51 protein-coding genes and 4 pseudogenes (1 of these 55 cut by a window edge) are annotated in these 56,341 nt (G+C 68.8%); 26 read left to right on the top strand and 29 right to left on the bottom strand.

Going from position 1 to position 56,341, the window contains the following annotated elements:
• Positions 1–393: hypothetical protein (locus IO36_RS32590; RefSeq protein ID WP_037625213.1), on the bottom strand; the 393-nt coding region annotated here is incomplete at its 3' end.
• A gap of 90 nt (positions 394–483) precedes the next feature.
• Here IO36_RS32590 and IO36_RS32595 point away from each other — a divergent pair.
• On the top strand, positions 484–1,095 hold the full coding sequence (locus tag IO36_RS32595) for a hypothetical protein (protein ID WP_037625215.1): 612 nt from the start codon (positions 484–486) through the stop codon (positions 1,093–1,095).
• 311 nt (positions 1,096–1,406) lie between these two features.
• Here IO36_RS32595 and IO36_RS32600 read toward each other — a convergent pair whose 3' ends face one another.
• Positions 1,407–2,216 carry a DUF2785 domain-containing protein gene (locus IO36_RS32600; RefSeq protein WP_051901111.1) on the bottom strand — a complete coding sequence of 270 codons (810 nt, stop codon included), beginning with the start codon at positions 2,214–2,216 and terminating at the stop codon, positions 1,407–1,409.
• A 571-nt stretch (positions 2,217–2,787) separates the two neighbouring features.
• Here IO36_RS32600 and IO36_RS47150 point away from each other — a divergent pair.
• Both IO36_RS47150 and IO36_RS32610 read left to right on the top strand, forming a co-directional pair.
• Positions 2,788–3,309: a hypothetical protein gene (locus IO36_RS47150; RefSeq protein ID WP_158997619.1), complete on the top strand. Its 522-nt coding sequence runs from the start codon at positions 2,788–2,790 to the stop codon at positions 3,307–3,309.
• A gap of 228 nt (positions 3,310–3,537) precedes the next feature.
• Positions 3,538–4,125, top strand: a complete 588-nt coding sequence (locus IO36_RS32610; RefSeq protein ID WP_037625217.1) for a hypothetical protein — start codon at positions 3,538–3,540, stop codon at positions 4,123–4,125.
• 447 nt (positions 4,126–4,572) lie between these two features.
• On the opposite strand, the gene IO36_RS32615 is transcribed toward IO36_RS32610, so the two are convergent.
• From IO36_RS32615 to IO36_RS43435, 3 genes are all read right to left on the bottom strand, one after another.
• Positions 4,573–6,435: an ABC transporter ATP-binding protein gene (locus tag IO36_RS32615; RefSeq protein WP_037625219.1), complete on the bottom strand. Its 1,863-nt coding sequence runs from the start codon at positions 6,433–6,435 to the stop codon at positions 4,573–4,575.
• A gap of 1,303 nt (positions 6,436–7,738) precedes the next feature.
• Positions 7,739–8,350, bottom strand: coding sequence for a hypothetical protein (locus IO36_RS32625; protein ID WP_037625223.1), 612 nt, complete (start codon positions 8,348–8,350; stop codon positions 7,739–7,741).
• Positions 8,351–8,832: 482 nt separating this feature from the next.
• On the bottom strand, positions 8,833–9,465 hold the full coding sequence (locus IO36_RS43435; RefSeq protein WP_158997621.1) for a hypothetical protein: 633 nt from the start codon (positions 9,463–9,465) through the stop codon (positions 8,833–8,835).
• A gap of 326 nt (positions 9,466–9,791) precedes the next feature.
• On the opposite strand from IO36_RS43435, the gene IO36_RS32635 reads away from it, so the two are divergent.
• The 3 genes from IO36_RS32635 (at position 9,792) to IO36_RS49235 (ending at position 13,747) form a co-directional block, all read left to right on the top strand.
• Positions 9,792–10,295 carry an NUDIX domain-containing protein gene (locus IO36_RS32635; protein ID WP_425535564.1) on the top strand — a complete coding sequence of 168 codons (504 nt, stop codon included), beginning with the start codon at positions 9,792–9,794 and terminating at the stop codon, positions 10,293–10,295.
• 136 nt (positions 10,296–10,431) lie between these two features.
• A complete protein-coding gene (locus IO36_RS32640; protein ID WP_037625225.1) occupies positions 10,432–11,796 on the top strand; it encodes an SMI1/KNR4 family protein in 1,365 nt (454 codons plus the stop codon).
• A gap of 349 nt (positions 11,797–12,145) precedes the next feature.
• Entirely contained in the window at positions 12,146–13,747 is a 1,602-nt protein-coding gene (locus IO36_RS49235; RefSeq protein WP_342455136.1) for an SAM-dependent methyltransferase, read from the top strand.
• A 308-nt stretch (positions 13,748–14,055) separates the two neighbouring features.
• On the opposite strand, the gene IO36_RS32655 is transcribed toward IO36_RS49235, so the two are convergent.
• Both IO36_RS32655 and IO36_RS32660 read right to left on the bottom strand, forming a co-directional pair.
• Entirely contained in the window at positions 14,056–14,520 is a 465-nt protein-coding gene (locus tag IO36_RS32655; RefSeq protein ID WP_158997623.1) for an RICIN domain-containing protein, read from the bottom strand.
• A gap of 568 nt (positions 14,521–15,088) precedes the next feature.
• Complete coding sequence (locus IO36_RS32660; protein ID WP_078943582.1) at positions 15,089–15,955, bottom strand: alpha/beta hydrolase; 867 nt, start codon at positions 15,953–15,955, stop codon at positions 15,089–15,091.
• Positions 15,956–16,296: 341 nt separating this feature from the next.
• Here IO36_RS32660 and IO36_RS32665 point away from each other — a divergent pair, with 341 nt between their 5' ends.
• Entirely contained in the window at positions 16,297–17,373 is a 1,077-nt protein-coding gene (locus IO36_RS32665; RefSeq protein ID WP_051901114.1) for an Lrp/AsnC family transcriptional regulator, read from the top strand.
• Positions 17,374–17,542: 169 nt separating this feature from the next.
• Here the strand turns inward: IO36_RS32665 and IO36_RS32670 are convergent, their stop codons facing one another.
• The 6 genes from IO36_RS32670 to IO36_RS32695 form a co-directional block, all read right to left on the bottom strand.
• Positions 17,543–18,169 carry a hypothetical protein gene (locus IO36_RS32670; protein ID WP_037625230.1) on the bottom strand — a complete coding sequence of 209 codons (627 nt, stop codon included), beginning with the start codon at positions 18,167–18,169 and terminating at the stop codon, positions 17,543–17,545.
• On the bottom strand, positions 18,166–18,753 hold the full coding sequence (locus IO36_RS32675; protein ID WP_037625232.1) for an RNA polymerase sigma factor: 588 nt from the start codon (positions 18,751–18,753) through the stop codon (positions 18,166–18,168). Before IO36_RS32675 ends, IO36_RS32670 begins: the two co-directional genes overlap by 4 nt.
• A gap of 324 nt (positions 18,754–19,077) precedes the next feature.
• Positions 19,078–19,884 (bottom strand): SCO6745 family protein, encoded by an 807-nt coding sequence (locus IO36_RS32680; protein ID WP_037625308.1) that lies wholly within the window; start codon positions 19,882–19,884, stop codon positions 19,078–19,080.
• A 240-nt stretch (positions 19,885–20,124) separates the two neighbouring features.
• Positions 20,125–21,450, bottom strand: coding sequence for an outer membrane protein assembly factor BamB family protein (locus IO36_RS45140; RefSeq protein WP_280923768.1), 1,326 nt, complete (start codon positions 21,448–21,450; stop codon positions 20,125–20,127).
• Between the two features lie 37 nt (positions 21,451–21,487).
• Positions 21,488–21,877, bottom strand: a complete 390-nt coding sequence (locus IO36_RS47155; RefSeq protein WP_037625236.1) for a hypothetical protein — start codon at positions 21,875–21,877, stop codon at positions 21,488–21,490.
• Between the two features lie 181 nt (positions 21,878–22,058).
• Positions 22,059–23,267 (bottom strand): outer membrane protein assembly factor BamB family protein, encoded by a 1,209-nt coding sequence (locus IO36_RS32695; protein WP_078943585.1) that lies wholly within the window; start codon positions 23,265–23,267, stop codon positions 22,059–22,061.
• Between the two features lie 552 nt (positions 23,268–23,819).
• Here IO36_RS32695 and IO36_RS47160 point away from each other — a divergent pair.
• Positions 23,820–25,091, top strand: a complete 1,272-nt coding sequence (locus IO36_RS47160; protein WP_037625240.1) for a hypothetical protein — start codon at positions 23,820–23,822, stop codon at positions 25,089–25,091.
• Between the two features lie 208 nt (positions 25,092–25,299).
• Here IO36_RS47160 and IO36_RS32705 read toward each other — a convergent pair whose 3' ends face one another.
• From IO36_RS32705 to IO36_RS32715, 3 genes are read right to left on the bottom strand one after another with little or no spacing between them, the layout of a single operon-like run.
• Positions 25,300–26,502 carry an RNA polymerase sigma factor gene (locus IO36_RS32705; protein WP_037625242.1) on the bottom strand — a complete coding sequence of 401 codons (1,203 nt, stop codon included), beginning with the start codon at positions 26,500–26,502 and terminating at the stop codon, positions 25,300–25,302.
• Positions 26,499–26,840 (bottom strand): YciI family protein, encoded by a 342-nt coding sequence (locus tag IO36_RS32710; RefSeq protein ID WP_037625244.1) that lies wholly within the window; start codon positions 26,838–26,840, stop codon positions 26,499–26,501. Before IO36_RS32710 ends, IO36_RS32705 begins: the two co-directional genes overlap by 4 nt.
• 6 nt (positions 26,841–26,846) lie before the next feature.
• Positions 26,847–27,431, bottom strand: coding sequence for a dihydrofolate reductase family protein (locus tag IO36_RS32715; RefSeq protein WP_037625246.1), 585 nt, complete (start codon positions 27,429–27,431; stop codon positions 26,847–26,849).
• Positions 27,432–27,881: 450 nt separating this feature from the next.
• Here IO36_RS32715 and IO36_RS32720 point away from each other — a divergent pair, with 450 nt between their 5' ends.
• Positions 27,882–28,397 (top strand): hypothetical protein, encoded by a 516-nt coding sequence (locus IO36_RS32720; protein ID WP_037625248.1) that lies wholly within the window; start codon positions 27,882–27,884, stop codon positions 28,395–28,397.
• Between the two features lie 34 nt (positions 28,398–28,431).
• Here the strand turns inward: IO36_RS32720 and IO36_RS32725 are convergent, their stop codons facing one another.
• Both IO36_RS32725 and IO36_RS32730 read right to left on the bottom strand, forming a co-directional pair.
• Positions 28,432–29,481: an amidohydrolase family protein gene (locus tag IO36_RS32725; protein WP_037625250.1), complete on the bottom strand. Its 1,050-nt coding sequence runs from the start codon at positions 29,479–29,481 to the stop codon at positions 28,432–28,434.
• A 451-nt stretch (positions 29,482–29,932) separates the two neighbouring features.
• Complete coding sequence (locus IO36_RS32730; RefSeq protein ID WP_037625251.1) at positions 29,933–30,565, bottom strand: TetR/AcrR family transcriptional regulator; 633 nt, start codon at positions 30,563–30,565, stop codon at positions 29,933–29,935.
• Positions 30,566–30,699: 134 nt separating this feature from the next.
• Between IO36_RS32730 and IO36_RS32735 the strand changes: the two genes are divergently transcribed.
• From IO36_RS32735 to IO36_RS32745, 3 genes are read left to right on the top strand one after another with little or no spacing between them, the layout of a single operon-like run.
• Positions 30,700–32,307, top strand: a complete 1,608-nt coding sequence (locus tag IO36_RS32735) for a bifunctional 3-(3-hydroxy-phenyl)propionate/3-hydroxycinnamic acid hydroxylase (protein ID WP_037625254.1) — start codon at positions 30,700–30,702, stop codon at positions 32,305–32,307.
• Between the two features lie 13 nt (positions 32,308–32,320).
• Entirely contained in the window at positions 32,321–33,196 is an 876-nt protein-coding gene (locus tag IO36_RS32740) for an alpha/beta fold hydrolase (RefSeq protein ID WP_037625256.1), read from the top strand.
• On the top strand, positions 33,193–34,212 hold the full coding sequence (locus IO36_RS32745; RefSeq protein ID WP_037625258.1) for a VOC family protein: 1,020 nt from the start codon (positions 33,193–33,195) through the stop codon (positions 34,210–34,212). Before IO36_RS32740 ends, IO36_RS32745 begins: the two co-directional genes overlap by 4 nt.
• A gap of 146 nt (positions 34,213–34,358) precedes the next feature.
• Here IO36_RS32745 and IO36_RS32750 read toward each other — a convergent pair whose 3' ends face one another.
• Positions 34,359–35,102 carry an IclR family transcriptional regulator gene (locus IO36_RS32750; RefSeq protein ID WP_037625260.1) on the bottom strand — a complete coding sequence of 248 codons (744 nt, stop codon included), beginning with the start codon at positions 35,100–35,102 and terminating at the stop codon, positions 34,359–34,361.
• A gap of 181 nt (positions 35,103–35,283) precedes the next feature.
• Between IO36_RS32750 and mhpD the strand changes: the two genes are divergently transcribed.
• Genes mhpD through dmpG form a run of 3 tightly spaced genes read left to right on the top strand, consistent with a single transcriptional unit; the run spans position 35,284 to position 38,062 of the window.
• Positions 35,284–36,105: a 2-keto-4-pentenoate hydratase gene (gene mhpD / locus IO36_RS32755; protein WP_037625262.1), complete on the top strand. Its 822-nt coding sequence runs from the start codon at positions 35,284–35,286 to the stop codon at positions 36,103–36,105.
• Positions 36,102–37,049, top strand: a complete 948-nt coding sequence (locus IO36_RS32760; protein ID WP_037625263.1) for an acetaldehyde dehydrogenase (acetylating) — start codon at positions 36,102–36,104, stop codon at positions 37,047–37,049. The genes mhpD and IO36_RS32760 overlap by 4 nt, the downstream gene beginning before the upstream one ends.
• Positions 37,046–38,062: a 4-hydroxy-2-oxovalerate aldolase gene (gene dmpG, locus IO36_RS32765; protein WP_037625265.1), complete on the top strand. Its 1,017-nt coding sequence runs from the start codon at positions 37,046–37,048 to the stop codon at positions 38,060–38,062. Before IO36_RS32760 ends, dmpG begins: the two co-directional genes overlap by 4 nt.
• A gap of 188 nt (positions 38,063–38,250) precedes the next feature.
• Here the strand turns inward: dmpG and IO36_RS32770 are convergent, their stop codons facing one another.
• The 5 genes from IO36_RS32770 to IO36_RS45160 form a co-directional block, all read right to left on the bottom strand.
• Positions 38,251–38,736 (bottom strand): DUF427 domain-containing protein, encoded by a 486-nt coding sequence (locus IO36_RS32770; protein WP_037625267.1) that lies wholly within the window; start codon positions 38,734–38,736, stop codon positions 38,251–38,253.
• 41 nt (positions 38,737–38,777) lie between these two features.
• Entirely contained in the window at positions 38,778–39,530 is a 753-nt protein-coding gene (locus tag IO36_RS32775; RefSeq protein WP_037625269.1) for a hypothetical protein, read from the bottom strand.
• Positions 39,531–39,843: 313 nt separating this feature from the next.
• Positions 39,844–40,173, bottom strand: coding sequence for a UBP-type zinc finger domain-containing protein (locus IO36_RS45155; protein ID WP_078943588.1), 330 nt, complete (start codon positions 40,171–40,173; stop codon positions 39,844–39,846).
• A 99-nt stretch (positions 40,174–40,272) separates the two neighbouring features.
• Positions 40,273–41,253 (bottom strand): GNAT family N-acetyltransferase, encoded by a 981-nt coding sequence (locus IO36_RS32780; protein WP_051901115.1) that lies wholly within the window; start codon positions 41,251–41,253, stop codon positions 40,273–40,275.
• A 503-nt stretch (positions 41,254–41,756) separates the two neighbouring features.
• Positions 41,757–42,074: a DUF742 domain-containing protein gene (locus IO36_RS45160; protein ID WP_078943591.1), complete on the bottom strand. Its 318-nt coding sequence runs from the start codon at positions 42,072–42,074 to the stop codon at positions 41,757–41,759.
• A 960-nt stretch (positions 42,075–43,034) separates the two neighbouring features.
• Between IO36_RS45160 and IO36_RS32785 the strand changes: the two genes are divergently transcribed.
• Together IO36_RS32785 and IO36_RS32790 are read left to right on the top strand one after the other, a co-directional pair.
• Complete coding sequence (locus tag IO36_RS32785) at positions 43,035–43,706, top strand: TetR/AcrR family transcriptional regulator (protein ID WP_037625271.1); 672 nt, start codon at positions 43,035–43,037, stop codon at positions 43,704–43,706.
• 433 nt (positions 43,707–44,139) lie between these two features.
• Positions 44,140–45,072, top strand: coding sequence for an alpha/beta hydrolase family protein (locus IO36_RS32790; RefSeq protein ID WP_245173564.1), 933 nt, complete (start codon positions 44,140–44,142; stop codon positions 45,070–45,072).
• A gap of 141 nt (positions 45,073–45,213) precedes the next feature.
• On the opposite strand, the pseudogene IO36_RS48565 reads toward IO36_RS32790, so the two are convergent.
• A pseudogene (locus tag IO36_RS48565) lies at positions 45,214–45,369 on the bottom strand (IS5 family transposase); the annotation flags it as partial.
• 316 nt (positions 45,370–45,685) lie between these two features.
• Between IO36_RS48565 and IO36_RS32795 the strand changes: the two are divergent.
• The 3 genes from IO36_RS32795 (at position 45,686) to IO36_RS48575 (ending at position 47,432) form a co-directional block, all read left to right on the top strand.
• Complete coding sequence (locus tag IO36_RS32795) at positions 45,686–46,672, top strand: phosphotransferase family protein (protein WP_037625276.1); 987 nt, start codon at positions 45,686–45,688, stop codon at positions 46,670–46,672.
• 57 nt (positions 46,673–46,729) lie between these two features.
• Complete coding sequence (locus IO36_RS48570; protein WP_245173565.1) at positions 46,730–47,035, top strand: MATE family efflux transporter; 306 nt, start codon at positions 46,730–46,732, stop codon at positions 47,033–47,035.
• Positions 47,036–47,294: 259 nt separating this feature from the next.
• Positions 47,295–47,432, top strand: a complete 138-nt coding sequence (locus IO36_RS48575; RefSeq protein WP_245173566.1) for a hypothetical protein — start codon at positions 47,295–47,297, stop codon at positions 47,430–47,432.
• Between the two features lie 3 nt (positions 47,433–47,435).
• On the opposite strand, the gene IO36_RS32805 is transcribed toward IO36_RS48575, so the two are convergent.
• The 3 genes from IO36_RS32805 to IO36_RS32815 all read right to left on the bottom strand — a co-directional run bounded on the left by IO36_RS32805 (position 47,436) and on the right by IO36_RS32815 (position 50,289).
• The gene (locus tag IO36_RS32805; RefSeq protein WP_158997627.1) at positions 47,436–48,842 is read right to left on the bottom strand and encodes a DUF2207 domain-containing protein; all 1,407 of its coding nucleotides are present in this window, start codon (positions 48,840–48,842) and stop codon (positions 47,436–47,438) included.
• A gap of 380 nt (positions 48,843–49,222) precedes the next feature.
• Positions 49,223–49,558 carry a hypothetical protein gene (locus IO36_RS32810; RefSeq protein ID WP_245173567.1) on the bottom strand — a complete coding sequence of 112 codons (336 nt, stop codon included), beginning with the start codon at positions 49,556–49,558 and terminating at the stop codon, positions 49,223–49,225.
• Between the two features lie 473 nt (positions 49,559–50,031).
• The gene (locus tag IO36_RS32815; protein ID WP_037625279.1) at positions 50,032–50,289 is read right to left on the bottom strand and encodes a hypothetical protein; all 258 of its coding nucleotides are present in this window, start codon (positions 50,287–50,289) and stop codon (positions 50,032–50,034) included.
• A 439-nt stretch (positions 50,290–50,728) separates the two neighbouring features.
• Between IO36_RS32815 and IO36_RS48580 the strand changes: the two are divergent.
• From IO36_RS48580 to IO36_RS32825, 4 genes and pseudogenes are all read left to right on the top strand, one after another.
• A pseudogene (locus IO36_RS48580) lies at positions 50,729–50,895 on the top strand (flavoprotein); the annotation flags it as partial.
• 113 nt (positions 50,896–51,008) lie between these two features.
• On the top strand, positions 51,009–51,395 hold the full coding sequence (locus IO36_RS47165) for a hypothetical protein (RefSeq protein WP_158997629.1): 387 nt from the start codon (positions 51,009–51,011) through the stop codon (positions 51,393–51,395).
• A 35-nt stretch (positions 51,396–51,430) separates the two neighbouring features.
• Positions 51,431–51,847: pseudogene (locus IO36_RS43440) on the top strand (hypothetical protein); the annotation flags it as partial.
• Between the two features lie 656 nt (positions 51,848–52,503).
• Positions 52,504–54,207, top strand: coding sequence for a dolichyl-phosphate-mannose--protein mannosyltransferase (locus tag IO36_RS32825; RefSeq protein ID WP_425535565.1), 1,704 nt, complete (start codon positions 52,504–52,506; stop codon positions 54,205–54,207).
• A gap of 1,062 nt (positions 54,208–55,269) precedes the next feature.
• Here IO36_RS32825 and IO36_RS32830 read toward each other — a convergent pair.
• A complete protein-coding gene (locus IO36_RS32830) occupies positions 55,270–55,506 on the bottom strand; it encodes a hypothetical protein (protein ID WP_158997633.1) in 237 nt (78 codons plus the stop codon).
• A gap of 101 nt (positions 55,507–55,607) precedes the next feature.
• On the opposite strand from IO36_RS32830, the pseudogene IO36_RS32835 reads away from it, so the two are divergent.
• Together IO36_RS32835 and IO36_RS32840 are read left to right on the top strand one after the other, a co-directional pair.
• Positions 55,608–56,063, top strand: a pseudogene (locus IO36_RS32835) (ATP-binding protein); the annotation flags it as partial.
• A gap of 45 nt (positions 56,064–56,108) precedes the next feature.
• Positions 56,109–56,341, top strand: partial view of a hypothetical protein gene (locus IO36_RS32840; protein WP_037625282.1) — the 5' portion only. Its footprint extends 202 nt past the window's final position; the window shows 233 of its 435 coding nt (coding positions 1–233); it begins with the start codon at positions 56,109–56,111; its stop codon lies off the right edge, out of view.

The raw sequence follows: 56,341 nt of genomic DNA on the forward strand, positions 1-56,341 counted from the left end.
GGTGTCCGGTTTGGTGAGGGTGCGGGTGAACGTCTCGTCGAACAGGGGTTTGTTGTGGTGGATCGGGACGGGAACGGTGGCGGCGTCCTTCCAGCCGCTTTTGCCGTCCTTGGAGTACTGCAGGGTGACGGTGGGGTGGGCGGGCCAGTGGGCGCGGGTGTTTTCGTAGGAGACGTAGCCGTGAGTTCGCAGGGCTCCGTCGTCGTCGAGTGATGCGCTCAGCCCGGTGTGCGTGGTGTAGGCGACGTGCAGGCTGAAGGGTTGGGTGGCGGTCAGCTGGAAGGGCATGTCGCCCGTGCCTGCGATGAGTTCGCCGCTCGGGGCGCCGCCGCCCGAGGAGGGGATGTGCAGGGTGTAGTTGCCTTGGTTGTCGGTGGTCGTCTGGCCGGCCACATGCGCCCGGTCCTGAAACCCGGTGGGCGGGCGGACATGTCTCGGAGCGCCCGACGAGTAATCGAGCCCCAGTCTGCGCAGACAGTATGTGTGGCCGGTTCTCTGCTCCTCTCGTTCATGGGAATGTTCGGAACCCTGATCGGCAGTGGTCTGACGGGTTTCCTGGCGCTGCGGTCGGAGCGCGCCAAGCAACGGGCTCTGGAACAACAGGAGGAACGCCAGTCACGTCATCGGGAAAGGCTTCAGGAACTCGATCTCCGCCTGGAGCACCATCGATGGCGTCGAGAGCACCGGAAGGCGATCTACGAGGAGTTCGCCGTGAGGTCCCAGACAGCGCGGATCGCTGCTCTCGACTATCACCGATGCAGCCTGCCCGGTGTTCCGGAGGCCGCGCAGTGGGAGGAGATGCGTCTGCGCGGCAGATTGGCGTATCGGGAGGCACTGCAGACGTCGTACGCGGTCGAGTTGCAGGGCCCCGACGAGGTGGCCGCACGGGCGGGTGACTGCATAGCCAGTCTCCGGGACCTGATGAACTGTGCTGAGGAGCATGAGGCCAGGGCCGTGGCAGGGCCCCTGAACAGCGCTGACGTCGTGGACATGGGCGAGCAGATCACGCTGCGCTTCGACGACGCGCAGCGCGTGCTGCGGCTCTTCACCCGCGCCGGACGTGAGGCTCTGGACCGGCCCACACCGCCGGGCTGAATCCTTGGGTTCCGTGGCGTACGAGGGCAGCGCCCACAACACTGCAGCCAATCCGGCACCTCCCACCCGCGATCCGGCTCCGGGACGGCGGCTGCACGGCACCACCGCGCGCCCCTCGCTCCGCTGGGCGTGCAGGGCAACGACCCGCGTGATTGCGAGGCGTCCAGCGAAGTTGCCTGCGGCTGCACGGCGGGAAACGTCTCGAAGGCCGCTGAGAGCGGCCGACCACCCGGTGTTGCTCTGGGATGCCGACGGCTGGGAATCGGACTGGGGACAGGGCTCTCATGACGGTTTGCTTTATGCGGCCCCTGTCATGCGAGCCAGTGATAGGGCAGCCGTAGGACTGCGGCCACTTCCGCGGCAGCGGCAGCAGCGTGGGGAGGAACGCCTCCCTCGACCAGGCCGCGGGTCAGGTGCAGATGAAGCGACTGCAGGGTCGCGAACGTGTTGAACGCCCACGGCGGCACCGGGCCGTGACCGCCGGCCTCCAGCGCCTTTGCGACCACGGTCAGCCACCCTGTGGCCTGCTCGGCTGACAGGCCGGGAATGAGGAGGATGCGGCCGATGGCACGGGCCAGACGGGCATCCTCCAGCTGGACGTATCGGTAGTCGGTCGCAGCCGTCATTCGGCGGGCACACAGCTCCAGCAACTCCGCGCGACGATCCGGCAGGGCTTGCGCGAACGCCGCGGCCGCGTCGGCGCCATGGGCGACGGCGTGCAACCAGCCCAGCGAGTCGTCCCAACCACGGGTGTCGTGCTCGCTCGTGTACCAGGCGGTGAACGGGACGTACCAACGCTCCGCGGCGGCCTTCGGAACGGTGCCGGGCTCGGCCACCGCGCGCGCCAGCACGCATCGCAGGACGAGCGGTGCGAACGTCCTCGCCTGGATCTCGGGGTGGGTAAACCGATCCGCGGCTGTGTCGCCGAGGTCCTCCAGGACCTCATCGAGCCGGCCGTCACCTATCCAACGTGCCGCGGCGGTGTATGCCTGATCATCGCGGACCTTGGGGTCGGGGGAGACCAGCATGGCCGACAGCTCATCGCTGACCAGGGATGCCGGAACGCCTTCAGGAAAGGGGAAGCCCGCGGCGGCGATGGACGACCAGGTGAAGTGATGCATAGGCATCGTGACACCCTAGTCACAGCTTCGCCGCGGAGGAACAGCTACGGGACGGAGCAGGTGGCGATGCACGGGATCGGGCCTTGGCGAATGAGTGGGAACCGAGATGCCCGGGGCGACCTCGTTGCGGAGGTTACCCCGAGTGCGAGGCCGACTACCTCACGTTTCACACCCGCACGAGAGTGTCAACGTCCTCTTTCCTCTCCCGTACGTCGGGATACACGCACCGTTCCGCGCGCACCGTCACGTCGACCTTGGGTGTGTCGGCCGGGACGTAGGGCTCGTGGAACCAGTTCCACCACACCCCTGTTGTGATGCCGGGGACCAGCACGGGGCACGCTGGTCCCCGGCCTTGATTGTCATCCCAGATCGGGGGGATCGGAGCGCTGGGGTTCTGGAACGGCTCCGCTCTCTTCTGCGCGGGAAGGCTGCAGCGAGTCCAGGGTTCGCTCGAGACATCATGATCACGTGGCCCGGTTCCCGATCTCCGTCCGCTGGTAGCCTCTCCACGCGCTGACCAGCGCGGCCGTCCGGAGATCGATCCTGCGGCTCCGATCTTCGAAAGAGTGACGTGATCAAGCGGGTACACCTGACCGTCGGCGTGGTGTTGGCGGCAGTCATAGCGATGTCCGGATGCGGTACTACGAAGCCGGGCAACGCCAAGTCGTCTCCGCACTCCGCGTCAACGGCGGGCTCCGGCAGCACGGTCGGCGCCCGCCGCGCCGACTCCGGGTCGCCTACCGGTGAGAACGCCGACGCTCGGCCTGCGCTGCCGACCGAGCGTTCCACTCCCACGCCGTCCCCGTCCGTCACCCGCCCGTTGAAGGACGGTACCGCCGTGCTCGTACACTGCGCGGATGCCGACGACCCCTACACGACGGCCGTCGTCAGGAATCCGAACGGGCGCGAGGGCACCTTCGGCTTGAAGATCCACTACAAGGACGCGCACGGCTTCACCATGGGCGAGACCTACGAGCAAGTGCTGGTGGCCGCGAAGGGCAGAGAGCGAGTCCGGGTGGCCGCGGCCAGCTTGGGCCCCATCGACGAGATCTCTCGCTGTGAGGTCAGTCCCCGGGCCACCGCCGTACATTGACGGCCTCCGGCGCCCACGCCGGCCGACGACAGCCCGGGCGCCCCGCGACGACCAGCCCGCCGGCCTCCGGCCGACCGACTGTCACGGAATGGGGGGCCGGGCCCGTGCAGCGTCCCTGGCAGGCCGGCTGGTCATGAGCCCAGGCGAGTCATCATCTCCGTGCCCGGCGAGCACCCGCGCCGCCGACCACCGAGCCGGAGTGTCAGTGCTGCGCTGTACGTTGCGGTCATGGGGATGTATCTGGTGAGTGTGTGCGCGGAGGACTGGTTCACCGAGGACGAGGACGGGTGGGGGGATGTCGCCACCGCGTTGAACGGGGAACTGCGGCTACGGGGGCTGCCGCCCTACGAGTCAGTCCCCGGGGAGGCCGACTTCGTCCGAGGTTCGGGGCAGACCTTCGAGGAGAAGCTGATCCCCTCGATGGACGGTTTCTGGGACCTGTGCCAGGCGCACCTGTCGCGCGAGGACGCGGAGACCGTCTGCGGCTGGACGCTCCTGGTGCCGTTCTCGCTCGACGGGACGATCACCCTGCCGGTCGAGTCCGGCTACTCGGACTCAACGGTCGTCGTGGGTGCTCCTCAGTTGCTGCCGATGGCGCAAAGACTGGCGGCGGCCGTCGAGCTCCCGCCCGAGACGCCGCAGATGTGCGACAACCTCGACCTGACCACCTGGTTCAGGGACGGAGCGGCGAAGGAACTGGCCACCGCGCGCCCTGGGCCGTGGAGCGACGACCTGGACACGGCGTTCTACGTCGCGCTGTTCCTGCGCGCTGCCGAGCACTCCATACGGCGGGGCTGCCCGATGGCGTACTGCTGACCCTGAGGACCGAGAGGGGGGCACCCTACGGTCGCTTCCGGCCATTGCCGTGGGCCGGTGTTTCGTCGGCGTAGGCCGGGCTACTCGCGTGGTGCGGCCGTGGGGGGCCGCTGTGGAAGCTCGGAGGGCAACTCCGGGGTGCCGCCGACCGAGTTGGGGTCGGTAGCGGCACGGTCGGGCTCGCCCGCGTGGACCTCTTGGGAGGGCGGGCCGGGCCCGTCCACGGTGATCGCCCACGGCGGCCCGGTCGTCGATCGGCGGTCCACCGTTCGGAACCACTGGCGTCGACTCTCAGAGGCGGGGTTGGAGCGAGGCAGGGGCCTGGGCTCCGAGGCACAACTCACGCGAGCAGGAACCGCCCGTTGCTTCGGCGATGTCGGCGACGGCGTCGACGGCGTCGACGTCGTCGTCCAGGTGGTGGCCGGCGCTGAGGTGGCGCCGGGTGGCTCATGCGGGGGCCTCGTGTTTGTCACCGTCGGGCTCGGATGTGATCTGGTACGACAGCAACTGCTGGAAGAGGCCGGGCTGTTGGGAGAGCTGGGCGTAGGTGCCCTCCTGGACGATCTTGCCTTCGTCGAGGACCACGATGCGGTCGGCGATGGCGACGTTGGTGATGCGGTGGGTCACCAGCAGTACCGTCCGGTCCTGGGCGAGGGCGCGCAGCCGCTGGAAGATGCGGTACTCGGCGCGGGGATCGAGGTTCGCCGTCGGCTCGTCGAGGACCAGCAGACCGGCCTGGCGGAAGAACGCCCTCGCCAGTGCGATGCGCTGCCACTGGCCGCCGCTGAGCTCCTCTCCATTGAGCCACTCGCGGGCCAGCAGGGTGTCCAGGCCGGAGCCGAGCTTGTCGACGACCTCGTTGGCGTCGGCCGCCTCGCATGCCTCGTGGACCGCCGTGTCGCCGCGCGCGTTGGGCTGCCCCTGGGTCACGTTCTCGCGCACGGTCAGGGGCCAATGGGCGTAGTCCTGCGGAACGAGGGCGACCTGCTGCCACAGGGCTTGCGGATCGCAGTCGCCGGTGGGGAGGCCGTCCCACAGAACCTGCCCGCCCGTGGGTAGGTAGAGCCCGCTGACCAGCTTCGACAGCGTCGACTTGCCCGAGCCGTTGAAGCCCACCAGCGCCGTGACCTCACCCCGGCGCAAGGTGAGGGAGACGTCGGACAAGGCGTCGCGGTCCTTGCCCGCGTAGCGGTGGGTGACCGACTTGACCTCGATCCTTTCCGGCGGCTCGGGACGGTGTGGGCCCCGGCGCATGCGGAAGCCGCCGGCCTTGTCCAGGAAGCCGCTCCAGTCGTCCATGTACAGGCCGGTCCGTACGGCGCGTGCGCCGACGGCCACCAAGCCGCGGACGGACATGCCGACGGTCTGCAGGGCGAAGACGGCCGTGCCGGCATGTCCGACGGTGATGCGACCGGTCGCGAGCAGCCATACGACCGCCGCCCACACCACTGCCGACCCCAGCCCTCCGCACACCGCGCCGACCAAGGACATACGGGCGCCCTGGTCGGCCGCGGCCCGGTCTTCGCGATTGATCCGGGCGACGGTGTCCCGGTACCGGCCGGACAGGAAGTCGGCCATCGTGCCGGCGCGGATCTGGTCGGCGGCGTCCTTGGTGTAGATGTGCCAGCGGAGCACGGACAGCATCCGGTTGTCGCCATTGCTGCGCAGGTTCGCCAGATAGCGGACACGCGCGGCGCTGACCTGGGCCACGGCCTGCGGCAGGCTGGCTGCGACGAGGAGCGGGAGCAGGACCCAGTGCACGCCGGTCAGGACGACGGCCCCGGCGAGGAAACTGGCGGCCGAGGCGATGAGGTCCTGGCCCTCGTTGATCAGGTCGCCGGTGACCTGGGCGCCGCGGTCGGCGGCCTCCCGGTCACGGTTGAAGTCGGGATCGTCGTACGCGCACAGCTCGACCTCGGCGCAGCCGGTCAGCAGCATCTGCTCGGCCTCACGTGACATCAGCGGACCGAGCCGGGTGGACAGCCAGTTGACGGTGATCCCGAGCAGTGCGCGCACGCCGGCAGCACCGGCGAGCAGAGCGACCGAGGGCCACGCCTGAAGGAGCCGATGGTAGACGTCCCCGTCGCGAAGCAGCGCGGTGAGGGTACCGGCGATGGCGACCAGGCCCAGGGCCTGTACGACACCGGTGACGGTCTGGCACAGCAGAAGGCCGATGGTCGCGCGCCGGTCGACGCGCCAGGCCAGGGCCAGCGAACGGCGCACCAGTTGCGGCAGGCGGCGAGCCATGTCGCGCATCCGGATCGAGCGGCCGGCTGCCTCACGGCTGCCGGTCAGGTCGACGTACCGCATCCGAGGCTCGGGGACGGCCGGGGGCGCGAGGGCGGTCTCGGAGGGGGTGGACTCGGACGGAGCGGTAGGGGAGTCGGCGGGCGTTGCGGGGGTGGTGCGCGGTCCCGGAACGCCGTCCGCTGATGCATCGGTGGGCTCACTCATGCCGCCCACCCCATATCCGGGCGTGATGAGGCCCGGAGGCCGGTACGCGACATCGGCGCGGGGGACCGGTGTCCGTTTCCGGAGCGCTGGGGCACGGGAGCGGGGATCGGATTCATGACATTCCTTGTCTGCGGGGGCGGTGAAGGGCGAGGAGGCGTCGTCGCCAACTGGCCAGGCACGGGCGGTGGGTTGCGGTCCTGTGATGGTGCCGGGCTCAACGACCGAGCAGGCCGGATCGAACACACGTGTTTGAGACGAAGCAGCTTCCGTGCGGGAGTGAGGAAAGGTCTCGTGCAGAGGGCATGCACCCTTGAGATGCGCGGGTTTCTCCTCGAGGGGGAGTGGCCGAAACGCCGCAGTTGATACACATGTGGCAGATGATGTTCGCTGTAGGGCCCGGTATGTCCCTGGCCTCGCGCGTCGGATCCATGAGTCGCTCAGGGGTCGGTGATCTCGTGCACGGCCTCGTGGTGTTCGGGGGCGTGCTGAGACCGTTGGCCGCTGGGGGCATTCGGCGGCCAATGCAGTTCGGTTGTGGCGTGAGACAGCCCGGAGCCCTGCTGCCCCGCGCGCCGACGTGGACGTCGCTTCTCTTGGCGCTGGTCGAGGGTTTCCTGAGCGACTTGGCGCCGGGTTTGGTCGCCTGGTCGGACCTCGAGGCCGAGGAGGGCCAGTCGGAGCAGCCTGCTTCCGAGCCGGAGGCCGCACCCTTTCGCGTGTGGGTCCGCAGCGTTGGCCCGGTCTCATACTGACCGGCAGGGCGTGCTGACGCGGCCCAGGCGGCGGCACCCGGCGAGCCAGGACATCGTGCGTTCGCTGACCCAGCGGCGGCGGCCCAGAGGTTGGGAGAACTCGACTCCACGGCGGGCGATGCGGGGGACGATGCCCACGTGACCACAGCCATTGCCTCAGGTGGCCATAGTCGTAGCCCATGTCTCCGTGGAGCTTGTCCGGTCGACGCCGACGTGGCCCTCGGCAGGATCGGATGGGGGGAGAGGCCGAGCACCAAGGGCTCCAGGCCCTGGCTGTCGTGCCAGTTCGTTCCGGAAATGGCGAGCGAGATCGGCAGCGTGGTGCGGTCGCAGATCTGAACCTGGTCGGGGACGAGCGCAGGCGGGGGTCTAGCACGGCTCCTGCCAGAGTGGCTAGGGGGCCCGGGCTAGCGGGTGGAGTGTGCTCCCGCGCTCAGTACCTTCACCTGGGCCGCAACGATGTCGGCGGGCACCTTCGGATAGATGTCGGCGCGAGGAATGGTTTCCATGGCGTTGAAGATGGCGACCGTGGAGCCCGAGCGGATGACGACGACACTCTCGGGGATCTGGATCGGGTCCTTACCCGGCGTCTTCATCAATCCGGTGATGCGGAAGGACACACCCTCGTCCCCCGTAGCCGGGCCGCCGGTGGGCGAAACCTTCTCTGCACCTCCGGTGAGCGTTGACGAGGTGAAGGCCTTGCAGGTCCGCAGGGACGTGCGGAGTTCGTCGACGACCCGGACCGCGTCTTCGTACCGGTAGGAGACCAGGTAGAACGTGGCCAGGCCGCTCGCGCCCTGGGCCATGCGCATCACGCTCGCGACCGGAGTGAACCGGCTGCTTCCGGCAAGAGCGCTGGCGACCGGTCCGCACGCCGAGGGATGCGTGGCACTGTGAGGGATGGCGGAGACGACACCGTCGCCCACACCGTCCGTGCCCACCCCGATCGTGTTGACGCTGACCCCGGGAAGGTCGCGCTCATCGAGGACCACCTCTTCCAGCCGGTCCTGAACCAGCACCGGAACACGGGCGGTCGACTTCTTCGTCTTCGAGGCCCCGGAACCGTCCGCTTGCTTGCCGCTTCCGCCGGCCGGCGCGTGTGCCGCGGAGGAGTCGTTGGCACCGCACCCCGTCGCTCCGAGAACCAGAGCCAGGGCCGCAGCACCGGCTGCGCATCTTCGATAAACGGCGTTGTTCACTGCCCACTCCCGGATCATGTGTGTGGAGAGGCAGAGTACGGCCTTGACCAGGCGATTCGATCAGGAGGTCGGTTGTCGGCGGCGGCGCCTGCTTCGAGGACGGTACGGAGCCGCGCCCGCAGCTCCGTACCGTACGCCGTACAGGGCGTCTGGGCGCCCAGACGAGTCAGTGGCTGCCGCTACCGTGCGCAGTGCCGGCCGGACGGAGAGCGTTAGGGCTGCGGCGAGGGGGGCCGGGGGTAGGAAGGTCCCCGGCTTCCGGCGCGTGCGGGTCGCCAGAACCCCAGTGCGCTCGGTCAGCTTCAGGACGACTGGCCGGGGCCGATGATCGTGAGACCTGCTTGCTCGGCGAGCCAGTGTGCGTACGGCTCCATCATCTGGCGGCTGTCGATGCTGATCTTGCGGACGTGGACGAGGACGGAGTGGTCATCGGCGGGCTCGTCGAGGTCGCGAGAGCGGGTGTTGAACAGCAGCGTCACCTCGGCATGTGTGGACTCGCCATGGAGGTTCCGCTCGGGCACGTCCGGCCAGTACAGCCACTTCCAGTTGATCCAGCCCATGTTCGGTCCGATGGCCGCCGCGAAGACGTCCTCGATGCTGTCCACCGGCAGGTCTCCCAGTTCGTACTCCACCGGCAGCCGCCCTTCGTACGCCGCAGGATCGGCCGGCAGATCGGGTCCGAGAACACCTGCGACCAGCGGGGGCCAGTTCTGCAGAGGCACTCCGTCGAACTCTGTGTCGTCCCACCGCCCCGAGAACCGTCCCTGAGGCAGTTCCCTCGCCATCCGGCGCACCTCGGTGAGGGAGCAGAGCTCGGCGAACACATCGACCTGGGAGTCCTCGTGACGGCCGAACTCCATAAGTCGGCGGGCCGTGCTCAGGGCTGCTGGGAGGTCGGGGGTACGGAAGATGGGGTAGGCGATGTCGATGGACATGGGGTGACTGTGCCACGGTCCGTTCCCCCAGGTCATCCCGTTTCCATGTGGCGAAAGGACCCTGTCGGGAGCGAGCGGTTGCATGGTCCACGGGCTGCTGCCCCTGGCCCGGCCGGAGAACACGGCCACCACACCCGAATCCCTCGCCCTGGGCGCCGTCCTGGCCGAACGCGCCGCGATGTGGGAGGCGTTGGCCGCCGAGCAGCAACTGGGACTGCCGTCACCAGGACCACGACCGGTCTCCTGGTGCAAGTTCTCCTGGGGTGGCGGACTCGACAGTGCTCCGAGAAGCGGCGTTGTCAGTGGGCTCTGCCAGGGTGTGTGTCGTGGACGAACTGGTGGAACACGTCGATGATCAAGATCGCTTGTCGGGGGTTGTGGTCAGCCGCCGACAGGCCGTTCAGGAGGGTTGGCTCCACCGGGTCGCGGTGACGGTGTGCCGTGATGAGCGCGGGCGAATCCTCGTTCACCGGAGGGCGGAGCAACTGTCGCGCTTTCCTGGGCTCTTCGAGGTCGTAGTCGGTGGCGCCGTGGGTGTGGGCGAATCCTATGAACGGGCCGCCGCGCGGGAACTGACCGAGGAGCTGGGCATCCGTGTGCAGCCACGCCCGCTGTTCAGGTTCGTCAACCGCATCGGTTTGAGCCCTCACTGGCTCGGCGTGCACGAAGCCGTGGTGCCTGACACCGTGGCCGCCGACCCCGAAGAGGTCGCCTGGCACGGCTGGCTGACTGAGCCGGATCTGCGGTCGGCACTGCTGGAATGGCCCTTCACCCCTGACAGTCACGAAGTCTTCCGCCGGTACCTGACGTTCCGGGCCGTGCACTCCTGATCTTGCCCGTTTCTCCGGCTGGGGCTCGTTGGGCGGTGGCGCCCGGCCTCGGAAAAGCATCGAGAGCACGAGGCCACCAGTGATCAGCCCCTGCTCATCAATTGAATCGCCGAACACATACTCAGGAGATCTCCTCGTGTCCACGCTGTATGACTTCAGCACCTGGCAACCTTTGCTGCGCCTGCTGTACGCCGCCCACGCGGAAACGCTCACTGCGCCCGGCGGGCAGGTGGCGGGGCAGATCAGTCCTGGAGGATGGAGTGTTCCGCTGCCCTTCCGGCCGCCACAGCCGGGGCGTGCCTCACTGGTGTCCGACAACCAGGACCAGTTCGACGCCGTGGGCCGGATCGTTGAAGCGCTCAAGGAGAACGGGAGCGACGGTGTCCCCTTCGTCGTGGAAGCCTCTTCTGCTCCCGGAAATGTCCGGCTGCATCTGATCAGCCTGGGCTCTTCCGTGGAGCCTGGTGTCGCGACCGCGCACCCGGGCACGCTTCTTCTCGCGGACGGGGCGCTGCCCGAGCCGGTACGCCGTCTGCCCGAGCCGGTCCCGGGGGCAGTGCCGGCTCCGACCGCGGATGTGGAACTGCTGCTGCGCACCCTTCGCGAACGGCTCCCGAACGCGGTGGGCGCCTCCGACGATGAGATCGCAGCGGTCGAGGTGCGTCTGGGCGTGCCGCTGCCTGCCGAGTTGAAGGCCCTGTACCAGGTCGTCCGGAGCCGGTACGAGGACTGGGACGACCACCAGGAGCCGTACGACACCGTCGGCTGCGAGCTTCTTCCTCTCGACGGGGTCTACGTCGCCGACGCCGCTTCCCGGCGTGTGCTGTGGCAGTTCGGCGCCACGGACGCGGTCGAGACGGGACCGGAGGACGCCGTGCAGGGGCTTGTCGGCTCGCCGGGCTGGATCGTCTTCGGTGACAACGGCGGTGGAGACCGCATCGCCATCGACCTCACACCGGGTCCGGACGGGCACGTCGGACAGGTGATCATCATCAGTCACGAGGAGAACATCGGTGCCCGGCTGGTCGCCGACTCCCTCACCGACATGATCGTCCACCGTCACTTCGACGGTCGGCGGGCCAGGAGAACCGAACGGCCGCCACTCGTCGCCCACGTCAATCACGCCTCCGTCCCCGGCGTCGAGGCCGCCGCCCACCCTGGACTGGAGGTCCTCAGTCTCGGGGTATGGAAGAAAGAGCCTCTCAGCCTCGCCCCCGTCTTCGGCCTGCCGCGTCTGCGGACCCTCATCGCCTGTCCCGGCACCCTCGCCGATCCCCGCGAGATCGCCCGACTCACCCACCTTGAGTATCTGAAACTCCCGCCCGCGGAGTGGCGCGTCCTCCTCGATGCCGGGGCTGTGCCCACCGAGCTTCTCGCCGCAGGCATCGAGTCCCACCGGCAGCAGGACAACCCGTTGCACACCATCGCCCTCGCCAACGAGATCCTCGCCCTGTACGGTCGGCCACCGATCGTCGGCACGGCGCTGGAGGGAGCGATCTAGCAACAGGGGTCGCTGCACGATGGCGATCCGTCCGCCACGCCGGGCCGGTGGAGGGCCCGGCCCTTCGGGTCCTTTCGGGTCCTTCGGGTCCTGGAAGGCTCCGGGCTGCCCGCAGGCGAAGCGGCAGGGGGAACGCTTAACGCATGACGGGCGGTCTGGTACCGTGCACGGCGTTGGTCTGGGAACTGTTCGAGGCATGAGGAGGTGGGTTGATGACCGTCGGGTTCGGCGCTGCCGTGTGCAGTGCTTCCGCCATCCCCGCCTTCCGGGCCCGGGGCTGACGCCGCGACCCTTCGTCCGTTCAGTTCTCCGGGTCCTTGATCTCTCGACAAGGAACCCTTCTCTCGCCATGAGTGACTCTTCGTCCGACCTGACAAAGTTTCAGCACCTCATTGCCGTCGACGGTGCACCTCGCGCCGCGACCTACCCTGCCGACTGGGTACTCGAGAACCAGATGGGGCCCAACGCCCTCTGGCTCGTCGACGAGCTCACCGCCGCGATGGATCTCCGGCCGGGCATGCGCGTGCTCGACCTCGGCTGTGGGCGCGCCCTGACCTCCGTCTTCCTCGCCCGCGAGTACGGCGTCCACGTCACCGCCGGGGACCTGTGGATCGACCCGTCCGAGAACTGGGAGCGGATCCGCGCGGCCGGCGTCGAGGACTCCGTCGTCCCGCTGCGCGTCGACGCGCACGACCTGAAATTCGCCGAGGGGTACTTCGACGCTGTGGTCTGCGTCGATGCCTACGAGTACTTCGGCACGGACCACTGGTTCCTGCAGTCCCTGCTGCGGTTCGTCCGGCCAGGAGGGCAGATCGGCGTCGTCACCCCGGGTACCGCGCAGGAACTGGACGGACAAGCGCCCGAGCACCTCGAACCGTGGTGGGACTGGGAGTACAACGGCTGGCACAGCCCGCAATGGTGGCGTCGGCTGTGGGAGTCGTCGGGGAAGGTGGACGTCGAGCGTGCGGACCTCCTGCCGGACGGCGCTGCGAACTGGCTCGCCTGGGAGGAAGCGGTGCTCGCGGCCGACCCCGAACGGGGCTCGGCCGGCGTCGCCGCGTTGCTGCGGGCGGACGCTGGACGAACGCTGGGGTTCGCCCGGATCGTTGCACGGAAGCCGGAGACGGAAGCAGCAGGGGACGGTGGCGAGCGGACCTCGCTGTGGAAGCCACCCGTCTCCGAACCCGGCGTGCTGGCCCAGCGGTTGACGCTGCCGCAGTATCCGCGGAGCGCGGCGTACGACCCGGCGTGGATCATGGCCAACGTGATGGGACCGCACCCGCTGTGGCTGATGGAATGGCTCACCGGCGCGATGCGGCTGGAGCCGGGCATGCGGGTACTCGATCTCGGCTGCGGGACGGCTCTCACCTCGGTGTTCCTGGCCCGGGAGTTCGGCGTGCACGTCACGGCCGCGGATCTCTGGATCGGGCCGGGGGAGAACTGGCGGCGCGTGCGGGAGGCCGGCACGGGCGCTGGATCCGTGACGCCGATGCGCGTCGAGGCCCATGAACTGCCCTTCGCCGACGGGTACTTCGACGTGGTCGTGAGCGTGGACGCCTACCACTACTTCGGGACGGACGTCCGCTACCTGCCGACGCTGGCACGGTGCGTGCGGCCCGGCGGGCAGATCGCGATGGCGGCACCGGGTACCCGGGTCGACTTCGACGCCGAGCCGGTGCCGGAGCAATTGTCGCCATGGGCGGCCGACGCGGACTTCTGGACGTTCCGGACCGCGCAGTGGTGGCGGCGGACCTGGGAGCGCAGCGGGGTGGTCACCGTGGAGACCGCGGACGCCCTGGAGGACGGCTGGCGGGAGTGGTTGCTGTGGAACCGCACCTGCGCGGAGTTCGCCGACCCGGAGTGGACGTCCGGCCCGGCCCAGGAGGACCCGATCGTCGCTGACACGGGGCGGTTGCTGACCCTCACCAGGGTGATGGCCACCCGGGACTGAGCCTCCGGCGCCGCACGCCGCACGCCGCACGCCGCACGCCGCACGCCGCACGCCGCACGCCGCACGCCGCACGCCGGGCGCCGCACACCGGGCGCCGGGCGACCAGGCCGGGCTCGTGCTCCGCTGAGGAGCCCGGGCCCGGCCGCGTCGTGTTCCGCTCCGCGTACCGCGGCCGGTCCGACGGTTCAACGCCACAGGCTCACATGGTGGCGTCAAGGCGGATGTGATGTGCTTCTCGGGATCTACCCCGAGGAGCACATCAAGTACTGCAGGTCGCCGGGCTGAGGCGGGCCCGCATCAGGGGACGACTACTTCCACTCCTGGTAGTCGCCGCCGTTCGCCGGCTCCCCGTACACCTGGTGGTTCGAGTTGCTGTCGAGGTACCACCCGGTGGCCTTGTTCCTCAGCTTCCAGTGCCCGTTCGACTGACGCTCCTCGTACCAGCGCTCCCAGTCGTTGCCCTTGCAGCCTTCCAGGTACACGTCGTGGTCCGAGTACATCGTCAGGCAGACGTTCTTGCCCCCGGCCTTCTCGAACCAGCTGCCGTCGCTGTTCTGGTAGTCGGCCCAGTCCTGGTTCCCGCCTCCACACGAGTTGGTCTGGACCTCGACGAGGTTGCCGAAGAAGTCAGTCGTGTATTCGAGGCAGTAACCGGTATGGGCATCGGTCCAGGTGATGCCGCTGCCGGCAAAGGCTTGGGGCGAGACGCTCACAACAATGGCCGGGATCGCGGCCGCCGTCATCAAAGTCTGGACTACTCGCTTGCTACGCATCGTGTTTCCTGCTCCCTCGTGATTGCTGCCTACTGCACCTGTCCCGTCCTGAGGACGTGAATGTGCAGCAGCTCGGTCAGCCTGGTCTGCGGCGAACCTAGTGCGAGGTGCCACGTCGGCGAGCACCTCATGGGACGCCGAGGTCGCCCCTGGGACGCGGCGGGATGGTGACAGTACGTCATTCGGCAGTAGCTATAAGTCGTGTACTTCGGGGCGTTGTTGCTGGTCAGCAAGACGGCTGCGGGCACGAAGGGCGGCGGCTTCCGCCTCGATCACAGGGCCGGCCGGGGGCTGTCCCGCGCGGCATCCCTGAGATGCATCCCGCGGCACCTCCCATCCCGGGATGCGTCCCAGGGACACACGACGTCCGGAGGGACGCTGCGCGGACGGCAGTCACCTGGTTCGCCACGTCGTCGCAGTAACCGCACCAGGATGCGCCCTCACGGCCTTCCGGCCGTGAGGGCGCATCCCCGTTCCCGTCGGACTCGGACGAGCCCTGACCGACATGCGGTCGAACTCGCGATGTCGCTCAGGCACTCAGTCGCTCAGATACTCATCCGCCGAGGCATCAGCGATCGACCGCGTCGCGCGGTGTCAGTCGGGTGGCATCAGCGGCATCGCCTCGCGAGCCGGTCGACTCCAAATGCTTCTCCAGGAAAGCGATCTCTGCCGCGACGGCCTGTTCGTGTGACTCGAGGAACGGGGCATAGTGAGTGCCTGTCAGGTGAACCACTTCGTGCTGAGGCGCGTTCTGGGCGGCCCGGACGGCGGGGCCGGGAAGCACGCTCTGGTCCTGGTCGCAGACGACGACCAACAACGGGCACCGGATACGGGAGGCGTGGCGGCCAGGCTGGTACGTGCCGATCTGCAGGGCGATCCGTGCGGCGACCGTCTGCTCCCAGTTCGCGTGGCGGCCGTCGGGATCGAGGGCCCGGTCGCCGTCCATGGCGTCGGGCGTCGTGAGCGAGGCGACCGCGCCGCGTGGTCCTGCTGTCGGGACCAGCAGCGGCGGCCGCCCGACGCGGCTCCCGAGCGCGTCCGCGACACCACGGCCGAACAGACGCAGGGCCGCCAGGGGCGTCATGGAGCGCAGTGCGTGGGGAGCGAGTGCGGGGCCGTCGACCAGCGGGGTCTGCGCGATGGCACAGGCCAGCTGCGGGTGCTCGGCCGCGACACGGAAGACGTGGCCGCCTGCGAGGGAGAAGCCCCACACCGAGATCCGGTCCGGGTCGACGTCCGGCAGGCCGCTCGCGTACTCGATCGCGGCATGCCAGTCCGCGACCTGCTCGTCGAAGCGGACGATCTGGCGCGGAACGCCTCCGCTCTCCCCGAACCGTCGGTGGTCGAAGGCCAGGACCGCGAAGCCGGCGGCGTTGAACCGCGCTGCGAAAAGGTCCGAGGCCGGCTCCTTCGTCACCGAGGTTCCGCCGGCCATGATCACGCATCCGCCGTTCGACCCCGGATAGTGCCAGGCGGCACACGAGGTGTCACCGCTGGAGAAGCGTACTTTTTCCCGTTGCTTGAACGCGGGCACATGGACCTCCGTGGTGAATCGTCGTTCTCGAAGTGCTCTGAAAACCGCAGGTCTGCGGCATCGCCGCACCGCACGCCACCTGCGCCGAGCAGCCGGCGTCGGCCCTGAGGAACTGGCCCCGAGGAACTGGGGTCAGCCCCGGGTCAGCCCCTCAGGCCGGGCGAAGCGGATGCCTTCCATGTTTGGGGAACAGCCCCCTGGACGCGCTCCGCGCAGCGGCAGAATGAGCGAAACTGTCCTGCATGGCGCACGCATCGACGGATTCGGTACTGAGCCTCACGGATCAGCGGCTGGTGGCCGCGCTGCAGTGCGACGGCCGCCTCACCGCGGAGCGGGCGGCCCACGTGCTGGGGCTCAGCCCTGCCACCGTTCGCCGCCGCCTGCACGCGCTCGCCGCGGACGGCACCGTGCGGGTGGTGGTCTCACCGGTCGCGCGACCGCGGGCCGGCGGATCGGCCGGGGCCCTGTTCCTGCGCATCCGGGTCCTGCGGGGAAAACTCGACACGATCGTGGCCGCGCTCGCGGCGCGCGAGGACATCCCGTTCATCGACGTCACCACGTCGGGGGACGAGATCTTCGCGGTTGCCCGCACCGAGCCGGGTTCACGTGACCCGTTGGTCTTCCGCCAGTTGCCCTCCACCCAGGCGGTGACGTCCCTGGAGAGCGCCACGATCCTGCACGTCTTCCGGCTCACCTCAGAGTGGCAGCACCAGGTTCTGACCGGGCCCGAACGCGCGGCGCTCAGCCCGTCCCGGCCGGACCCCGAGGCGGCGGCTTCCGGTTCTCCGAGCTCGTACGGCTCCGGTTCTCCGGGCCCGTACGGCGTCGACACCGATGCCCTGGAAACGTCCCTCATCGACGCCCTCACCGGCGACGCGCGTCTGAGCGCGGCCGCCCTGGCCGCCCGAACCGGCCACCCGGAGAGCACGGTGCGCCGCCGCCTCACCCAGCTGACGGCCCAGGGACGCCTGATCACCCAGGTCCTGGTCGACCCGCGCCGCCTCGGGCTGCCCATCGAGGCCAAACTGCTGCTGCAGGTGGCCCCCGACCATCTTGCCGCCGCGGGGCAGGCGCTGGCCGACCACCCCTCGGTGCACGGTGCGTTCGCGACGTCGGGGCCCTCGAACCTGCACGCGGCCGCCTACTTCCCGGACCTGACGGCCCTCTACGGCTTCCTCTCCCGAGACCTGGTCGGTCTGGGCATCACCCATGTCGAGACGGCCATCGTCAGCCGTGCCGCAAAACGCACTCCCGCGCCGGTCCAGCCAGTGCCAGGCGGCCGGGCCCGGGCGAACGCCGTGTCGAAGAGCCGGAACTGACAACTTCCTCGACCAGCCGAGTCGACGTTGACCTCGAAGGGCAGGGGCGGAAGGGAGCTGCCCGACCCATGGCCTCACGAAATTGCCGGGGCTCAACCCCACGGTCGGCGTCCGGCAGACTCCTCAACCCGGAGCACCTTTGGATGTCGACTGGCGTGAACAGCCGGTCTCAACCGCCTGCCACGGGCTTTGAGCCGATGGCTGCGCAGGCTGCCTCCGTAGTGGGGTAGCCGTCCGCCGGGTAGATCACCGGCCCGCCGAGCTTCCCTTGGCCGTCGGTGGCGGAGGACTTGCCGCTGTCGGGCTGGGCGTTGGGGAAGTAGCAGGCGGCGAACCGGGTCGGCTCGGGAACCTTTGGCGCTGTGCCCTGTGCGGGCTGGTTCCACATCCGGTCCCAGTCCGCCGCGCAGGAACGTGCAGCGTCCTGCGGATCGAAGTCCTTCACGGCATTGAGCGGCAGTTGGCTCAGGTCCGCCTCGGGCGACAGCGTACGGGCGCACATGACATTGGTCCCGTCCTCGCCCCACGGCCCGAGCGTGGCCACGGCAGCCGTGGTGGCGCCGGCGAGGAGGACGCCCGTGACCGCACCCACCATGAACAGGTGCCGCCGCCTGCCGGAACCGGCCGTACCCGGCGGCTGTTCGGTACGCCGCAGGATCTCCCGCAGGACGGCCTGGCCGTCCTCGGACACCGCCCAGGATCCGGCAGAGCCGTCGGTACCGTCGTCGGTGGGGCGCAGGCAACGGATGGCGTCGAGGTCGGAGGCCTGGCCGCGCTGGGTGACGGTCTGCTTCATGCTGACTCCCCTTTGGTGAAGTGGACCTGGGCAAGAGCGCCATGGACCGGCTGCGTGTGGTCTGGACAGGGCAGCGCCGCCCTGAACCTCTTGCGCGCCCGGTGCAGGCGCACGGCGAAGGCGGTGGCCGTGCAGTCCATGACCTGGGCCGCCTGCTTGGCCGTCAGTCCGTACCAGGCGCTCAGCACGAGCACTTCCCGGTCCTGCTCGGAAAGCGCCGACAGCGCGGCGGCCACCTCGGCCCGCGCCCCTATCGCGTCCCCGATCTCCGCGGCCTCGGTCCGGTCGGCCATCACCGCTAAACGCTCGGTCAGCGCGCGGTGGCGCTGGTCGGAGCGCACGCGGTTGGCGAGCAGCCGCCGGGCCGAGGCGAGCAGCCACGGCAGAGCGTCGTCAGGTACAGAGCCAGACTTGCGCCAGGCCAGTACGAAGGTCTCCGACAGGATGTCCTGTGCCGTCTCCCGGTCCGTACGGTGCAGCAGATACGCCAGGACCCGATCGGCGTGTGCCGTGTAGAGAGCCTCCAGAGCCCGGTGTCCGGCCGGGTCACCGTACTCCCCGGCCGTTGATCGTCGTCGTCTCACAGCACCTCCATGTTCCGCCCGTCAACGCCTGTCGATGGCTGTCAACGGCTGTCCATCAGGAGATGTCCGGCCGGGAAGGATCTCTTACAGCCCAGGACAGATCCAGGCGCGGATCATGCCGGCAGGCGCGACACGGAGCACGAGTCTGCCGTGAGGAAGCACCCAGCGAGAGTCACCCCCGCGCGATCACCACCCGGCTCGGGAGGGAAAGGGGGACCACCACGGCTGCCGACCTGACCCCATCACCATGCCGTCAGGCGACAGCAGATCCTCCCTAAGGGTCACTGATCGCCCACTGGGAGGGCTCCCGCCGTTCTCTGCGCGTCACTGCGATCCCGCGTCCACCAGCGTTGCGGTGATGGGCTCGAGCTCGGCGACCAGCTCGTCGAATTCGGCGGGAGACAGGGCCTCGTAGGGTGGGGCGGCGAGGTCGTCGGTCAGGGCCTCGATACGACGCTTGAGTTCGCGGCCGGCGTCGGTGAACCGGCCCTCGCCGTCGACCAGCCCGCGCTCGCGCAAGCCGTCCATGACCGCGGCCAGCCGCTTCGTGGGCAGGTGATGGATGCGCCCGAACGACTCGGGCGGGTGGATCCCCTGCTCCAGCGCGGAGAGCACGTGGGCCTCCGTGCCGCCGATGCGTGCGCCGACGAGCGCGGCGATGTGTCCGTCACCGCGGTGCTCGCGCAGCATGGTCGCGCAGTGCCACAGCCGGGCAACCGGGTCGCTCGGCATCTCCAGGGTGCGCATCCCCGCGTACATCACGCGGCCTTGTGTGGGGGCGCTCGTGGCGGCCTTGGCGGTCAGATCGGCGGCACGTGCCAAGCCCGGGGAGCCGGCCAGCTCGTCGCCGAGGATCCGCCGCAGCGAGGCCGCGCTGCCCCGCTCCCGCGCCGCGACGGAAGCTTCCGGTGGGATGGTCTCCCACGCACTGGGGATGTGCCGTGCGGCTTCCCCGTCGGCGAAGTTGTAGAACGCGGCGTGCACGACCTGCGCAGGTACACGCCCCAGCGGTGCGGCGCGGCTGGCGAAGTAGCCGTCCCAGTAGGTGCGGTGGCCGAGTGCGGCCAGTTCCTCGTTGCACTCGTCGGCCAAGTAGGTCACCAGGCAGATCGGCTCCAAGAGCTCGAACATGCGACGGGCGATGTGAGTCGTCGGATGCACGTGCGCCTTGCCCATCGGGCTCTCCGTTCGTTGCGTCGTGTCGGATTGGACCACCCGGCACAACGAAATTCATCGGTGAGAGAACCGGATCGGCGCAAGTCGGATCGGCGCCTTCGTATCGCAGCCACGGATACGTGCCGGCCGTCGCATGCTTGGCCCGCCTTTGCCACGCCGTTGACACTCCGCCACCCCTGGACGGAAAGGGAGAAGTCAGTCCGTGGCGATCAGCACGCCTCCGTCATCGTCTCGCCAGCCGATGCTCACCGCGCCGTCGGCGACGTCGCGGACGTCTAGTTCCCTTTCGTCGTCCGGAACGGTGACGGCCGGCAGAGGCAAGGTGTGGAGCAGGCGGCCGGTATCCAAGTCGAGTACGAGCAGGTCGGCGCGGATCCGATGGCCTGTGTCCGGCCCGGTGAGAAACGGTTGACGTACGACGTACACCCTGCCGTCGGCGATGTCGGGGGACCCGTATTCCTGGCCGGTCGGCGCCCGCAGTTGCCAAGCAAGGTGTCCGCTGCGGGTGCGGTAGGCGCGTAGGAGAGTGTCGTGCACCTCGGATCCGTCATCGGGGTCGATGGCCGACAGTACGATGCCGCCTCCCGATGCGACCGCATCCCACCAATCCGAGTTGGTGACAGTGCGTCCATGGGCCCCTCGGCGGTCCACGTCGAGCACCTGGGTCGCCGACGGGTTCTCCGGGTCCGGGATGACGAGCGTGTGCGCACCTCCCCTGACCATCAACCTTGGGGCCGCGGTGCGCTGCTGCCACAGAACTTTGCCTGTGCGGTTGTCGATGCCGAGCAGGAGGTTGTACGCATCCCTGTTGACGCTGGCCACGTTGCAGGCCACGGGGACGACGGTCAGGTGTCCGGGCAGGGCGTACACAGCAGTGATCACGAGTACGTCGGGGCAGGACTTGGGCGTCCGTGCGGTCCACAGACTCCGGCCGTCGCGCTCGGCGAAAGCACGCACGGCACCGGGAGCCTCGGTGATGGCCTGGCCGCCGGCAAGCTCCGTGGTCCGAAAGCCCTTGGCATGCCGGATGTCTACGTGCCACAGCGGCTTGCCCGTGCGCAGATCGATGCCGGCGAGCCTTCCGTCACCGAAGGCGACGACCACGGTGCGTTCCGACACGTCGAACGTATGCACACCGGGCGCGGAGGCCGGGCGCTCGAAGCGCCAGTATTCCTTGCCGGTCCGTACGTTCACCGCGGTCATACCGGAGGACGAATCCGTCTGCCGTACGTACAGTCCGTGGACTAGGGCTTCATCAAATCCCGAAGGCCTTCGTACGACATGTTCAGGCGCGACCGGGGCCGCGGAGCCCAGCGCGGCGGGAAAGGGGCCGTGGGCTCCAGTGACCACGTCCCGTGGCTGGTGCCCGTGCCCCCACACCTGGCTCGTCGTGAGGAGGAGCAACACGATGAGAAGGCCCCACACCTGACCGCTGGTCACCGCCCGTACCTGAGTAACGTTCGGAACAGGCGTGCCCGGTCCCCCCGACAACCCCACCCCTGGTTCGCCCAGCAAATTCATCCGTTGCGCCACAACAGCCCCCCGGCCGCGCCCCTGATCACCGTGACCCGATGGCTGAGGGATTCTCACCTTCCGTTGAAGAGCGGCACAAGAGCTGCGTCGGGATCGCAACGTAGAGCGTCGTCGAGAGAGAGTCCTGGTCGTCTCCCAGATCGCGGGAGTAGGCATGCAACAGGGCAGCCATGGATGTGCGGCCGGCCGTCTCTGCCAGGATCCGGGCGAGTACATGACGGGCGTACCAACTGCCCGATTCCACGGCCGCCGTGAGGTGCGCCTCCACGTACGGGATCAGCTCCTGTTGCCGGGCGGCTATCAGCTCATCTTCGATCTCTTCAAGGGCATCGACGTCGCAGTCCGGGTCCACAAGCCCGGTCGCGAGCTCGTCGAGGCGCACTGTGAGATCACTTGCCGGCCGCTCGTCGTCCAAGCCGTCCTCCTCATGGTCCTTCAGACCGTACCGAGCCGTCCTGGCGAGGTCGCGGCGGGCTGGGCAGCCGCGACGACACTTCAGCTCAGGTCGGCGTGCGGGTGAGGAACCCCGGCGTGCAGGGCTGTCCTGTCAGCGGGCGTCGGACAGGGGCGTCTGCCGACTTGGCGGCGTGTCCAGTTCAGTGGTTCCCCTTCCTGGTAAAGACGAGTCCGTCCCGGTCGTAGGGGCTCTGGGCCACGAGGGTGCCGTGGGCGGTCCCGAGGAGCTCCGCGTGCAGCTGATGGGGCAAGGTGGCCACCTTCTTGCCGGTCCGGGCGTCCAGGCCCACGAGGGTGAGGGTGTCGTCGTCCTTGGTGCCGGTGAGGAGGTAGACGGTTCTGCCGTCGCTGAAGCCGCGCCGCCCGTCCTCGAGCACGATCCCGGGCACTTCCCAGCGCTTGTGGCCGGCTTGGTCGTACGCGGTCACGCCCTTCCCGGAAGCCACCACCACGATCGAGTCGTCCTTGGCCCGGACCTCGCCACGGACCTTGGCGACCCGTCGGCCGGTCGCCCCGTCGAGGAACAGGACGGTTCCGTCGCCGTCCCGTCCCTTGCGGGAGAGCACGACGTGCTTGCGCAGGCTGTACGCGGTCGTGCCGTACGCCTTGCCCAACGAGACCACCCACTGGACGGAGCCCTTGCGGGGGTCGACGCGCATCAGGCGGCCGGCGTCCGTGTAGGAGTCCACCTGCTCGTCGAAGAGGGCGTACTTGCCGCCGAAGTCCCCGGAGTCGAAATCATCGGCCGTTTGTATGTAGCCGTCCCGCGACCACCGCATCTTGCCCGACTCCAGGTCCAGAACGGTGACCCAGCCGTATGACGAAGCACTGGAAACCAGCACTGCATCGGCCCGCGGGCGAAACCTGTGGGTCCCGAGCTGAGTGATCGCCTCGGTGAGTCTGGTGGCCCAGACCGGCTTTCCGGTTCGTCCGTCGAGGCGCGCCACGAATTCGCCCACCACGCTCCGGTCGTCTCCGGCGGGCGTCATGTTCATCCAGTTGACGATGAAGTCGCCGTCGACGGGCCAGGCGCGCTCGGCGTACGAGGACTGCTTCTTCGACCTCCACCGTTCGGCACCGGTGGCAGGATCGTAGGCAACCAGTGCCGTCTTGTCGTCCGGCAGCATCAGCATCACACCGGACCCGACGGCGATCGGCTTGTCGCTGAGGTCCCGTGCCTTGGAGGCGAACGTCCTCGGACCGAAGGGCCCCGGCTCGGCCTCCGAAGCCTTCTGCGCGGCAGAGGTGCGAGGCGGGTTGGAGTCCGTGCCGCAGGCGGTGACGACGGGAACGGCGACCGCTGCCAGCAGGAGACCGGCGGCCACGCGAGGGCCAAGGGACGAGGGCATGGCGCATTCCTGGGGCGAGAAGGCCTGACCGGGCGCGGGCGATGCCCCGTAACTGGTCAGTGATGTGGACGGGATGGGTGTGACGGGTCCGTCCGGTGCGTCGGTCGTGTGACGGCCGACGAGCCGAATTGCGGTGATCTACTCGTGTAACCGGCCGGGGTGATCTTCCTATCAGCTTTCGAAGCGCCCTGTCACCCCTCGCTGACCAGGCAATATCGAGCATGAGGCGGGATGCGGGCGAGTTCACCGCTGACCGGCGCCCGCCCGGCTGGGGCGGGACCTGATACGACGGTGCGAACACGCACCGGAAGTCAGCGGCCCTTCTTGTTCGGGTCGCCGCCGCGTCTCATCCCCGCCGTCACCGCGACCGGTCGAGGCCGATGGGGATCCACGGTGACGGTGATGACCTGGCCGGCTCAGCCCGTCCCTGGTCGGCATGGGAAGAGGCCCCGGCCGTACAACCGTTGGCCATCGGCAAGGGTCTAGCTATCCAAGGACTGTTCCCCCGGGAGACACCGTCCGTTTGCCCGCGTCCCAGCAGAGGATCTCTCCATGCCGATACCCCCACGTAACCGTCGCGCCTCCGGTTCCGTTGTCGCCGCCCTCGGCGCTGCCGGCCTGATCGTGCTGGCCGGGGCACCCGCCGCCTTCGGCGATGGAACCGCACCCGAACTGGTCGTGGGAGGCATCGAGCCGGTCCACGGGTTGAAGCCGGGGGACACCTTCGACCTGCCGGCCACCGTGGCGAACAAGGGCGTCGGGACCGCCGAGAAGGTGTGGATCTCCTACTCCGTCACCCGGGGACTCGACTTCGTGGACGTTCCCTCCAACTGTCGTGTACAGCACATTCGGTCCTACGACGAGATGCCCGAGAACTGGACCGCGACGTGCGCGTTCGACCAGGCGGTGGCGCCGGGCGTCGTCTACACGCCCGAGAAGCCTCTCCGCGTCAAGGTGCTGGACCGCGCGTACATAGACAGCCTGTTCGTGCGTGTCGGGACAGGCGGCTTCCCGATGGAGGACGAGAACGGAGATCCGTCGGTGGCGGGGACCGCGCCGGCGGTGAAACTGGTCGAGCAACCGGCCGGGCGCGAGGGTTCCGCGAAATATGTCGATGTGCCGATCACCTCCGTCAACACGGCCGACTACCAGGTGACGGGTGCCGCGTTGAAGGGGCATGTCGGTGACACGGTGACGATGAAGGTGAAGTTCGCCAACGCCGGACCCGCCTGGCTTTTCGAAGAGAAATTGGAACGGAGCGTCCAGATCATGATCACGCTTCCCGCCGGAACCTCGGTCGTGAAGCGCGACTACTACTGCCACGCCGACGGCGGGAAGTATCGCTGCCCCGCGCACGTCGGTATGTACATGGCTGAGGACGCCCAGATGACCTACACGTTCAAGCTGAAGATCGACAAGCGGATCGCGGGCGCCAAGGGTTCGATTGCGCTGACCACCGAACCGCGGCCGTTCGACCACAACAAGGCCAACGACAAGGCCGACATCACGCTGGACGTGACGGGTGGGGGGTCCACCGGCTCGACGGGCGGCTCGACAGGCGGCTCCGACGGCTCGACGGGCGGTTCGACCGGTGGCTCCGACGGTTCGACGGGCGGGTCGACGGGCGGCTCGACCGATGGTTCAGCCGGCTCGACCGGCGGGTCGTCGTCGACCGGTGGCGACGGAACGGCGACGAACGGCGGCAACCTGGCAGAGACGGGCTCCTCGGCGCTGCCGATCACGGGCGCGGCTGCCGCGGCAGTGGTCACGGGTGCGGGCGCGCTACTCATAGCGCGACGCCGCCGGGCCCGGAACCTCAGCTGACAATCGCCCCATGCGAGCGGTGGTACCGGCCCCGGGCCCGTGGTCCGGGGCTCCCACGCTGCGTCGGTCGGCGGCGCCTCGGGCCGGTACCTCCGTGGGACGGCCGGCCGAAGGGGGGTGCTCGAAGATTCCCCATGGCCGTGGAGTAGGAGCCCACGGCCATGGACGGACGAAGTGATGGTGAGGAGTTGCCGAGGAGGCGGCGGGTTCAATCGAGCCGGTCGCGCCTGGCGATCAGGAAGGTGCGCTCCGACTCGTTCCCGGTGAGCCGGGCCGCGGCGTCCAGGGCCTGAACGGCTTCGTCTGTTAGCCCGAGGCGGGCCAGGAGGTCACCGCGGATCGCGTGGAACAGGTAGTAGTTCCCGAGATCCAGGTCATCGACCACCCGCAGTGCCGCTGCCGGGCCCTGGACCTCGGCGAGTGCGACCGCGCGGTGCAGTGCGACCATCGGGCCGGCGTCGAAGTGCGCGAGTTGGTCGTACAGCGCGAGGATCTGAGTCCAGTCGGTGACGGGGTCGGTGTGCACGGCGTTGATCGCGGCCAGGATCTGGTAGCGGCCGGGCTGATTGCGGCGGAGGCACTCACGGACGATCGAGCGGCCCTCTGAGACCAGGTCGGGGTTCCAGCGTGAGCGGTCCTGGTCGGCCAGCCGGACCAGGGTGCCGTCCTGGTCGGTGCGGGCGTCGTGACGGGCCTCGGTCAGCAGCATCAACGCGAGCAGTCCCGCGGCCTCCGGCTCGTCCGGCATGAGGTCGACCAGCAGCCGGGCCAGACGGATGGCCTCGGCGCACAGCTCGGCGCGGGCCAGTTCGGCGCCGGAGGTGGCGACATAGCCCTCGTTGAAGATCAGGTAGAGCACCGCGAGCACCGCACCCAGGCGGTCGGGCAGATCGGCGTCCAGGGGCACCCGGTACGGGATCTTGGCGTCGCGAATCTTGGCCTTCGCCCGGACGATGCGCTGTGCCATCGTCGGCTCGGGCACGAGGAAGGCGCGGGCGATCTCGGGCGTGGTGAGACCGCCGAGCAGACGCAGCGTGAGCGCCACCTGCGCGGGGACCGCCAGGGCCGGATGGCAGCAGGTGAACACCAGCCGAAGGCGGTCGTCGCGCACGGGTCCTTCCTCTTCTCGTCCGTCCGGGCTGAGGAGCCGCTGGGCCTCGGCGTGCTTGTGCGCACGGAGCGATTCGCGGCGCAGCTCGTCGATGGCCCGGTTGCGGGCGGTGGTGATGATCCAGCCGGCCGGGCTGGGCGGCATGCCGTCGACGGGCCAGCGTCGCAGGGCGACGGCGAACGCTTCGGCGACGGCGTCCTCGGCCGTGCTGATGTCGCCGAGCCCGCGCACGAGTACGGCAACGGCTCTGCCGTACTCGGCGCGGAACACGGCCGCGATCTCCTGCGGTGTGGGACTCAATACGGCTCGATGTCCTGGAACGGGCGGACCTCGATCGGAAGTGTGGTCGCGGCGGCCGCCTTGCGGCCCCACGCCAGCGCGGCGTCCAGGTCGGGTGCGGTGATCACCCAGATCCCTCCGACGAACTCCTTGCCTTCGACGTAGGGACCGTCGGTGAGCATGCCGTCGGCGCGTACGACCGTGGCCGTGCCGGGCGCGTGCAGACCGCCGGTGAACACCCACGAGCCGCTTGCGCGGAGCTCCTCGTTGAGCCGGTGCAGATCGGCCTTGATCCTTTCCATGGCCTCGGGGTCCGCCGTGCCTTCGGGCTGGTAGATCGAGAGCAGGTACTTGCCCATGGATGCCTACTTGCGGGAGTAGCGGGCGATGATCACGCCCTTGGTGGTGGTGACGCTGTCAGTGAGCTCGAACTCGGTCAGCGGGGCCGGCCCCTCGAACAGCCGCATGCCGGTGCCCAGGGTGAGCGGGTGGATCAGCAGCTGGTAGTTGTCGACCAGGCCGGCAGCGTGCAGCTCGCGGACGAGTGTGGCGCTGCCAATGATCGTCAGGTCCTTGCCGTTCTCCTCCTTGAGCTTGGCGACGGTCTCGGCGGCGTCGCCCTGCAGCAGGATCGAGTTCTGCCAGGCGTCCGCGTTCTCCAGTGTCCTGGAGCAGACGTACTTGGTCGCCGCGTTCATGTGCGTGGTGAACGGGTTGTCGTCCTTACGGGTGCTCCAGGCGGTGATGAAGTCCGTCCAGGTCCGGTGTCCGAACAGCATGTCCGTGGGCTTGGACATGCTCTTGCCCATCTCCATGCCCATGACCTGGTCGTTGTACGTGCCGCCCCAGCCCCCGTGAGTGAAGCCACCGCGGGTGTCCTCGTCCGGACGGCCGAGACCTTGTACGACCCCGTCGAGAGTGATGGACAACGTGGCGTTGACCTGGCGCATGACGTGCTCCTCGCTTCGGCGGACCGCACTTCCGTGGCCCGTTTCACCCCCTACACGAAGGGCCACCCGCGAAATCGACACCTACGCCGAACCTTTTCTGCCTCGCTTACTCCGAACCGAGGAAAGGGGCACGTACGACACCTGACTACTCGGGTTTTCCGACGTGACCCTGACAAGGGGCTCGTCGTATGATCGGCTCCCTTGATCACGAGAGGCTGGGGGGCACGGGTGGGGGCGCGGGGGAACGGATGGCTGCTGGTGTGCGCGGCGCTGTCCTTGTGGGGGCTCACCGGCTGTGCGGGCACGGGTGGAGGGGCGTCCGGTGCTCAGACATCGAGCGGCGCCCCGGCGACCTCCGCTGCTGCGGGACGACCGCTTTCCGCCCAGGCTCTCCAGTCCATCGCACTCACCGGTGACGACATTCCGGGCAACAGAGGTGTCTCGGCGGACGTGCGGGCGCACGCGGACGTGAAGAGCACCTTCCCGCCGGTCTCGGACAGCTCCTGCGCGAAGCTGCTCGACGCACTCGGCGCCGGCGACGCGTCGGCTGTCGTGGACCAGGTCTTCAACTGGAAGGGCAGTATCTGGGCGGGCGGCGGCACCCTCGCGTCCTACGCGGGCACGGATGCCGAGAGGGCCTTCGCCCGTGTCCGTACGTCAGCGCCAGCCTGCCACGACTACACCGGCGTCGGCTTCACGGGGAAGTACACCGCGCATCTGGCGTCGGAAACCATCCCCCACCTCGGCGACGAGTCGATCGCCTTCCGGATCACCGTGCCGGTGAAGCAGGCGCCCGGCCTGCGCAGTGGCCGCCGCGTCTCCGTACGCAACGAGCAGCACGTTCTGGTGAGAGTCGGTGACGTGACCGCGCACTTCACGATGCTGGACATGGACCATGAGGACCGCTTCCCCCTGGCCCTCATCCGCAAGGAAGTTGCCCGCATGGCACAGGCCCAGCGCCGCTGAGGCGGGACGCCCCACCACGAGCGACGTGGCCCTCTCAGTCGGTGCCGGGCTGGACGAGCTTGAACGCCAGGCGTGCCGCCTTGCGTTGGGCGGCCTGCCGCAGCCGTGTCGAGGCGGGCGCCGTGCGGGTCGACGGGCGCGGACCGGACGCGAGCCGGGGGAAGAGCAGTCCGGCGTTGAGATGGTTGACGGCTTCCAGCGTTGTGGCATCGACGCCGGTGTCGAGACCGTTGGCGAAGTACTGTCCGGCCGGGGTGGGTGCGAAAGGCCAGTCGCTGCCGAAGAGGACGTGCCCGGTCCGTGCGAAGGCGAGCAGGGTGGGGAGAGCCGCGGGGCTGGAGGACAGGGCTGTGTCGAAGTAGAAGGAGCGGAAGTCGTCCAGGACGTCCAGCGGGCTGCGTCCGGTGTCGTTGGCGATGGTGACGGCCATGCGGTGGGAGGAGTAGGGGACGAACCCTCCGGCGTGGCCGAGGATGAACCGGATGTCCGGGTACCGGCGGACGACACCGTTGCGGACGAGGAGGTAGGCGGCGCGGGTGGTGTCGAGGAGGAAGTCGGCGGCGAAGGGCGGAATGCCGTCGACCGGGGGAGCGGGCAGCTCGGCGGGATGGACGAAGGCGACGGCGCCGCGATCGTTCAGGACCTGCCAGAGCGGCTCCTGTCCTTCGGCGCCGAGATAGATGCCGCGGTTGTTGGCCAGCAGGGTCACCCCGTCGGCGCCGAGTTCGTCCAGGGCGCGTGCGGCCTCGGCGGCGGAGGCCTCGACGTCGGGCAGGGGCAGCGTCGCGAATTGACCGAAGCGGCCGGGATGGTCGGAGACCAGGGAGGCTGCGTGGTCGTTGAGCCGGCGGGCGAACCCGGCGGCCTCCCCGGGATCCGTGAGGAAGCCGACTCCGGGTGTCGAGACCGACAGCAGTGCCGTGCCGACACCCACCAGGTCCATGAACTCGAGAGCCGACTCCGCGCTCCAGTCGGGCAGGGCGCGCCCGCCTGCTTCACCGATGCCCGACGTGGCGAGCGCGTCGCGGTAGAAAGAGGGAATGACGTGCTGGTGGACGTCGATGCGATGGGGCGAGTGAGCCATGGCGCGGCCTTCCGTACGGGAGAGGGGATGCGGCGAGGAGGCGTGCCGGACCTTGTTGCCGGGCACGCGTTCGACCGGGGTGGCCGGGGCAGCTGCGGTGCGGGTGGATCCCCGGCCCGGGTCGGGCTGAGATGACGGGCCCCGGAGAGTGGTCCCTCGGACGAACGCGGCGGACAGGGGGCCGAATCTGTTGAACCGGGCTTGGGTCTTCTGGCCGGCTTGTATCGGGGGTGCGGTGGTCGTGCTGCTGGTCAAGCCTCCGTACCCAGAGGGGAGTCCGGTGCTGTCGGCACCGCGAAGGGCGATGGGGTGGTGCGGGACGTCGTAGGTCTCGTGGCGGGTCGTGCCGGTGCGTGTCTCGGACAGGCCCCCGATCGGTGTCGCGCCCGGTTCGGCGGCCCGGCCGTGACGCCGGAGAAAGCCGGAGCGTCGTAGAGTCCGCAGGAGCGGTTCATTGACCGTTCCTGGCGGCCATCCGGCTCGCTGCCTCGAACACCAGACGCGCGTGGAGTTCGAACAGAGCGACCAGGTCGACCGCGTCCCCGTCGATCTCCCGTTGCACGAACAGTCCGTCGGCACCTGCGACGGCATAGGTCGTCACGGTGGAGACGGCGTCCTCGTCCAGCATGGGGAAGAATCTCGAGACCGTCTCGGCGATCTTGGTGCGGGCGATCTCGCGGACCTGCAGGAAGACGGTACGGCCTCGCGGTTCGGCGGGGCGTCGCTCCAGGGCGAGCATGAGGCCCAGGCGTAGGAAGTCGGGGGCGTCCACGAGGGACTTGGCGACCCTGACCGCCATGGCGACCGCCTGCTCCAGCGGTGTGCCCAGGTCCTCGTCCGGCAGCGCGACCTCCGCGAGCCAGGTGTCGAAGCTCCGCTCGATCACAGCGGCGATCAGGTCGTCCTTGTCCTTGAAGTGCCAGTAGATGGAGCTGGCGGGCAGACCGCACTTGGCGCTGACCGCGGCGATCGAGGTGCCCTCGTAGCCCCGCTCCCCGGCGATCTCCACGGTCGCGTCGAGGATGCGCTGGCGCGACTCCACGCCGTTCGCGCGCTTCTTCCGTGTCGTCTGCGCATGTGTCATGTGCCAGGCCCTCCCGTGTGGTGTCTGCGAGCCCTTGACCGTATCGCCGAGCCATGCCTACCGTAGCACTCACTCCAATTGGAGTGAACGCTACATTAAGAGCCGTACGGCGTGATCGACAGTGAGGTGGCCTGGTGAGTGAGATCAGGGCCGGGACAGCAGCCCAGGACGGGTCCTACGACGTGGCGGTGATCGGCTACGGGCCCACGGGGGTGACCGCCGCCAACCTGCTGGGGGCGGCGGGACTGAAGGTGGTCGTGCTGGAGCGCGACGGCGAGATCTTCTCCCGCGCCCGGGCCATCTCCACCGACGAGGAGGTCGTACGCATCTGGCAGCGCGCCGGGCTCGCCGAGCGGCTCAAGCAGGACATGCTCACGGAACGGCCCGTGGACTTCGTGGACGCGTCCGGCCGGTCCTTCATCAGCGCGCGCCCCACGCCGCGCGGCCACGGGCACCCGCCGCAGATGTTCATCTATCAGCCGGCCCTGGAGCAGGTCCTGCGTGACGGCGTGCAGCGCTATCCCAACGTCGAAATCCTGTTGCGACACGAGTGCCTGCGGGTGCGCCAGGACGCCGACGGCGTGGAACTCACGATCGCCGGAACGGCCGACGACACCGTCCGCCGGCTTCGGGCCTCCTACGTCATCGCCGCCGACGGCGGGTCCAGCCTCACCCGGGCGCAGCTGAACATCGGCTATGAGGGCACGACGTACGAGGACCGCTGGGTCGTCATCGACACCAAGATGCTCAAACCCTGGCCGGACCACGACAAGCTGCGCTTCCACTGCGATCCCGCCCGCCCGGCCGTGGACTGCCCCACTCCCTTGGGCCACCACCGCTACGAGTTCCCGCTGCTGCCCGGCGACGACGAGAAGCAGCTGACCACCGAGGACGCCGTCCACCGGCTGGTGGCCCGCTACGGCATCGGCCGGGACAGCATCGAGGTGCTGCGGGCCACCGTCTACAGCCACCATGTCCGCTTCGCGACGCGCTTCCGCGTCGGCCGGATATTCCTCGCGGGGGACTCCGCCCACGCCATGCCGCCGTGGATCGGCCAGGGCATGGCCGCGGGCGTGCGCGACGTGGCGAACCTGAGCTGGAAGCTGGACGCCGTCCTGCGCGGTGAACTGCCCGAGAGTGTCCTCGACAGCTACGAGGCCGAGCGCAAGCCGCACGTCAAAGAGGTCACCAAACGAGCGGTCCTCGTCGGCCGTGTCATCACCGAACGCCGCCCGCCCGTCACGCGCGTCCGCAACACCGTGCTGCGCGCCCTGAACCGCGTCCCCGGCTTCAGTGACTGGATGCAGGACGCGAACTGGATCCCCGTCGCCCGGTACGACGCCGGCCTCCAAGCCCCTTCCCGTGCCAAGGCGACCGGCCACCAGGTGCCCCAGCCCTGGGTCACCGACGCCGGCGGCAGACGGGTCCGCCTCGATGATGCCCTCGGCGGCCGGTGGCTGGTGCTGCACGCCCGCGCAGCCGCGCCCGCGCCCGCCTGGGACATCCCCGGCGTGCCCGCGCTGACGGTCACCCCGGCAGGCTCCGGGCCGGCCGCGGACACGCTCGTCGACAGCGACAACGTCCTGCTGCCGTGGATGGCCGTGCACGGAGCGGCCACGCTCGCCCTGCGCCCCGATGCCTATGTCTACGCGTCGGCCCCCGCAGGCCTGCGGCTCCCGCCCCCGCCGCCCGGCTTCGCGCCGTCCCCGATCCGCCGCCCGACCGCGGCCACCGCCCAGTGAGGACACCTGCACCATGACAACGACACCGATTTCCCTGCCGACGATGCGGGAGACGACGTACGACGTCGGCGGACGGAGGATCTTCGCCGCCGAAACGGGCGACGGTCCGGCGGTCCTGCTGCTGCACGGCGGAGGCCCCGGCGCCTCGGGCGTCTCCAACTACGCCCGCAACATCGCCGAGTTGGCCAAGGAGTACCGGGTCATCGTGCCCGACCTGCCCGGCTACGGACGCAGCACCAAGGGCATCGACGCCACCGACCCCTTCGGCGACCTGGCGGCCGGCATCCTCGGTCTTCTGAACGAACTGGGCCTGGAAAAGGCCCACTTGGTGGGTAACTCCTACGGCGGCGCCTGCGCCCTGCGGCTGGCCCTGGACACACCCGACCGCGTCGGCCGGATGGTGCTGATGGGGCCCGGCGGGATCGGCACCACCCGAGCCCTGCCCACCCCGGGCCTCAACAGCCTGCTCAACTACTACGGCGGCGACGGACCCTCACGGCTGAAGCTCGAGAAGTTCATCCGCAACCACCTCGTCTTCAACGCGGCGGACGTCCCCGACTCCGCCATCGACGAGCGCTACCGAGCCAGCATCGACCCCGAAGTGATCGCCGCACCGCCCCTGCGGAGGCCCTCCGGTCCGGGCGCCGTACGCACCTTGATGAAGATGGACTTCACCCGCGACCGGCGGCTGGCCCGACTGCCGGTGCCCACCCTGGTGCTGTGGGGTGCGCAGGACAAGGTCAACCGGCCCTCCGGCGGCCGGATGCTGGCCGAGCGCATGCCCAACTGCGATCTCTACCTGGTCGCGAACACCGGGCACTGGGTCCAGTTCGAACGCGCTCAGCTGTTCAACCGGCTCTGCGCCGACTTCCTGGCAGGCCGCCGATGAGCGCCCCCGCTCCCGCCACCGCCTCGGTCTTCGGTGCCGTCCACCTCGGCTACATCATCATCGAGACCAACCGCTTCACCGACTGGCGCCGCTTCGGCACCGACGCCATCGGCATGCACCACGACGCCCTCTCCCGCGACCTGACGCGCTTCCGCCTCGACGACCAGGAGTGCCGTTTCCTGCTGCGGCGCGGTCCCGCCGAGGACGTCGTCACCACAGGCTGGCACATCGACGACCACACCGCCTTCGAGCGGATCGAGGCACGGATCCGGGCCCACGGTGTCCCGCTCACCGCGGGCACCGACGAGGAAGCCGAACTGCGCGGCGTCGAACGCCTGTTGCGCTTCGCCGGCCCCAAAGGGATCACGCAGGAGATCTACACGACACCCCGCATCTCGGCCGCGCCCCTGCGCATGGTGGCCTCGGGCTTCGTCACCGGCGACTCCGGCATGGGCCACGTGGCGATCACCTCGACCAGACCAACGCAGATCCGGGGCTACTTCAACACCGTCTTCGACGCCCGCCTCACCGACTACATCGACGAGACCATCAGCGGCGTCAAGCTCAAGATCCGCTTCCTGCGCGTCAACGAACGTCACCACTCCATCGCCGTGGCCGCGACCGCGGGCCTTCCCCTCGACCCGATCCGAACCCGGGTCCAGCACCTCAACATCCAGGCCGCGACCCTCGACGACGTCGCGCAGAGCTACCAGCGCGTGCACGAACTCGGTTTCGACATGGCCCTGTCGGTGGGCCAGCACACCAACGACCGTGAACTGTCGTACTACGCGCGCACTCCCTCGGGCTTCGAATGGGAGGTCGGCTGGAACCCCCTGGTCGTCGACGAAAGCACCTGGGAACCCACCACGCACCGGGGAATCAGCACCTGGGGCCATCTCCCCGTCGGCCAGACCATCGTGGACAAGCTCGCCCAGTTCCGGGCCGGAGCGCGTTCCCTCACGCGCTCCGAGGACACCGTTCCGGCTCTGAGCGGTGCGGGAATCGCCGACGACTGATCGGCCATTGTGGTCGCTCCGCCCCGCTCCGTCTCGCTCCGTCCCGCGCGGAGTGACCATGCGCGGACGGAGATCGCCCAACTCGCGGTGGCAGGACCGCGTCGGCTTCGGTCCGGGAACGGCCTCTCCTGGTCCTGAAGGGTCGGCTAGGAGGGGGTGTCCATCGGGCCGCGGCCCGCGCGCAGTACGCGGGACAGGCCCAGGGCGGCCGTCCGTACGGCGGGTGCCAGCTGGGCGGGGTGGAATCGGCCGCGGGGCACCGCTACCGAGAGCGCGGCCACGGCGGTCGGTCCGTCGAAGACGGGTGAGGCGATGCAGTTCACGCCGACGGCGGCCTCCTGCTCCTCGTAGGCGAGTCCGGAGACCTGGATCTGCTCGATGGCGGTACGCAGCCGCACGGGGTCGGTGACCGAATGGCTGGTGAGGCGGGGCAGAGGTTCGGCCAGTACCTCGTCCACGAGCCCGGGACCGGAGAACGCCAGCAGCGCCTTGCCGACGCCTGTGCAGGTCAAGGGAAGCCGGCCGCCGATCCGGGACGGCAGGGACAGCGTCTGGTGGCCGTGGATCCGCTCGACGTAGACCACCTCGTGTCCCTCCCGTACGCCGAGGTGCACGGTCTCGTGCGTGGCTTCGAACAGGTCTTGGAGGAACGGCAGCGCCGCCTCGCGCAGGTCCAGTCGGCGCGGCACCAGGGAACCCAGCTCGAACAGCTTGCCCCCGAGCCGGTACGCCTCACCGTCACGTTCGAGCAGGCCCAGGCGTACCAGATCCGCGCACAGGCGGAAGGCGGTCGTCTTGGTCAGCCCCGTGCGGGCCGTGATTTCCGTGAGACGGAACCTTCCGCCGTCCGGGCGGAAGCAGTCGAGCACGGCAGCCGCCTTGTCGAGCATGTTCCCCTGCGTGCTGTTCCGTGTCATGGAACATATTTTGCCGCCATCCGGACCGCACATCTATACCTGTCAACGACCGGCGGCAGGCCACCGACACCTCTCTGCAACCGCCGACTCCCCGACACGGAGGTAACCGCATGTCCGCTCCGCATCGCCGCACCACGTCGTACCGGGGGAGAGCGTGACCGCCCGCGAGTCCGGCGACGCCGTCGTCAAGGCGGCGGCCGCTCTCCAGGAGGCCGCCCACTACGGTGTGCCGTGTGCCCCCGTGCGCTCGCTGCTGCCCGAGGCCGACGTCGAAACCGCCTACGCGGTACAGCGCCTGCACTTCGAGCGTGCCGTCGCCGAAGGGCGCCGCCCGGTGGGCCGCAAGATCGGTCTCACCTCGCCCGCGGTCCAGCATCAACTCGGCGTCGACCAGCCCGACTTCGGCACCCTGTTCGCCGACATGGCAGTCCCCGAAGGGCAGCCGATCGCCCCGGGACGGCTGCTCCAGCCGAAGATCGAGGCCGAGGTCGCCCTGGTCCTGGGCGCCGACCTGCCCCACCGCGAGCCCACCGTCGCCGACCTGCTGCGGGCGACGGCCTTCGCGCTTCCAGCGCTGGAGATCGTCGACAGCCGCATCGTGAACTGGGACATCACCATCGTGGACACGGTCGCCGACAACGCCTCCTGCGGCCTGTTCGTCCTCGGCGGCACCCCCGTTCCCCTGGACCGCGTCGACCTGCGCGCGGCGACGATGAACCTGACCAGGAACGGCGAGTCCGTCTCCCGGGGGACCGGCGCCGACTGTCTGGGCAGCCCGCTCACCGCCGCCCTCTGGCTCGCCTCCACCCTGGCGGGCCTGGGCGATCCGCTGAAGGCGGGCGACATCCTGCTGACCGGTGCGCTCGGGCCCATGGTCCTCGCCGGCGAGGGCGACGAATTCACCGCACACATCGAGGGGCTCGGCACGGTCACGGCCGCGTTCGCCTCCGCCGCCTCGGAAGGAGCCGGAGCATGAGCACGAAGGTCGCCGTCATCGGGTCGGGCAACATAGGCACCGACCTGATGATCAAGATCCTGCGCCTGTCGGAGTCGCTGGAGATCGCCGCGATGGCCGGCATCGACCCGGACTCCGACGGCCTGGCCCGCGCCCGCCGCCTGAAGGTCGCCACCACTCACGAGGGGGTGGACGGCCTCGTGGAGCTGGACGAGTTCGCGGATGTGGAGATCGTCTTCGACGCCACCTCGGCCGGCGCGCACCGTCGCCACGACGAGATCCTGCGCTCCCGGGGGCGCAGGGTCGTGGACCTGACGCCCGCCGCGCTGGGACCGTACGTCGTCCCGCCGGTCAACGGCGACGCCCACCTCGACGCACCCAACGTCAACATGGTCACCTGCGGCGGCCAGGCCACCATCCCGATCGTGGCCGCCGTGAACGCCGTCACGCCCGTCCACTACGGGGAGATCGTCGCCTCGATCTCCTCCCGGTCGGCGGGCCCCGGCACCCGGGCCAACATCGACGAGTTCACGGAGACCACCTCGGCGGCCATCGAGCGGGTCGGCGGGGCGGCCCGCGGCAAGGCCGTCATCATCCTCAACCCCGCGGAACCCCCACTGATCATGAGGGACACCGTGCACTGCCTGATCGGCGACTGCGACGACGCCGCCGTGACGGCCTCGGTGGAGGAGATGGCGGCCCGCGTCCAGGCGTACGTGCCCGGCTACCGCCTCAAGCAGAAGGTGCAGTTCGACAAGGTCACCGCGGACGACCCCCTGCGCCGTCTGCTGCCGGGAGCCTCGCGGACCACGGAAGCGGTCAGGGTGTCCGTGTTCCTCGAAGTCGAAGGCGCCGCCCACTATCTGCCCGCGTACGCCGGCAACCTCGACATCATGACCTCGGCCGCCCTGCGCGCCGCCGAGCGCATGGCCGCCCACCAGACCACGGAGGTGGCAGCCCGATGACTTCCCTGTACGTCCAGGACGTCACCCTCAGGGACGGCATGCACGCCGTCCGCCACCGCTACACCCTCGAGCAGGCCCGCACCATCGCCGCCGCCCTCGACTCGGCCGGGGTCACCGCCGTCGAGATCGCCCACGGCGACGGACTCTCCGGCTCCAGCGTCACCTACGGCGTAGGCGCCCACACCGACTGGGAGTGGATCGAGGCGGTCGTGGACGCCGTGACCCACGCCGTGCCCACCACGCTGCTTCTGCCGGGCATCGGGACCGTGCGCGACCTGAAGCAGGCGCACGCCCTCGGTATCCGCTCGGTCCGCGTGGCCACCCACTGCACCGAGGCCGACATCTCCGCCCAGCACATCGACGCCGCCCGCAACCTGGGCATGGACGTCGCCGGGTTCCTGATGATGTCCCACATGGCCGAACCGGCCGAACTGGCCCGCCAGGCGAAACTGATGGAGTCCTACGGCGCCCAGTGCGTGTACGTCACCGACTCCGGCGGCCGGCTCACCATGGACGGAGTGCGCGACCGCGTCCGCGCCTACCGCGAGGTACTGAAACCGCACACCGAACTGGGCATCCACGCCCACCACAACCTCGGCCTCGGAGTAGCCAACTCGGTGGTCGCCGTCGAGAACGGTGTCACCCGTGTCGACGCCTCCCTCGCAGGCCAGGGTGCGGGCGCGGGCAACTGCCCCCTCGAAGCCTTCGTCGCGGTGGCCGATCTGATGGACTGGCAGCACGGCTGCGACCTCTTCCCGCTGATGGACGCGGCCGACGACATCGTCCGGCCCCTGCAGGACCGCGAGGTCCGCGTCGACCGCGAGACCCTCACCCTCGGCTACGCCGGCGTCTACTCCAGCTTCCTCCGGCACGCGGAGACAGCGGCCCGCCGCCACGGCATCGACACGCGCGACATCCTCGTAGAGGTGGGCCGACGGGGGCTGGTGGGCGGCCAGGAGGACATGATCACGGACATCGCCCTCGACCTCGCCTCGGCAGGCATGCCCGCGTGAGCGAGCACCGCACGGGCGTGGTCCCCGCAACCGAGTAGGGACCACGCCTTTGGTTCGGTGACGCTTGCGTGGCGACTGGCTGGACGACTTGCACGACGCCTGGGAGGGCGGCGCGTCTGCCTGAGTCCGCACACCGTGCACTGTGCGGCGAGACCCGATGCCAAAGAGGCCGGGACCGTCCTCGCTGGTCACCATCCGCGTGTTCCGGGTGGACCTTTGAAGGGGCCGTGGACGTCTTTGGTGATCCAGCCGCCGTAGAAGTCTCCTTCTTGGGCCTGTACGACTTCGCCGTCGACGAGACAGCGGTCGACGCGGCCGGCATAGAAGGCGAAACAGTCCCGGAGGGCTGCATAGGCGGGTTCAGGGTTGGAGTAGCTCCAGGCTGCCTGGTCCCGTACGTCGTCGCCGATGACCACGTCCCAGTAGCGGGCGCTGCCTTTCCACTCGCACCAGGACTGGCCGTGGCCGGGGATCAGCAGCTCCGTGTGGATGTCTTCCGGCGGTATGTAGAACGTCGGAGGGTGACTGGTCTCGAGCACCCGCAGGGCGTGTCGTGTCTCGGCGATGATCTGGCCTGCACATTCGACCCGAACGGGGCGCTCGTCCCGCAGTACGGCAGGAGGCCGCGGGTAGTCCCATACGGACTCGATGCCGCGATCGGTGAATTCGGCCATGGCGTCTCCTCACCCTGAGGGGAGCGCACGGTCGGCGCTCGTTACCTCTTCTCCGTGTGACGGGCTCCCGGATGAGGTGGGCCGAGGATGAGCTGGCGGATGGCCTGTAGGCGGGTGGTGTGGGTGTGGGCGTGGTTGTCGGCTCGGAGGATCCGGCGCTCCTCGGCCTGGGCGAGTACCGCGGCTGTGGCGTGCTCTGGGGTGTCGAGGGGAGCCGGAGAGAAGCGGTCGCCGGCTCGGGCGTGCTGTCTCCAGTTGTCGCGCCAGAACTCCACCCTCCAGCCCGGCCACATTTCGGGTACTTGGTATGCGTGTGGCGAGGAGTAGAGGGACCACCAGCCCAGACGGCGGTGTTGCGGGTCGAGGTGGATGCCGGAGTTGCGGTGCAGGCGGCAGATCTTGTGCCGGGGTGCGTGCATCAGGCGGTTGAGCAGGGCGGCGCCCTCACGGACGGGGTGGTCGAAGGCGTCGGAGGCGACATGGCAGCGCTTGGTGCCGATCGTGATCACGACACCGCCTGGATCAGGCCCTGCCAAGTCCTCGTCGTCGGGAGCCAGGAACGGGGCCGGGGAGAGATCCGGATCGCGGCTGCGGACGTAGTCCGGGTCCAGGCCGAGGTACTCTCGCAATTCGGCCGGGCCGTCGTACAGCCAGCGGACGTCCCAGCCCGGCCAAGCCGCTCGGATCAACGCGAACGCGGCCGCCCGGTGGCGGAGTTCGGTGGTGGGCCCCTCCCAGGCGAAGATGAGGAGTACCTTCCGGCCGAGGTCGAGCAGTATCCCGCCCTGGGCCATGGTGTCGTCCAGCCACCAGCCACCAGCCGTCCTGGCGGAGTTCGGGAAGCATGGCGAACACCGACGCCGGCCCGTCCAGCAGGTCGAGATCGATTCCGACCGCCCAGCCGGTCCGGTACAGCTCATGTGTGCCGTTCTCACGGACCACGATGATGTTGGCTCTGTCTCCCATCGGGTCAGAATCGCCGGGCGGGAGGCTGTCGGCCATCCGTTTTCGGAGGCTGCGAGGTTCCGGCGTCCGGCGAGTGAAGGCGTACTGACTACGAGCGGTCCGGGCGGTCATGACGGGGTTGGTGAGACTGCGCCGAGACGCTTACCGGGGTGCGTGGCTGTTGCGTGGCTGGAGGAATAGTTCATCGACGTAGCACCACGCCCATGTCTCGTCGTCCGGTTCGGCGGACTGCGCCAGCGGGTGGCCGCTCGATTCGTAGTGAGCGGTGGCATGGGCGCCAGGCGCGCTGTCACTGCATCCAACATGGCCGCATGTGAGGCAGAGTCGCAGACGCGTCTCGTCGCGACCCTGGGCGGCACACTCGAGGCAGGTGCGGCTTTCGGGGATCGGCGTAGGGCCTGCTTCGGCGGCATGGGCACAGCTGTGGCCCTGCGGACGGCCGGCGTCGGGCCGTACCACCCATTCGGTCATGGTCGCCTCCTTCAGCTGCCGGCCGTCCGCCCCTGAACCGTCACCACTGTTTCGCGCGTTCGGGTACGGGCGGATGCACGACCGTTCACCCAAGCACGCTCAGCTGACCGGCCGGTGACCACGGTGGGCGGATCCGGCTGCGAGGGCGAGGTCGATTCCCGGCGGGCTGGTGAACATCTTGCGGTTGGCGAAGTTGCGGTATCCGGCGCGCTGGAACGCCTTGGCCATGCCGATGTTGTCTGCGTCGCAGTCCCCGCGGATCTCGCCGAAGCCCGCGTCGACCAGTACGTGCGTACCCCGGGCGACCACGGCGGTGGCGTAGCCCTGGCCCCGGCTGGCCCGCGCGACCGCGACCAGGCCGATCACCGCCGAGTTGGGCGTACGCGCCGGCATGCTGATCGCCACGGGTGTGTCGGCCGCGTCGTAGCCGATCTCGAACCAGCCGGGCTCGTGGTCCATCTCCAGCATGTCGGCGATGTTGCGTTCGGCTGCGCTGCGCAGGCCGTGCTCGGCGATCTCGGCCTGGAAGATCGAATCCTTGGTGTCGGTGAACGTGTCGGCCAACAGCTCCACGAACGGGTCTTCGCCCAGGTCGGCCAGCGAGTGCCAGTGCAGCCGCTCGTCCTGGGCCGGCACCGGGTCGCCCAGGGTCCATTCGAAGCGGCGGCCGTCGCGGGCGACGGTGAAGCCGGCGCCGGCGAGCAGGGTCTCGCGCAGCCGCGGATCCCGTTGGAACTGGGGAGCCTGGGCCGGCGCGTCCAGCACATGTCCCTGGGTCTGCGCGCCGAGTCCGAGGGCCTGCTGGGCGGCGTGCGCCAACAGCACCTGTCCGGTGTCCGGGTCGCCCGGTTCCAGCAGCACGATGTCCATCGGAACGTCGCGTCCGGGGATCGTCCACAGCACCGCGTTGCCCGCCAACCGGCCGTCACGTTCGGCCACCAGACACCACTCCGGGCGGGTGCACCCGCTCTCCAGAAGCCCCGTCAGGTAGGCAGCGGTGGCCGCATTGCGTTCGTCGTCGTCCGGAAAGGTCGTCAGCGCGGGTATCTCGTCGGGTCGGGCAGTGCGGATTGTCAGCATGGTCGAATCCATTCTCAGGAGATCTTCGGCAGAACACGAAAGGTACGTAGGGGAGCGAGGCAAGGGAAGCGGCTCAGGCGAACAACGGGCAGGCAGGGGCGAGCAGAATCGCCGTAGGCAGAACCGGGCACTGGACAGCCATCGCTGAGTCTGCCGAGCGGGATTCCGCCGATCCCAGGTGCACCTCATCCGGGTTCCCGTCGCACAGGGAAGAAGTAGCGAGCGTGCGGACAGCGCGCCCGCACTCGCGACGTGGACACGCCAGGGCCGAATTCACCGACCGCAGCGTCGAGTCCGTCTGGGACGCCCCCCCCGGCCCCCTGCCGTTCTGCGGGACGACCGCCCCATCCGGCTCGAAAGTGGTGACCATGTGATCGCCGAGACTCGACAGGCATCGCGTGTGCTCGAGACGAGTCACCCACCGACGTTCTCCATCCTGCCTTGGTCAAGGGCACGTCACCGCCCTCAGGGCGGGGAGATTTCCCGAGCGAAGCCGACCGCTCCTATGCAAGATTCCGCAGTCCCATGAGCACTCTCTCGAGGAGAGTCACCTGCGGTCTGCCATCCGGCGCGTCACCGTCGTCGAGCTGTTGGACGAGGACGAAACCTGACTCCGCCAGGTCTGCCACAAGGATTCGAGCAACCCCGAGAGGGATCGAGAGAATCGCCGAGATCTCGGCTATCGAATTCACACTTCGGCAGAGAATGCATATGCGATACGCCTCGGGAGAAAGCCCGGACGCTTGCGACAGGTCGACTGTCGTGCTGACCAGCGCTTCGATCGGGAGCCGGTGAGTCGGCCGCGTACGACCTCCGGTCATCGCGTAGGGGCGCACCAGTGCGGAGGGCTTCGCGCCGCGGTTGACGGGTGCTTCGCCGTGGGGAGGCCGTGGCGCGGTCGAAGGGTGCCGATCCGCGCCGAAGCCTTCACCGCGGGAGAGCGACACGTCTACTCCCGCCGGACGGCGCTGCCGGAGGGACGACTCCACGATGGGTCACGTGCGGCGCTTGCAGTCCGTGCCGTCCCGACTCGGTCCGGCGGTCCAGAACCGGTGGGGTCAGCAGTCGGCGTCGAAGCGGGGCCGAGTTGCTCCCACTCCGCCTCGCGTAATCGATTACGGTCCTCGTCACGGAACGGACTGTAGACGGTCACGGCATCGGGCGGCTGCCCTTTGCCCAGGTTGGGTCAGCGCCGCAGAAACGGGCATATGCCAACGGTCGGCTGTCACTCGGCGAGGGGAGACTCTCGGACGAAGCAGTCGAGCGCTGAGCGGGCTCGGCAGGCGACGTGGCGACCCGGATGTGGTGTCCGTGGTTGTGTTCCCATAGAAGTGCCCATGGATTCGACATGGATTCGATGGTCGCCGACTTCAGCGCGCGCATCGTTACGTTCCCATCGTCGAGCAGCTGATCGGCAGCGGCGCCTCCGGCGCGCCGTCGCGCGCGCAGCCTGCCGTGCCACCACCATGCCCAGGCACGCCAGAACCGCCGTGCCGGCGGGCGGTACTGTTCGCGCAGGACCCCCATGCCTGAACCGGATCACGCTGCGGGCGTCGACCCGCCCCTCGCAGATCGGCCCTGGCCGCGGTGTGGCGGCAGCACGCCGACCCTGTTGTGACCACCCGGTCATTCTGCCGGCCGGTCGGCCCGCAGTGCTGCGTCAACGAGGCGGTTTCTACCCTCAACAGGCTTACCTGTCACACCCGTTGACATCCGTTGAGAGGCGCCTCCATGATGACCGGGTGGTCATATGACCGTCCGGTCACACGGAGGATCGCCCTATGCCAACCCCCACCTGGACCCGGCTGTCGCCCGCCCGCCGTGAGCGCATCCTGGTAGCGGCGATGGACGAGTTCGGCACCCACGGGTACTCCACCGGCAGCCTCAACGTCATAGCCCGTGAAGCGGGGGTCGCCAAAGGTTCGCTCTTCCAGTATTTCTCGGGCAAGCTCGACCTCTTCACGTACGTGGCCGAACAGACCTCGCTGCGCATCTATGCGCACATGCAACCCTGGCTCGACGGCTACGACGGCACCATCGACTTCACCACCCATCTCGTCAACTCGCTGGAAGCCTGGCTCGACTACTTCGCCGGCCAGCCCCTGGAACGCGGGGTGACCGCCGCCACCAACATGGAGATGGACCCCGCGGTCCGCAACGCGATCCGGGTGCCCGTCAACGCCATCTACCTGTCCGGCCTGCGCCCCCTCCTCGAACAGGCCGTCGCCACCGGGGACCTGCGCAAGGACGCCGACCTCGACGCGCTGCTGGCCTTGCTCCTCGTACTCCTGCCCCACCTCGCGCTCGTCCCCCACGTCCCTGGCCTGGACGACCCCCTTCCACTCACCGGAATCCACGCCGAAGTACGGCGCGAAAACCTCGGCCGACTGGTCGCACCTCTGCTGGCCGACTACAGCGCCAGAGACCGGGATCGACCGACTCCCTCCCCCTGAACGATGACGATTCCGGTGGTTCACCCGCAGGACTTCCTGGACTTCCAGGATCGCCAGGCACCGCGCCCCGTCCCGGAGGAGTCATGTTGAGGTCGTCCGCAGGCTCCACAGACACTCGGCGCGGCGGCTGAGCGATCACGCCCTGGCCGCAGGCAGGCAGTCACACCGCACCTCCCCTCACCGCCTTGCGGCGTCACCAGGCTTCGAGCTCTTCGCGCGAACCGAGCAGCCACGGACAAGCACAACGGCCCGGTGCGGCTCAGTGAGCTCTCGACCCTGCTCGGATCCGGCCGGCACCCCCAGATCCACCGCTCGGGCACACGGGTGCACCCGCGCGGTGCGCTTCACCGACTCACCAGTCGGAGGGCACCTGTCCATCACGGAGACGTACCACCAGAAATCACTGCTTCATCCCCACAGAAAAGGTGATCTCGTGTTTCGTACACTCCTGCGGTCCATGACCGCGGTGCTGCTGACCGCAGCAGCCGCCCTCACCCTCGCACCGGCAGCCACGGCAACCCCGGCGCCCTCGGTCCAGGCAGTCGACCCCTCCGCTCCCGGGTCGTTCCCCGTCGCCTACACCGACCTCACCGTGTCAGCTGCGGGCCGTTCCTACAGCGCGCGGGTCTGGTACCCGGGCACCACGGCCGGCGCCAACGCGCCAGTGGCCACCGGCACCCACCCGGGCCTCGCCTTCGGCCACGGCTTCTTCCAGGCCATCACGCAGTACGAGAGCCTGCTCAAGCATTACGCATCCTGGGGCGTCATCACCGTCGTCCCCAAGTCCCAGGGAGGCCTGTTCCCCAGCCATTCCGCGTTCGCCGACGACCTGAACGCCGGCCTCACGTGGCTGACGGCACAGAACACGACGGCAGGCTCACGCTTCGCGGGCCGCGTCGACACCACCCGCTACGCCGTCTCGGGACACTCGATGGGCGGCGGCGCGGCACTGCTCGCGGCGAGCCGGAACCCGGCCGTCAAGTCCGTCACGACCCTTGCCGCCGCGGAAACGAACCCGTCGGCCGTCACCGCCTCCGCATCCCTCGGCATACCGGTTCAATACGTGGGCGGAAGCGCCGACTCGATAGCCGGTGTCGCCGACAACCAACAGAAGATGTACGACGCCAAGCCCTCCCTCACCCAACTTCGCGTCATCACGGGCGGGTTCCACTGCGGGTTCGAGGACAGCTCCGGCTTCGGCTGCGACAGCGGAACCATCACGCGGGCCGCGCAGCTGAAACTGACGTCCGGCATCACCACTTCCTGGCTCCTCTACACCCTGGGCATCGACACCTCCCTCTCCGACCAGGTGTGGGGATCAGCCGCCCAGAACCTGGCCGGCGTCGTGTACTCCGCGAAGCCCTGAGCGATTCCGTCCGTCGACCACGTGCGGCAGGGGCCGGTGAACATGCCCTGTGAGGAAGCGGGGCCCTACCGATACTGACGCCGGGCGCCGTGCGGGTGGCCAGAAGGAAAGGCACTGGCCACCCGCCTGCCCGGGCCGCCGTTTGGTCTGCGGTCTCGGGTCGCGCCAGAAGATGGTGTACTCGCCGGTGAGGCGGCGGGCCATGAGGTCGGTCATGGCGATGTGGAACATGGCTTCGGAGCGATGGGGCAGGGTTTCGTGACCGCGGGCCAGGCGGCGGTGGAGCATGGCGTCGCCGAGTTCGCCACCGCTCACCTCGTATCGAGCGGCCACCCCCTCGAACGGTCCGGGGAGTCGGGCGAGGAAGCATGGGCCTGGTGCCACGTCGATGAGGTGTTCTTGTGTCCGCGCGACGGCTGCTCGCCGCGGTGGGCGGTGAAGACCGCCTTCCCCGCACCCAGTTGGCGTTGTCCTTTTGCACTCCGCATGGATGTATGGCCACTACATGGTGTCTACTTCTTCCGGAGCGGTCCCCTCCTGGGCCGTGCGCCGGTACAGCACGGGCCCCACACCCGTCGGCGGCACCAGGGCACCACCGTCGAAGGGGCAGGGTGTGGAGAGCATCACCAAGAACAGGCAGTCGTCCGAAACGCTGCGCGCCATGATCGAGCGCGCCTACGGGGCCGACCGGGTCCCGACCGGTGAGGGGTGGGCGACCGAGCTGGGGCACGGCTGGTTCAACGTCGCCTACCGGATACGCCTGCGGGACGGCGCCGAGGTCGTCCTGAAGATCGCCCCGCCGCCGCACGTGGAGGTGATGACCTACGAACGCGGCGCCATGTCGACCGAGCTGGCCACGATCGAGCTCCTGCGCGAGCACACCTCGGTCCCGGTGCCGGCCGTCGACTTCACCGACCGGAGCCGTGAACTGTGCGACGCCGACTGGTTCTTCATGCCGTACGTCGACGCCGACAACCTCGGCGTCATCGTCGCGTCGCTCCCGGCCGTCGAGCGCGACGCCTGCATGGAGCAGGTCGGCGCGGCCAACCGGGAGATCAACTCCCTGCGCGGCGCGGCGTTCGGGCCGCTGGACGGCCCCGGCGATCCGAGCTGGCGGCGGGTGTTCACCGGCATGCTGGAGGAGGTCCTGCGCGACGGTGAGCGCCGGAGCGTCGACCTCGGCTGGTCCTACGACACGGTCCGCGCGGTCGTCGCCGAACACGCAGGCTGCCTCGACGAGGTCACCGAACCGCGTCTGGTCGAGTGGGACCTATGGGACAGCAACGTCATGGTCCGCGACGGAAGACTCGTCTGCGTCATCGACCATGAACGCGCCTTCTACGGAGACCCGTTGATCGAGGCGGGCTTCACCGGCCTCCAGCTGGCCGCCTTCGGTGACCCGACGGCCTTCATGCGCGGCTACGGCCACGGCGAACTGACCGGGACCCAGCAGGTGCGCCGCCGCCTGTACGGCCTCTACCTGATGCTGATCATGGTCATCGAGACCGTCTATCGCGGCCACGCCGACACCAGTCAGTACGACTGGGCCCGCCCTCACCTCGACGAGGCGATGGCGTCGCTGGGCCGCACCCGGCGGTGACCACCACCCCGGACTGCCCGCGTCCCCGACGTCACCACGCGCCTCGGCACCGACCCGGTGGGCCCGCTGCTCCTGTGGTCCTGCGCCCAGACCACCGCCGCTGTCGGCGCGTACGGCGTCTATGCCCTGACCAAGGCCTGGTTCGTCGGCCACGGGGTGGGCGACGCCGCGATGGCCGCGGTCAACCTGGCCGCCCCGCTGCTGCTGTTGCTCGGCGCGGTGTCCACCGCCGTCGGCGCGGGCGGCGCCTCCCTGATCTCCCGTGCTCTGGGCACCGGCGATCGGGAGGCCGCCGCCCGCGCGGCCGGAAACTCCTTCACCCTGTTCTGGCTGTGCGCCGCCACACCACTACGCTCGGTCTGACGTTCCTCGACCCGCTGCTCACCTTCCTGGGCGCCCACGGTGAACTGCGCGAGACGGCCCGCCCCTACGCCGTGATTCCTGGTGTGCGGGGCCCTGCTCTCCACGGGTTCTCCAGCCTGGTCCGTGCCGAAGGCCGCACCGGTTACGCGTCTCTGTTGTGCCTCGTGGCCGTCGCCGTGCAGATCATCCTCGACCCGCTGCTGATCACGCGGCCACCGCGTGGTACGTCCCATCCGGCAGCGACACGATCGGAGGCACGGTGCTCGGAGCGGAGGGCTTCTGGACGGCCCCGGCAGGCGTTCTCACACTCGCGATCACGGTTGAGGCGGGCGCGGAGATCCTGCTGTTCCGGGACCCCCACCTCCAGCGGCTGCGCCGTGCCGGAGAGCGGATCTGATCGTCAGTCGGTCCGCGACACGGCCTCGACCACGCTGATCTGATGGATCTTGCGCCGACGCGGGCTGCAGTGGACATCGACGACGTCCCCTACCCGGAACCGGTCCTTGAGCTCCGGGTTCCCTGCGCGGGAGAACATCGGCCGACTCCACTGGTCGACCTCGAAGGACCAGGCTTTCCGCGCCGCCGGGTCCTCGATGGAGCAGCAGTAGTGCGTGACATCCGTGTGCGGGTCGTCGTGGTGAGTGTCGTAGTCCCAGCGCGAGATGACGGCACCACGAAAGCTCGAGTCGTCGGGAACCGCGAGGACCCGACGGCGGGCCGGCAGCCACAGGCCCCACAGCAGTACGCCGGTGAGCACCGGAGCGGTGTCCCATTCCCAGCCGAACGGCGGGCGCGCGGTCAGGGTCGCCACGACCACGGCGACGAAGGCGGCGCAGGCGGTCACGGTCAGCACCAGGAACTGCCACAGGTGGCCCCAGCGCGGGGTATCCAGCGGCCCGGTGTCCACGACGTGCCACGATCTGCCGTACGAGGACCAGATCCGCTGCGGCTCGCGTACCGGAAGCGCCGATTCGGGACCAGCCGCTCCCACCTGGCGTTTGGGCAGCCGATGCTCTCCAGCGCGGTCGTGGGTCCGCCACTCGCGCGCGGCCTGCCGTCCGGCGGCTGTCAACCTGGGCCCGGATTCGAGCGGGACGTCCGACAGCGGCACCAGCCCCAACAGGCTGAGCACGAGGACCATTTTGAGAAGGATGCGCGTCGACTCGGGACTGAACGAAATGCCGGCCCACAGGGGGCCGAACCAGGCCGCGAGGGCTACACCCCGGTACAGCAGCGTCACGTACTTGTTCCGGGCCGGCCGTATGAGGCCAAGAGCGGTCGCCTCGTTGCGGACACTGTTCTGAAAGCCGCGCCACCATACCCAGAACTCGTCGCCGTCGCCCGGCCCGAGGGCGCCTATCGGCACGCGGTCGACACCGTTTCGGCAGAGCCGGCGGATCCGTTCGACCATCAGTTCCTCGACGGGCCGCAGCGGCGCCGAGTCGGCGGTCTGCGCGACGATCCGTACGGTCACCGTACCGTCAGCTTTCTCGTCGCCCCGCAGTCGGCCCGTGCGGACCATTTCCAGGGCGGTGGTCTCGATGCCCTTCGGAGTTGTCTCCCCATCTCCCAAAAGCAGGTTCACCACACCCGCGGTCAGCATTCGGTATTTCATACGCCCCCTAGAAATATGACCGAGACGACTGTAGATGCTCTTGAGGATCACCGCATCGGGGAATTCACGCAGCCGAGGCATCATCGAAGCCGATGTCCGAGCCGAGAGGGAGTTAAGGCCGACCTTCCTCGGTTCGTGATCGCTCGATCGACCTACCGTTCGCCGTACGAGCCGACTGTTCGTCATATGCATGCCGGGACGCGGGTATGGACCGAAGACCGTATCCGAGTGGCTTATGGGACGAGCAATGGGCGTTGATCGAAGGGTAATCCCCGTCCCCCTGCTGGCCCAAGCAACGACGGTGCTCTGCCTCCACTGCCCGAGTTCGTCCTTCGCACCCCAGTCGCCCGTGCCCTGGTGAGCCGCGTTCAGCGTTCTGACACGAGCCGGCCACGCGCTATCTGATCATGAGGGACAACAAAAGGCGGGCTGCGACCTGGGCCTTCGTCGTGGGGGCAGTGACGAGAATCGAACTCGCCATCTCAGCTTGGGAAGCTGCGGTCGTTTGGGGCGGTCGAGGTTGCTGCCCTGGGTGTTCGCCTGTTATCGGGTCTCATCTCCCTTGGCCACTTTCACCGTGGTTCCCCGGGTGTTCCCCGCTCTATCCGGTGCGCTTGTGGTGCGTCGGTGGTGTCCTGACCCGGTGCCGTCGACTTGTCGGCTCCACCGTACAGATCGGCCCGGAGACGCTCTTTGGCCGCTTCAAGACGTGGGCCGTAGTCGGGCATGACGATCTCGCTCAGCGTCGAGTCCAGCGTTCCCGAGATGGTGTAGATCGGTGACCAGACGGCTCGGTCAGGCACGATCCCTTCGAGGTCGTTGGACTGGAACATGACTTGATAGAGCCAGTCCGACAGCACGAACGCTTGATCGTGCGTGAGCCTGATGGTGATCGCTTCCTTGTCCACGGCCTTAACTTAGCTGCCTCGAACGGCGGTTCAGGGTTCGATTTCGGTCACCATCGAGCGCCCTTCCGTGGCCCACGACGGCCCGTGAGGGCGCTCGTGCCTGCTGAACAGCGGACTGATGAACGTGGGCGATCTGAGCGAGAGCGGGTTTGAGCCCTGGCCGGAGCATGGTGCCGAACTCCAGGCCAAGCCGGTCGCGAGACTTGAGGGCTTCGACTGGTTCCCTCAACTCGGGGCTATGTTGCGGTAGTCAGCATGGAACTGGGGCTGGCGGGAAGCGCAGGCCACTTCGCCGACTGGTGTCGGCCGCCTGCTTTGCAGTCTGGCGTCATCTCAATCAGGTCGATCACAGGGGGCGTCGACATGGGTCGAGGCCCTACGCCTCGCCGATCGTCCACTGAGGCCCGGCGTCGATCGCTGCCGCTCGCGCTTGTCGGTGTCAGCGCTGGTGTTCGGACGCCGCAGGTGGTTCATTACTTGTCTGCTCGGTAGAGCTTGATGTTCTTGTTGACGAAGAGGTGGACGTAGCCGCACTGCCAGCAGATCAGGCCGGTGGCGTTCTCGTTGGCCCAGGCCAAATTCATGAACTCCATGCCGGCGCTGTTGAGCAGGACTTCGCGCTCTCGGAACAGATCCCCGTGGCAGACCTGGCAGTTGAGCCAGACATCGCCCAGTGCTGCACGTACCGGCTTCTTCGCCATCGCGTGAACGCCCCCGTCCTTGCTGTTCATGGTCGAAGTGAACCTATGTCTCCGACATGCGCATGCCTCTGACTTTGAGCAAGATCAGAGGTTGCCCGCGATCGCAGCACAAGCGCTGGACAGCATCGCATCACTCTCGGCCCTCATTCCGTCCGCCGGCGACGCACGTCTGGGGAGCGAACCTGGTTCATGGCGTCCAGGTGGGGCGCCCTGCTGGACGAACGACCAGGACGCCACGGGCCGCGTCTGCTCGGCTTTGCCTGGGGTGTCGGTGGACGGGATGGGAGCTCCCATGCTCGCCACGATGTGCCCGCGGCTTGGAACGGGCTCGGACAACACTTTCGTCGTCATGCAGCCCGACGAGGACGACCTGTCTGGTTCGCGTCGGTCACCGTCCTGGATGGGGCAGCTTCGAGTTCGTCCGCAGAGACACCACCCGGAACGAGCACGAGGCCAGCACCGCAATGGCATCGAACTCACTCGGCCCGAGACCGGAGTCTGCGGCGGAGCCGGACCTTCGATGTCCCCGAAGCAGACCAGGCCGAGGGCGGCTGCTGCGCCCCGGTACCGCAACTCATCCAACTCGGCGCGAACACCGCCACGGAGGAAGCGCCGACGGGTGGCTGCTGCGGCTCGGACCACCCACGACACCCCCAGAGTAATCGTGGAACTCTCGTTCCTCCGTCCCTTGTACGAGGTGGCCGGCTCCGTGGTGTCCGTCCACCTCGATACCAGCCGAGAAGACCAAGATGCCGACAAGCGCATCGAAGTCACCTGGCAGAACCTTCTACGGGATCTCGAAGGCCTGGGCGCTGATGCCGCCACGCTCGATGTCCTCGAAGCCGCTGCCGGTGGGTCACCCGAAGTGGTGGGACCGCAGGGAGAGTCGCTCTTCGCGGCTCACGGCCGACTGCTGGCCGTTCACACCCTCGCCGCCCCTCCCCAAGGCGAACCGCGCCGTGGTGGGGCCGGTGGCGGATGCTGTGGACACCGTGCTGGACTGGGACCGGCAACTGCCACATGTGGTGGTCGCGATCGACCGCCAGGGCGGAGACATCGACGGAACCGGCGTGGCGCGTTCAACGATGCGCGCAGTCGCTCGTTCAGCGGGAGCACCCTGCACATCCTTCGAGTGAAGGCCGGAGGTCCGTAGAAGGCTTCGTACGACCGCCGGACCGAGAATCTGTGGTCCATGAACGCCGCCGGCGTGGCCCAAGAGATCGGTGAAGCCGTATCGGCCGTCGACGCTGCGGTCGTCTTCGTCGGCGGTGACGACAAGGCGACAGCCGCACTGCGCGAGCAGCTGACCCTGCAAGGGCTCGACGTCGACATCAGCGACGTCTCCGGCGGCAGGGGTGGAGGCGACGCCCTCACAAGTCTGCGCAGGTCGGCGGACGAAGCATTGGCCGCGGCGTCGAGGAGAGACCTCGACGCCGAATTCGCCGACTATACCGCCAAGGCCGCTCAGGACAGCGCTGTCTCGTCCATCCTCTCAAGTCGGACGCGCTCGCTGAGGGGCGCGTCGCAACGCTGCTGCTCTCGACGGACCGCAGCAACGGCCCGATCAAGTGGCCCTGTCGGCCTGTGAACTCGAATCGGGACCTTCCTGGATCGCCTACGCCGAAAACGGGGAATGCCTCTCGTCCTTCGATCCGCTCTTTCCTGACGACGACCATGGAGAACTGCGGACGAGGTCGGCTGAGGCGCGGACGTTCCTCAACACTTCGTCGCGCACGCCTCGGCCCGGATCACGCCTCTCGCACCAGTGACATCCAAGGTGGTCGCTGCTGGTCGGCGACGCATCGGCGACCGGCTTCCCTGTCAATGGACAGCTCCTGTCCGGCATGGTTTGTGCCCAAGTGGGTTACCGGTTCGGAAAACGCGGAACCTGCGGGGACTCCGGTCGCTCCTGGTAGGTGAACTTCGAGTCCAACGTGAGGGCGCGGCGGGCTTGTTCTGTCCTTTGCCGCGTCGGTCCGGCGCCGTTTCTTGCCTGCTCCGTCGTGTGCCCGTTCCGCCTTGGCCGCAAGAGGGGGCCGATAACGCACCGTTCTTCAACGCTCGGGCCAGTGTCGGCCTTAACCCCCTCCAGGCTGTGTCTTGTCCGGGTTCAGGCAGTCGCGGTCAGCGAGGGCCGGCCTGAGCCGGCGTGGCGACCACCGACCACCGATTGCCGGGCAGTTGCTCCCGCTCCTCCTGTCCTCCACATGAGAAGGCCTACCAGTGATCCATGAGAAAACGCCCGTGTTGGTCGACGAGTCAGGGGAGGGGGTGAATGGCCGGCCGGCCTCCTGGGGGCGGCGGCTGCGGGACTTCGGGCACGTCGGGCGTCCGTCTGTGTCCGTGCGCGAGCGCCTGGTCGTGCCGTTTCCCGAACCCGGGTCATGGCTTTGGCGCACACTCGGGTTCTCCCCGGCAGCGGGGCGCCGGCTGGCGCGCTGGTCGCAGTGGGGCGGGCCGCTGCTGGTGGCGCTCCTGGCCGGGCTGCCGCGCTTTTGGCGCCTGGGCAGCCCGCGGACGGTCGTGTTCGACGAGACGTACTACGCCAAGGACGCCTGGTCGATGCTGCGGTTCGGCTACGAGGGCACCTGGCCCAGCAGCAAGATCTCCGACCCGCAGATTCTCGCCGGTCCGCAGGTGATCCCGCTCTCCGACACCGGGTCCTTCGTCGCGCACCCGCCGACGGGCAAATGGGTCATCGCCCTTGGCGAGTGGATCTTCGGCCTCACCCCCTTCGGCTGGCGTTTCATGACGGCGCTCCTTGGCACGCTGTCGGTGCTGATCCTGTGCCGAATAGGACGCCGCCTGTGCCGTTCGACGCTGCTGGGCTGCCTGGCCGGAGCGCTGATGGCCGTGGACGGTCTGCACTACGTGATGAGCCGCACCGCGCTGCTCGACCTCGTCGTCATGTTCTTCGTCCTGGCGGCGTTCGGCTGCCTGCTCATCGACCGCGACAGCTCGCGGGCCCGGCTCGCGGCAGCTCTGCCGGTCGACGAGGACGGCCGGGTGCGCCCGGACGGACACACCGGCGACCGTGCCGGGACGGGAGCGCGACCCTGGCGTCTTGCCGCCGGCCTGTGCCTGGGCCTGGCGGCCTCGACCAAATGGAACGGCCTGTACTTCCTCGCCTTCTTCGTGATCCTCACCCTGCTGTGGGACGTTGGCGCTCGCCGCGTGGCAGGAGCGCACCGCCCCTACCGCGCGGCGCTGCGTAAGGACCTCGGCTGGTCGGTGCTCTCCCTCGCCCCGGTCGCTGTCCTGACGTACCTGACGGCATGGACCGGCTGGTTCCTGTCCGACAATGGCTACGGACGCCACTGGGCGGACGCCCGGGGTGGCACATGGTCGTGGATCCCGGCTCCGCTGCGCAGCCTGTGGCACTACGAGCACGCCGTCTACCAGTTCAATGTGGGACTGAGCACTCCCCACAAGTACCAGTCGAACCCCTGGAGTTGGCCGGTCCTCGGTCGCCCTGTGCTGTTCCACTACCAGTCGCCGGCACCCGGGCAGGACGGCTGCCACGCGACGGCCGGCTGCGCACAGGCAATCCTCGCCCTGGGAACGCCGCTCCTGTGGTGGTTGGCGTGCTGCGCACTCGTGTACCTGCTCTACCGATGGGCGCTGCGCCGTGACTGGCGCTCCGGCGCGATCCTCTGTGCGGTAGGTGCCGGCTATCTGCCCTGGTTCCTCTACCAGGACCGCACGATCTTCTCCTTCTACGCGGTCATCTTCGTGCCCTACCTGTGCCTGGCCGTGACGATGATGCTGGGAGCCTTGTTGGGTCCTGCGGGAGCGACTCAGGGGCGCCGCATACGAGGTGCTGTGGCCGCGGGCCTGCTGGTCCTGCTCATCGCCTGGAACTTCATCTACTTCTTCCCGGTCTACACCGGACAGACGATCCCGTACGCCGACTGGCACGCCAGAATGTGGCTAGACACCTGGATCTGAGCCCAGCCACCCGCCACCCAGTACGCGGCGCTGCGCGCGTCCTCGACCCGACGGGAGCCGATCCGGCGTCCGTCACCGGGGCTGCGAACGATGCGAACGCTCACGCCATTCCGCACTGCCGGGGGACCGGGCGGCGGCCCCCGGGCAGTCTGCAGGTCACCCCCCCCACGGGGCGGGCGTGGTCGGGCCTCTGGGATTTCCATGGCGACCGCTTTTGCCCATGCGCTGACTGAAGTTAGAGGGGAGGGGGCAGGAATGGGCGGCGCGGCCACTGTCATAGATCAGGGTGGCCGCACCGCGCCCATTAGCAGCCGGCTTCCGTCAAGGCTGTGTGCGCGACCCGAATCTATGGAAGCGGCGTAAGGCTAGAAATTCTTGGGGCTCAACCGGGACCACGCGTGCCGGATGTGCTGGCAGCAGCGGGCCCGGCTGCGCCGTACAACCGGCGATCTGCGGCTGTCGTATGCGACCGTGCTCGAGAGCGGCTGCATCCAGCTCTCCTTCGCCAACACCCGCCCCCAGGAACGCCGCCCCGCACCCCGCACGTCGAAACCCGGCCACCTCCAGCCCCCCCGCCCCACCCGCGGCCGGGGCCTGGGGCCGGCCGGGGCACCGCCGGCCGCGGCTCGGCTGGCGCCCTTGGCACCCGAGGTACCTTCGGCGCCTCTGGTGTCGTTCGCCCACCGCCAGCTGACCTTGTTCCAGAGCCCGCCACACCGGCTCACCGCCGCACGCGCGATCCCGCGTGACCCGGTGCTGGCCGCGTGGCTGCAGGAGGAGCTGGCTGCCTGGGCGCTGTCACGCGGCTGGTCGAAGTCCCATTCTGGCCGGGCCCGCCGGGGCTGCATATTGTGCTGGCCCCCGTGCACCCGCAGGACTCTTCGATCAGCCGGGCGGGCAGGCCCAGCGGCGTCAGCTGATGGATCAACGTCGTGGGGACCGGCGCGCCTGGCGTGTCCTGCTTCACCGAGCACGACCACGAGGTGTGGTGAATGATGAGCGCGGTCTTCCCGGGGCCGTTCCCGGTGGCCCGCGCCATGGATGGGCCCCTCGACCGTTCGTTCAGGAAGCGCGGATGGCCCGATCGATCTCCGCACCGGTGCGGGCCACGACGACGGGCCACTCGGCCCTGAGAGCGGCAGGCATAAGGTCGCGGACCTCGTCCCGCGGAATTACGGTTGGTCCGCCCGGGACGAGGAGCACGGCGTCCAGCCGGCGCAGCAGGACAGCCAGGAGGTCCATGATTCCGCCGCCTCCGAAGCGGTTGAAGGTGATGTTGTCCGGGCTGGAGAAGAACACATCCGCCTCCTCCATATCCGCCGTACACAGATGCAGGAAGTTCGTTCGCGGGTCCCGTGCCACCACATAAGGGTCGAGAACCTCGTGCACAGCACTCGTAGGGCGAACCGCTCTGCCTGATCGGCAACTCCGGCACCGGCAAGACTCACCTGCTGATCGGCCTCGGCTCCGCCGCGGCGATGGCCGGCTTCCGGGTCCGCTACGCGCTCGCCGCCCGCCTGGTCAACGAGCTCGTCGAAGCCGCCGACGAGAAACAGCTGACCAAGACTATCGCCCGCTACGGCCGCGTCGACCTCCTCTGCATCGACGAGCTCGGCTACCTCGAACTGGACCGCCGCGGCGCCGAGATGCTGTTCGAAGTTCTGACGGAGCGGGAGGAGAAGACCAGTGTTGCGATCGCCTCGAACGAGTCGTTCGGGGGCTGGACCAAGACCTTCACCGACCCACGGCTCTGCGCGGCCATCGTCGACCGCCTCACCTTCAACGGCACCATCATCGAGACCGGCACCGAGTCCTACCGACTCGCCCGGACCAGGGCCAGACAGCAGCGAGGCTAACGAAAATCATCCGGAGATCGCCGGGGTTCCTGGCAGGCTGGGGGCATGGCACCCCTCGACGATCAAGAGCTGAGCACCGCAATTCAGGATGCCGACTCGCCGGCCTGGTCTGTCCGCGGGGCGGCTGGGCGGCAACTGGCGGGTTCGGACAAGATCGAGGAGCTGGCGGACGTCATCCACCGTCTTCTCCTGGATGCCCAGGACACCTGGGTCATCCAGGAAACGGCCGAGGCATTGCTCGAACGCAAAGACACCATCGGCCTGCGCTATGTCCTGCT

The sequence above is a fragment of the Streptomyces aureus genome (genome assembly GCF_000725495.1).
Taxonomy (GTDB): Bacteria; Actinomycetota; Actinomycetes; order Streptomycetales; family Streptomycetaceae; genus Streptomyces; species Streptomyces aureus_B.

What these genes read in the sequence shown, in the direction of transcription:
- IO36_RS32600 (WP_051901111.1), bottom strand. Translation starts at nt 2,216, where the DNA reads ATGCATCACTTCACCTGGTCGTCCATCGCCGCCGCGGGCTTCCCCTTT.
- IO36_RS32610 (WP_037625217.1), top strand. Translation starts at nt 3,538, where the DNA reads ATGGGGATGTATCTGGTGAGTGTGTGCGCGGAGGACTGGTTCACCGAG.
- IO36_RS32615 (WP_037625219.1), bottom strand. Translation starts at nt 6,435, where the DNA reads ATGCGGTACGTCGACCTGACCGGCAGCCGTGAGGCAGCCGGCCGCTCG.
- IO36_RS43435 (WP_158997621.1), bottom strand. Translation starts at nt 9,465, where the DNA reads ATGTCCATCGACATCGCCTACCCCATCTTCCGTACCCCCGACCTCCCA.
- IO36_RS49235 (WP_342455136.1), top strand. Translation starts at nt 12,146, where the DNA reads ATGAGTGACTCTTCGTCCGACCTGACAAAGTTTCAGCACCTCATTGCC.
- IO36_RS32655 (WP_158997623.1), bottom strand. Translation starts at nt 14,520, where the DNA reads ATGCGTAGCAAGCGAGTAGTCCAGACTTTGATGACGGCGGCCGCGATC.
- IO36_RS32660 (WP_078943582.1), bottom strand. Translation starts at nt 15,955, where the DNA reads ATGGCCGGCGGAACCTCGGTGACGAAGGAGCCGGCCTCGGACCTTTTC.
- IO36_RS32665 (WP_051901114.1), top strand. Translation starts at nt 16,297, where the DNA reads ATGGCGCACGCATCGACGGATTCGGTACTGAGCCTCACGGATCAGCGG.
- IO36_RS32670 (WP_037625230.1), bottom strand. Translation starts at nt 18,169, where the DNA reads ATGAAGCAGACCGTCACCCAGCGCGGCCAGGCCTCCGACCTCGACGCC.
- IO36_RS32680 (WP_037625308.1), bottom strand. Translation starts at nt 19,884, where the DNA reads ATGTTCGAGCTCTTGGAGCCGATCTGCCTGGTGACCTACTTGGCCGAC.
- IO36_RS45140 (WP_280923768.1), bottom strand. Translation starts at nt 21,450, where the DNA reads ATGAATTTGCTGGGCGAACCAGGGGTGGGGTTGTCGGGGGGACCGGGC.
- IO36_RS32695 (WP_078943585.1), bottom strand. Translation starts at nt 23,267, where the DNA reads ATGCCCTCGTCCCTTGGCCCTCGCGTGGCCGCCGGTCTCCTGCTGGCA.
- IO36_RS47160 (WP_037625240.1), top strand. Translation starts at nt 23,820, where the DNA reads ATGCCGATACCCCCACGTAACCGTCGCGCCTCCGGTTCCGTTGTCGCC.
- IO36_RS32710 (WP_037625244.1), bottom strand. Translation starts at nt 26,840, where the DNA reads ATGGGCAAGTACCTGCTCTCGATCTACCAGCCCGAAGGCACGGCGGAC.
- IO36_RS32715 (WP_037625246.1), bottom strand. Translation starts at nt 27,431, where the DNA reads ATGCGCCAGGTCAACGCCACGTTGTCCATCACTCTCGACGGGGTCGTA.
- IO36_RS32725 (WP_037625250.1), bottom strand. Translation starts at nt 29,481, where the DNA reads ATGGCTCACTCGCCCCATCGCATCGACGTCCACCAGCACGTCATTCCC.
- IO36_RS32730 (WP_037625251.1), bottom strand. Translation starts at nt 30,565, where the DNA reads ATGACACATGCGCAGACGACACGGAAGAAGCGCGCGAACGGCGTGGAG.
- IO36_RS32740 (WP_037625256.1), top strand. Translation starts at nt 32,321, where the DNA reads ATGACAACGACACCGATTTCCCTGCCGACGATGCGGGAGACGACGTAC.
- IO36_RS32745 (WP_037625258.1), top strand. Translation starts at nt 33,193, where the DNA reads ATGAGCGCCCCCGCTCCCGCCACCGCCTCGGTCTTCGGTGCCGTCCAC.
- IO36_RS32750 (WP_037625260.1), bottom strand. Translation starts at nt 35,102, where the DNA reads ATGCTCGACAAGGCGGCTGCCGTGCTCGACTGCTTCCGCCCGGACGGC.
- IO36_RS32760 (WP_037625263.1), top strand. Translation starts at nt 36,102, where the DNA reads ATGAGCACGAAGGTCGCCGTCATCGGGTCGGGCAACATAGGCACCGAC.
- dmpG (WP_037625265.1), top strand. Translation starts at nt 37,046, where the DNA reads ATGACTTCCCTGTACGTCCAGGACGTCACCCTCAGGGACGGCATGCAC.
- IO36_RS32770 (WP_037625267.1), bottom strand. Translation starts at nt 38,736, where the DNA reads ATGGCCGAATTCACCGATCGCGGCATCGAGTCCGTATGGGACTACCCG.
- IO36_RS32775 (WP_037625269.1), bottom strand. Translation starts at nt 39,530, where the DNA reads ATGGCCCAGGGCGGGATACTGCTCGACCTCGGCCGGAAGGTACTCCTC.
- IO36_RS45155 (WP_078943588.1), bottom strand. Translation starts at nt 40,173, where the DNA reads ATGACCGAATGGGTGGTACGGCCCGACGCCGGCCGTCCGCAGGGCCAC.
- IO36_RS32780 (WP_051901115.1), bottom strand. Translation starts at nt 41,253, where the DNA reads ATGCTGACAATCCGCACTGCCCGACCCGACGAGATACCCGCGCTGACG.
- IO36_RS45160 (WP_078943591.1), bottom strand. Translation starts at nt 42,074, where the DNA reads ATGACCGGAGGTCGTACGCGGCCGACTCACCGGCTCCCGATCGAAGCG.
- IO36_RS32785 (WP_037625271.1), top strand. Translation starts at nt 43,035, where the DNA reads ATGCCAACCCCCACCTGGACCCGGCTGTCGCCCGCCCGCCGTGAGCGC.
- IO36_RS32805 (WP_158997627.1), bottom strand. Translation starts at nt 48,842, where the DNA reads ATGCATATGACGAACAGTCGGCTCGTACGGCGAACGGTAGGTCGATCG.
- IO36_RS32815 (WP_037625279.1), bottom strand. Translation starts at nt 50,289, where the DNA reads ATGAACAGCAAGGACGGGGGCGTTCACGCGATGGCGAAGAAGCCGGTA.
- IO36_RS47165 (WP_158997629.1), top strand. Translation starts at nt 51,009, where the DNA reads ATGCCGACAAGCGCATCGAAGTCACCTGGCAGAACCTTCTACGGGATC.